Here is a 57,671-nt window from a genome sequence, read left to right on the forward strand (position 1 = left end):
ACCACTAGCAGTGCTTTCCCGAGCTTTTGCCAAAAATCAAATGATAGAAGTTTTTTCATGCTCCTTCAATCTCCATCCCTTATAGTATGTACAGCGTTGTTCGTACCCTATAAACATTATGCAATCGGTTGCACAATTATTATAATGATATCGCTTTCTATTGGCAATACCCTAATTGTAAATATCTTGGTTAATGATGATGTAAAAACTCGAAAAAGCCGCGAATTTGTTGATTTTCGAGCAATATCGTATGATAGAACATAATATTTCCTGCTTGAGATAGCAAAAGGAGACGAAGACGATGGCAGTAACCATCAAAGATGTCGCAAAACGTGCTAATGTTGCTACTTCCACCGTATCCCGTGTCATTCAAGACAGCCCCAAAATCAGCGAAGCCACCAAGGCACGTGTCCGTAAAGAAATGAAGGCGCTTGGCTATGAACCCAACTATTCAGCTCAGAGTCTAGCTAACCGTGTCACACAGTCGATTGGCATTATTATGCCTGAATCGGATGTGGCAATCTTTCAAAATCCCTTCTTTCCGGAAAGCCTTCGCGGGATCAGCGAATGGGTGAATGAGCACAACTATACACTGTCCATTGTCACAGGAAAAACGAGTGATGAATTGCTATCCCGCGTGAGGCTGATGAGCCGGACCGGACGTGTTGACGGCTATATTGTTCTGTACTCCAAGCAAAAAGATAGCATCGTGGAGTATCTTCATCAAGAAAAAATACCTTACACCGTAATCGGTAAGCCTCAGCAATTTGTCAGTGAAACTACCCATGTAGACAACGATAACTACCAGGCTGCTAAGGATGTGGTCACTTATTTGACTGGGCTGAATCATCAGCGCATTGCTTATGTTGGCGGTGATCATGAACAGATCGTGAATATTGAAAGACTCCGAGGCTACCAGGATGCGCTGCGAGAGGCGGGCTTGCCTCTACCCAAGGAATACGTGGTCAGGGAGCCATTTAATCTAGAGGACATGCGCACATTATTGCAGGCTACCCCGCCGCCTACCGCGATGATCGTTAGCGACGACCTTGTAGCCATGGCAGTACAGAAAATGCTCTCTCAGCTCGGCGTGTCCATGCCAGAGCAGTTATCCATGGTGAGCTTCAATAATCTAATGCTGGCTGAGCTGATGAATCCCCCTCTCACTTCCGTGGATATTGATATCTTCACTCTAGGTTATCAGGCAGCCAAAAGCCTGATTGAAAAAATCGAAGACCCCAAAGAGTTGACCAAACACATCATTGTTCCCCACCGAATTGTGGAACGCGAGTCCAGCCAGGTACTATGATTCTCTGAGGAATGAACAAGAACTGATTTTGTGGAAACCCATAAAATCAGTTTTTTTGCGTTGACAGGGCAAACGGTTGCACTATATACTGAACTCGCTCATATACTGGTTTCGTTAAAACAACGATCTCATTTTCCGAGAGGGGTACACAATCATGGTTTACAACCGATTATTTGACGTAGATAGCTGGAAGCTGACAACACACACTCTACATAGCACACACATGCGATTACAGGAAAGCATAACGTCCATAGGCAACGGTTATATGGGCATGCGCGGCAATTTTGAAGAAGCTTATTCAGGTGATCATCATCAGGGAACGTATATCTCCGGTGTATGGTTCCCCGACAAAACAAAGGTCGGCTGGTGGAAAAACGGCTATCCTGAATATTTTGGCAAGGTCATCAATGCCATGAACTTCATCGGCATCCGTCTGATCGTAAACCAAGAGGAAGTAGACTTATTTACGGCACACGTCAGCGATTTTGTGCAGGAGTTGGACATGAAACAGGGCATCCTGCGACGCACCTGCACCGTGAACGATCAGGTCCGTATCACTACGGAGCGTTTTCTGAGCCTCACCACTCGTGAGCTATGCCTGATTGATTACCAAGCTACGAATATAAGCGAGCAGCCTCTAACCATAGAGCTTGTCCCCTATCTGGACGGCAATACGAAGAATGAAGACACGAACTATGATGAGGTTTTTTGGTTGGAGGAGGCCCGAGAGGTTCAAGAACAATTCATCAGCCTGTCCACAACAACTATAGATAATCCCTTCGGTATTCCGCGCTTTACCGTAAACGCTACCATGGGTATTGTGACCGAGGGGCAGGATCAGCAGACGACGGAAGAGAGCTTTTTGTATGCTGCACGCCACTATCAATACAGCGTCGCTCCGGGCGACAGTATCCAGCTGCAAAAAATTGTGGCGGTTACCACCTCACGGGATATGGAAAAGGATGCACTGATTCCACAAGCTGAACGCATCGCCGTGGAGGCTGTGAACAAAGGCTACACTTCGCTCAAGCAGGAGCATGTCGCAGCTTGGGCCAGACGTTGGGACAAAGCCGATGTAGAAATCGAGGGCGATACAGAGGCCCAGCAGGGAATACGCTTTAACATTTTTCAGCTGTTCTCTACGTACTACGGCGAAGATGCCCGTCTGAACATTGGTCCCAAAGGCTTTACAGGTGAAAAATATGGCGGTGCCACCTATTGGGATACAGAAGCATATGCCGTACCTATGTACCTGGCGCTTGCTGACCCGGACGTAACGCGAAATCTGCTGCTGTACCGTCACCAACAACTAGAGGGTGCCAAGCATAACGCAGCCCAGCAAGGGCTACGGGGTGCACTATACCCTATGGTCACTTTTACAGGTGTGGAGTGCCATAACGAATGGGAGATTACCTTTGAGGAAATTCACCGTAACGGGGCCATTGCGTATGCCATCTACAATTACACCAACTATACGGGGGACCTGAGCTATTTACGGGAATATGGAATAGATGTACTGGTCGAAATTAGCCGCTTCTGGGCCGACCGGGTTCATTTTTCCAAAAGCCAGCAGCAGTATATGATCCACGGGGTTACCGGGCCGAACGAATACGAAAATAACGTCAATAACAACTGGTATACCAACACGCTGGCTGCATGGGTTTTGAAATATACATTATCGGTCTTACCTCAAATTTCAGCAGAAAAATCGGAGCATCTAGCGGTTACGGCTGATGAGCTTGCACATTGGCAGGATATCATCACTCACATGTATTATCCCTATGATGAGGAGCGGGAAGTCTTCGTACAGCACGATACCTTTATGGATAAGGATTTGCAGCCTGTATCCTCCCTTGATCCCAGCAACCTTCCACTAAATCAGAAATGGTCATGGGATAAAATCCTTCGTTCCTGCTTCATTAAGCAGGCAGATGTGCTACAAGGGCTGTATTTCTTTGGAGACCAGTTCACGCTGGAAGAAAAAGCGCGCAATTTTGCATTTTACGAGCCAATGACTGTTCATGAATCCAGTCTGTCCCCGTCCATTCACGCCGTGCTGGCTGCCGAACTCAAAATGGAGGAAAAGGCAGTCGAGATGTATAAGCGGACGGCCCGTCTGGATCTGGATAACTACAATAACGATACCGAAGACGGACTTCATATCACTTCCATGACGGGAAGCTGGCTGGCGATTGTACAGGGATTTGCCGGGATGAGAACGTATCGTGAAACATTAAGCTTCTCCCCCTTCCTGCCACAGGGCTGGAACAAATATACGTTTAAAATCAACTATCGCGGTCGCTTGTTAAGTATTCTCGTACAGGAAAATGAAGTGATCATTACCCTGTTGGACGGAGAACCGCTGACGCTGGAGCTGTATGGAGAGCCAACGCACATTACCAGTGGGCAGTCGTTAATGACGAACAGCGTTTCATAAATCGGGCAGACAGGGGGAAACCAAATGAAAGCAGTCATTTTTGATCTGGACGGAGTCATTACAGATACAGCTGAATATCATTTTCAGGCATGGGGCAGCTTGGCGGCAGCGCTGAGCATCCCTTTTGATCGGGAATTTAATGAACAGTTAAAAGGAATCAGCCGTACGGAATCGCTCGACAAAATACTGGCGCGCGGTAACCTGTCCGATAAGTTTTCAGAAGAAGGCAAGCAAGAACTGGCCACACGGAAAAATACGGAGTATCAGCGGCTCATTTCAGCTGTAACGCCCTCGGACATTCTTCCAGGCATTAAAGCGCTACTGACAGAACTTCGTGAAGCCCGAATCGGCATCGCGCTGGCCTCTGCAAGCAAAAATGCAACGTTTATCCTGGAGCGACTGGAGCTAGCCTACTATTTTGACAGTGTGGTGGATGTTACCGCCATTCGACATGGCAAGCCTGACCCGGAAATTTTCCTCACCGGAGCCGCAAATCTGGGCGTTCAGCCTGCCGACTGTATCGGTATAGAGGACGCACAGGCTGGCATACAGGCGATCAAGGGTGCCGGGATGTTTGCGGTCGGTGTAGGAACACCTTCGCAAATGCAAGGTGCGGATATCGTGGTAGCCACTACTGCCGAGCTTTCTCTGAGCATGTTGGAGTCACATTTTATCAGAGGATGAAAAAGCAAAAAAAGATTATAAGGATCATAAAGACCGACTCTTAATGAATCGGTCTTTTTTGTCTGCTCCAAAAACCAGATGAGATCCGCCGCTAGGTCACCGTCTATTTTCTGTCTGTAAAGGTATACTTCTTTTTAACAAACAATTAATGGTTGCTTGGTGAAGATGAATAGCAAATATCATTTTTCTTCAGTAGCATCACTATATTGGAGTTTAATTGACAAAAGTGTGTCAGTAGCTATTTGTATATTTCTTCAGAAATAATATCGCCTGTTAAAAATTGATTGGTAATGTTGTAATAGCCCGTCAGGCTAACTGCATCGGGATTAATTTGTAAATCAACTTGCCAGATTTCAACTCCATTTTTGATGGAATTTTGAACGGTTTGCATAACATAACCGCTGTGTTTCCCAGAATTCCCAACTTTGAATCCATTGTTTTCATAAACTAAACAAACAATCAAAATCGCACGTTCATTTATAGATAAACTTCCACTGAGTTCACCCATGTGCTTGATAAAACGTTCAAAAGAATTAAATTCAGCGTTTTTTTTGATTACAATATGATCGCCCATCTCGACATGTAAAGTGGTTAATGGCGTTTTGACCTCTACATAAGTTTGATCCACCAGAAAATCCAGTTTTGAATTACCAAGCTTCGTTTCCCGGATGACTGTCTGGAAATCGCCAATCATATCTTTAAATTGACCACTTGTGATGAAATGTTCGATATACCGATTGGCCGCATTTTGGTTAATCCCAATCCATGACTTCGATTCAACGGATGGTAGATCCAGTGAAATGGCTTCAATGGTGAACTGTGTTTTTCTTTTAGGGTCATTACTACGCGAAACAAGACATGGGATATCATGAAAGACAATGTTTCCTATACTGCCTGTAGCAGGACAATGGCAATCGTGTAGCTCCCCATCCAGTTCAACCATCATAACAAATCGATTTTTCTTTTTTCGAATTACACCCTCAAGAAGAGGAGAAGCAAAATGAAAATGACTGCTTATATTCTCCATTACAGTTAAGCTCCTTCATTTCAGCGATTTTGGATCGTCTACAGAAACCACATGGAACTGTGTACCCCTCATAAAACTATACTGCTCGTCTCCTGACAACAGTGTGTCAGGAGGGTGATGGTAGGACGTATTTTCCGGCGGTGAGGACTGCACTATTGTTACCTTTGATGTTCAATACCGTTTTAATTATCTTTCCGTTTAAAAAGCGCGGGGCAATAATAATCTAGGATGACAACCGGGAATCATTACTTTCTATAGACCAAATTCTGATGGAGAGAACACTACTGACATACAAGTGTCAGTAGTGTTTTTTTATAGTGATTAAAAATAATCAGGTTTATAAATACAACTGAAACACAGGAGGGATGGAAATTGAATAAAACCGAACGGCAATTAGCGATTTTATTGGAGCTACAGCGTAGGAAGGTTCTAAAGGGAGAAGAACTAGCGGAGAAGTTAGAAACCAGTGTACGTACGATTTATCGAGACATTCAGGCTCTTAGTGAATCTGGCGTTCCGATTATCGGTGCACCTGGACACGGCTACTCTTTAATTGAAGGGTATTTCCTACCCCCGATTAGCTTTACGGTGGAGGAAGCGGTCTCCCTTTTACTTGGAGCCGAATTCATTGAACAGCGATTTGATAATCAATATAGTCAAAGTGCTCAGTCCTCTCGGGGAAAAATTGAAGTGATCTTACCTGACCCCATTCGTCATGAAACTGATCGAATCCGCAGTGGTATTCGTTTTCGACTTCAATCTGAAGACCCTGAATTAGGTGAAAGGGAAAAATCCAATATAAAAACGATTCGTATTGCCATGATGGAGGGAAAGAAAATACATTTCAAATATACGAAGCGAATATCGGAATCGGAGAATAGTCGTGAAACGATACGAACAGCCGCACCTTTAGGATTAGTTCTTGTGCAAGGAGGGTGGCTGCTTGTGGCTCAGTGTGATCTCAGAGGAGAGCATCGACATTTTAAAATATCTCGCATGAGTGATGTGAGTACAATGATCGAAAGTTTCGAATTACCTCGGGACTTCAATTTGCATACGTATCGTCCGGCAGATGATCGACATGTAACCATTCGAACCGTATTTAAGCCCGAGGTTGCAGATAAAGTCGATGAATCAAAAATATATTTTATGGAACATGCTGAGCTTCTTCCGAGTGGCTATTATGTAGACTTCCGTGTTCGATATGCTGAGGAATTATTGCATTGGATTTTGAGCTGGGGATCTAATGTTAAAGTATTGAAACCTGAATCCTTTCGAAGTCGTGTCAAAAAAGAAGTGGAAAGTATGTTGAAGAACTACTGACAAACTGTTGTCAGTAGAAGGCTTGTATATTGTAATTATTCCAACTGAAAGCGAGGTATTCAACATGAATACAAATGAAAACAACAATGCACTGGTGATCGCAAAAGCTTATTTTGAAGCGATGGCAAATAAAGATATCGAAAAGCTGATGACGCTGGTTTCGGACAAAGTCACTACGACCTCTCCCTTAGGTAACCTTGAAGGTAGAGAATCATTCCAAAATTTTGCAGAAGGATTTGCCCGGATGATTAACAAGCTAACACTCATTACAGCATTTGGAGATAATAAGGAGGCTGTGATCGTATATCATTCCAACACTATTCCAGTTCCGGATGCAACGGTTGCCGAATACATCGTCGTAGAGGATAACAAGATTTCCTCCGTTCAAGTGATCTACGATGGAACACCTTTTGCTGCTTACGCTGCAACTCAATCCAAACACTAAACCATTGGATCTATATAAATAATAAGCTTTGATACTTGAAAGGAAGAACCTACTGTGAACCAAAATAATACATCTAATTTTGAGAACGCGGAAGAAGTTATTGAGAAAATATTGCGTGAACGACATGCTACCAAAGAGTATAAAACAAACGTAATCATCCCAGAAGAAACGTTGAATGAAATTTTTGAACTTGCCGCGACAGCTCCTTCAGCCTGGAATCTTCAACACTGGCGCTTTCTGGTTATCCAGAATCAAGAACAAAAAGATCGAATCAAACCGATCGCCTATGGACAGCAACAGATTTCAGATGCTTCTGCTGTTGTTGTCATTCTCGGTGATCTTGAGGCAAACCGAACTGGCAGAGAAATGTATAACCGTCTTTATGAGTCAGAATTCATCTCGAAAGCAGTGCGAGACATCTTGTTCTCCCAAATCGAAGGAGGCTATCAAAGCCCTCAATTCGCTAGGGATGAAGCAAACAAAAATGCAGCTCTCGCAGCTATGCAACTCATGTTAGCTGCCAAGTCGAAAGGCTACGATAGTGGTCCAATAGGTGGATTTAATCCTGCAGGACTGCTTGAAGCTCTGAATATTCCTGGGCGGTTTGTCCCTGTCATGATTGTCACTCTTGGTGTAGCCGCAACCCCTGCACGTTCAACAACACGTTTCTCCCTTAATGAATTAGTTATTCATGAATCCTTTTAAGTATTCGTGACAAAGAACCATCTGTCTCAAGATGGTTCTTTTTAGTTCATTCTGCAAGAAGGTTGGAGAAAAAGTGATCTAGTGGCGCGAAGACAAGAAGGCAACCAGCCTAATAACCTATTACAACAAAAAAACGAATACCAAGGCTGGTTACATCTTCGAGCTTATCCCCGCATCCTCACGCAGCCACTGAAGCACATCTCGCTGGTTATCTGGTGAGACACCGTGATCCGTCGGATATGTTTTGAATGTGGAGTGAGAAGTCCTGGTCTGGAAATATGCCGCCGTCTCATGGCCGATGCTCACTGGAAATACAGAATCGTATTCGCCGTGGGAAATAAATACGGACACGTCCTCTATGCTTTGCAGCGCGTATTCTGTTTTCACAAAATCAGGTACATAGCCGTTCAACGCTACAATCCCCTTCAACTGATTGCCCAGGGTAAGCGCAAGTGACATCGACAAAATCGCTCCCTGACTGAAGCCGAGGAAATACCGTTTCTCAGGATCAACCGGATATTTATCTGTGGCATACTGTACGAACGCCTGAAGCTGTTCAATAGACCGATCAAACTGCTCACGCAGCGGATTACCCAGACTTTTCAGCTCATAATATTGGAATCCTCCACTCATGGGAAGGTCTCCACGAATGCCGATGATAATAAATTCCTCTGACAACGGCCCTACAACTCCGAACATATCCTGCTCATTGGACCCTTTCCCATGCAGTGTAAAAATGGTTGGATATTTACGGTTGGGATCAAGCTGGCTGGGCAGGTGAATATCATAGCTATATAAAGACGACATATTATTTCCCCCTCTTAACAATAAGTTTATTGCATACCTCCACGGATACAGTTCACTACAAACCATTCCTATACAAAATCATTAACACTAAAATATTAGTAATATTTATTTTATATTTATAATAGAAATGTACTCTTCAAAAGGAAACATGTCAACCCGTATGAAAACTTTCCAACTGCTCCCTCCACTCAATTTATATTCGTGAACTGATATAATGGAAGAGTTAAGCTACTACCCGATCAACTATTCTCTCTTAGGAGACTAATGCATATGAAACCAACCTATCTTATGGATGATATACAGTGGCAACAGCTTATTCAAAATGTGGCTGACCATTTTAATGACGTGACGATCAAACGAGGTTTCCAGTATTTTAAGCAAGGAAAGGTAAAAGAGTTCGCAATGCCTGATGCCGATCATATTGCAGCTGTCGTGGATGGAAGCGAGCTATACGAGGTGGATCTCCACTTAAGCGCTTTTGCTGCCAGCAGATGTACGTGCCCTGTCCACACCAACTGCAAGCATATGATCGCCGTACTACTGAATTACGCGAATGAACAGGAACGTTCTGTACATGCTTTAGTGAACGCTCATTCGGCGGGATTCACTCGATTGGCGGCAAAAGCTGACACGGGTACTGTACCTCCTTCCCGGTCGAACCTTTCACCGGATCACAAGGAAACAACAAGAAACGCTCTCAGTAAAACTGCAAGCCAAATACCGGACATGCCCATTTCAGAGTGGCATGATCTGTTCGATCAGTGTATCGCCCTTAACCGTGTGAACACACAAAATTCCCAATATGTCCAAAGCGCTTTAGCCTCGATCTATGCTGTGAAGCCGCCGCTTTCACCCGGCATGCAACAGCTATACGGACTGCATGCTCATCTGCGTGTGCTGGAAAAGCTGGTACCTCAGTCTCCCATGCCGGGCTATCCCTCTCATACCTATATGGGGTATTACACGCAAATCGCTGCCGATGAGCTTAAAGAAGCTATCGAGCGTGATTTTGAAAGCCCGCTGGGGCTGACCGATGAACCGATGCAAGAAGCCCGTATCGCAGAAACCTTAGCCTATTTGCGCCGAAAAATGCTGACAGAATCGCGTAATGGTACTTATTTTTCAGACACGTATTATCAGTTTTGGCTGAACTGGATGCACCCCGAAAGACAGGACTCCAGCATATATACGGAGGAATTACAGCATTTACAGGCCGCTGAGGAGGAGCTCGGCACAACTTTAGCACGGCTTCCGTGGATGTTGGCTCGCAGCTGGATGCATATTTTCCAATCGCACGATAACGAAGCCTGGGTACTGCTTCAGGAGGCGGAAGGAGCTTTTCCACTAAAAGTCTCTTCCAGTCAGTTGCTTTTGTTCTTACAGGCGTTGCGTAAAGCCGAGGATTGGGCACGTCTCAAGGACGGACTGCGACATATCGGCCCCCTGCTTCACAGTCATCGGGATGACCATTTACAAGATTATATACATGATTGGGATCTGGTTTTGCAGCACCTTCCAGAAGCGGAGCAGGACATGTGGGACACGCTGGTGGGTATGCTTCCATTTGCCGGGGGAATGTATGAAGAGGCGCTGCTTGCTCACGAAAAATGGCGGTCATGGATCGACTATCAGCTAAGCATACGCAGTGAGCCTTTGAGTTTTCGAGTGAGCGTGTTACAGCCCATTGAAAAGAACGCGCCTGAGTTACTACTCCCCTTTTACCATCAAGCGGTAGAACGTTATGTGTTGGAAAAAAACAGAGCCAGCTATAAAGCAGCAGTCAAGCTGTTAAAGCGACTGTTCAAGCTGTACAAGAAAATGAAGCAGGAATCACGCTGGGAGCTGTTCTTTACGACCTTCACCAGCCGTCATAGCCGCCTGCGGGCGCTACAGGAGGAATTACGGAAAGGGAAATTGTTATCATGAATCAATATACCGAAACGATTACCGTCCATATCCAATTAACTACCTATGGAGACGCGCTGATCTATGGCGATTCCTCCATGAACTATAGCATTTCCGGCCAAATTCTGAAGCAGCGTTTGTTTGCTTGGCATGAGGATTCGTTTTATGGCACCGAGCTGGAGATTCAACATGTTCAAGACACGGATATTATCCTGCTGCCCTCGGAGCAGGTGATTCCTTTTCTGGCAGAGCTCGAGCTTCTGAAGCATATTGAATGGATCTGGGACGAGGCCAATGCCCCGTGGCTCCGGCTGATCCCTTTACTTGCTCACTGTATTGAGGCGAAAGCATATGTGCCCAGCTTCACGGCGTTCCAGACGGGGAAGCTGCAATGGAAGTGGGATGCGGAAGCATTGGAAAACATCCAACCAGCAGAGCTTGCTTTGCTCGACCACTTGGAGAAGGACGAGCAGGAAGGGCTGATAGCGGCGTTCTCGGCTGCCGTATTTCAGCGCTGGTACGGCACCGAAGCGGAAGCCGCCGATTTGCGAAGAGAATATCCGATTCTCTTCGCCCCCAATCGCCCGGCGGCGGGTCTGGACGCGCGGGCCTGGCTCATCGCCATCGGCTGGAAAGCCGATACCGCGCCATTTCGGCCACTTCTGCAACTGCTAGAGCCAGAGCTGGAGGACGACGAGCCGTCCTGGCAGCTCAAGCTTGTGTTGCAGGACAAGCAAGACCCGGCGTTGCTGGTGTCTGTACAGCTCGCCGATGATGGGTACGCATCCGGCTCATGGCCCGATGCCTGGACAGCACATGTCCGTGAGCGCTCTGCCGGGTGGCTAGAACGCTTGACCTCGATTTTGCCCGCCGGGCAGCGTGCCGGAAGCCGCGATGACGTGCTGAATCGCCCGCTCTCCGACGAAGCGGCGTGGCAATTCCTGACGACCGACAGCCAGCGTCTGCTGGAAAGCGGCTGGCAGGTGCTGCTGCCAGCTTGGTGGGAGGCAGCCACCCGCAAGAAGCCAAAGCTGCGGGCCAAGGTACGCCCGGGCGAAGGGGCGGGAGAGCGCACGAAGGGTAGCTCGCTGTTCGGACTGGACTCGATTGTCCAGTTCGATTGGCGTGTTGCCATCGGTGATGCCGATCTCAGCGAGTCGGAATTCGCCGAGCTGGTCGCTCGCAACGAGCGCTTGGTGCGCTTCCGCGGGCAATGGATCGCGCTCGACCCCGCGTTGCTGGCGCAGATCCGCCGGGCCATGGCCGGGATCGACAGCGCTCAGGGATTGTCCTTTCAGGACATCCTGCAGCTACACCTGCTCGGCAACGCCGACGAGCCTGAAGGCGACGCCTCGGGCGAGCAGCCGGAGGATGCGGCACGCTTCCGACTGGAAGTCGAGCTGAATGCCCATCTGCTGAAGCTGATCAGCCAGCTCGGACGGCAGTCGGAATGGCCTGCATTGGACGTGCCGGACGGGCTGCAAGCCGAGCTGCGGACGTATCAGCGGGACGGGTATGCATGGCTTGCTTTTTTACGTCGCTTTGGACTGGGTGCCTGTCTGGCCGATGATATGGGACTCGGTAAAACAGTGCAGTTTATTACTTATTTACTGCACCTACAGGATATTGCCGCCGAGACGGGCGTCCGCTCTAGTTCGCTGCTGATTTGCCCGACTTCGGTGCTGGGCAACTGGCAGAAGGAACTCAGCCGCTTCGCCCCTTCATTGAAGGTGATGCTGCACTATGGAAGCAAGCGGGAGCAGGGAGACTTGTTCCGCGAAGAAGTCGAGCAGGCCGATGTCATCCTGACCTCCTTCGCTACGGCAACCCTGGATCAAGAGCTGCTACAAAGCATGACCTGGGATTCAGTCTGCCTGGATGAAGCGCAGAACATTAAAAATGCGCAAACCAAGCAATCCACAGCCGTGCGCAGCTTTCCTGCACGTCATCGGATTGCGTTGACTGGGACACCTATTGAAAATCGGTTGTCCGAGCTATGGTCCATTTATGATTTTATCAATCCAGGTTATCTGGGCAGCTCACGCGCCTTTAGCAATCGCTTCATTAATGCTATTGAGAAGGAACATAACGAGCAGCGCACGTTAGATTTGCAAAAGCTGGTTCAGCCCTTCATGCTGCGGCGCAAGAAGAAGGACCCTGCTATACAGCTTGATTTGCCTGACAAGAATGAGATGAAAACCTACATTCATCTGACCTCTGAGCAGGGCGCGCTCTATGACCAGATTGTCAAAGAGTTGATGGAACGGATGCAGAAGCTGGAAGGGATTGAACGGAAAGGAGCCATTTTATCCGCCCTTACCCAGTTGAAGCAGCTTTGTGACCATCCTGCCCTCTTAACCAAGGAGGCGCTCCCAGATAGCGCGGCTTCCGGTTATAGTCAGTCCGATCTTGAAGCGGTCATTAGCCGTTCATCCAAGCTGGAGCGCATTCTGGCTATGGTCAAGGAACTGCGGGAAGAGGGCGAGCGCTGCCTTATTTTTACACAGTATATTGGTATGGGACAGATGCTCCAGCGGGTACTCGCTCAGGAGCTGCAAGAGCCCGTGCTCTATCTGAACGGCAGCACATCCAAAACTGCCCGTGACCGAATGATTGATCAATTCCAATCTCACACGCTACCCCCTGCCGAGCAGCCATCCGTGTTTATTTTATCGCTCAAAGCCGGGGGGGTGGGCCTGAATCTGACAGCCGCCAACCACGTCTTTCACTTTGATCGCTGGTGGAACCCAGCTGTTGAAAATCAGGCCACAGACCGCGCCTACCGGATGGGGCAAACGAAGGATGTACAGGTGCACAAATTTATCTCGCTGGGCACGCTTGAGGAACGCATTGATGAAATGCTGGAGAGCAAGCAGCAGCTTAGCGACCAAATCATAACCAGTACCGAGGGCTGGATTACTGAGCTGTCTACAGACGCGTTAAAAGACCTCTTTACGCTACGACGCGATTGGGCATAAGGAGGTCCAAAATCGAACTATAATGTACATGAGTGCCATTTCGAGTTCGATATATACCTATTTATAAGAAGTCGTAGTTTATAGCACAGTCCAAAACTCCTTTGTTTGCATTTACTATCTCATCACAACAAAGGAGTTGATTTGAAGTGGCCATTCGTCCTCCACAAACATTGAAATCTACGGGCAGGAAGGTTCCTGTTACGAGATATCGCAATGTGAGTCCAACACAAACCCTGCGCCGATTTACGGTCATCTGGGCTAACACAAACGGTGTTCCTTTTAACACAACTGGATTTTTTGCTATACTCCGGCGTCTAGATGGAAGCTTTGTCCAAGCTGCAGGCTTCGATGGTTTTGGTACTGCCCGATTCAGCAGAGTCCGTACACCTACGAACCAGGCTTTTATTCTGCGTACCTTTAGAGACGATGGAACGCTATTCCGGGTTAGAACCGTACCTGCTGGCGTGTCCTCGTTTGTCGTTATTGGTTAAGTTCGTACCGAACGCAGCCTTAACGTAGGTAACCAAAAAAGCAGCCAGAAACAGAGCATATCTGTCCTGGCTGCTTTTTTATATGGCCTACCTATTCGGAATCTTCTTCCACTATTGCATTTTTCGTAACGGACGTATTGTACACCGTTTTGAGCCAGCTTTCACTCGACCAGTTCAGCTTGCCTGCACCCGCTCCATCCTTGGCCTGCAATTGAGCAACCAGGTTAGCAGGGTCTTCGGCAGTATAGCTGTATGGCAACGTTGTGAATCCATTCCACGAGAAGCTCTTGGCCTTCGCAGGATAAGGGGCTAATGGGCTATTCGCTTCTTCGCTGCCTCCTCTGAATACGGTACCGTTGTCGGAGAAGATGACGTCTTCAGCCTTGATTTTTCCTGTGTAGTCATCTTTTTTAGGATCTTTTTGATTATTACGCACTGGAGAAAACACATCAATTAAATAAGACTTTTCTAGCAACACCGCACCGTTTTCTGTTGAAATCGCACCGTTACCCACGACGTCAAAATGGTATCCTTTTGCGGCAATTGCTTTAGCCATGTCAGAAGTGATTCTTTTTTTGGCTCTGGCCAATCCAGCATCGTCCATAACGATGTTATATGCATGAGCATTACCAGCACGCAGACGAGGCATACGATCCTGAATATCCAGGTAGTAATTATGATGCAGCGTTACCTCTAGGTCTGCATTGTCGGAAGCCATTTCCGTAGCACCAATCAGATGAGCCTTCTTTTGTCCTGCTGCAATATCAATGATATCTTCTTTACTCATGCCTACTGCACTGCTTCTCAGATAAGCGTACATAGGATAGGAAGACTTGTCTGCTTCCATCGCGTTGACTTGTTGGGTTACCCAGCTGTTGGAGCTGCGGTCATCTCCTTTGAACAAAGACCAAGAAATCGTAACTCCGTTACTACCTTTTTTCACATCTACCAGACCATCATAGGCTTTGTTAAATGTGCAATGGTCAATCCATACCTTGGAACTTGTACCTTCGATGGTAACATAATCCCAGTCATTCTTATCATAGTTCCCTTTGGTTGCTTCATCCCACTCCCAAAGTTCATCAAATTCGAGGTTACGGAAAATCAAATTGGAGCTTCTTTTGATAACAAAGCCGGCATGTTTGATTTTCGCACCATTGGCAGAGAAAATCGTAACCCCATTCATATTTTCGATATAGACTTTGCTCACACCTGTCTTTTTCAGAACAGGATGCGTCTGTACAGGGTTGTTGGCACTAAAAGGCATTACTTTGGCAGCACTAGGAATTTCATTCCAACCGAGATCAAGATCGTTCATAATCTCAATCACTTTGACTTTGCTGCCTTTCTTCAGTGCTTCGTTGAGATCTACAGCGTTATAAACTTTTTTGTAGTTGGCATCTGTATCCGCAATATTGCCACCACCTGTATTACCATACGAAAAGCCAGTCAAATTATAGTTATTTTTGGAGGTTGCGTTATGATCCACTCCAGGAGTCGGTTTCTCTGTACCTGGTGTCGGATTCACAGGCGGTGTTCCTGGTTCTCCCTCAGAAGAAGCACCGGATACAATCACATTATCGAATTGGGCAGCTGTTTTAGAAGTTACCAAACCAATGGCTCCAGCAGTGAGGCTGGTGTCTGTTGCGGACAGCTCCAGTTGATCATTGACATACATTTTGATTTCCGAACCGGATAGTTCCAGCTTGACTCTGTACCATGTATTCGTGTCCAGTTTGTATTTTTTATTGGTAGCCAGTGTCTTCATAGAGCCTTTGACTTTTTTTCGAATCTCAAGAGCTCCGTCTTTCTTGTTGTACAACGATGCTGCATAGAAGTTGTTGGAATCTGTGTATCTACCTGCAACGTAGACTCGATTAGAGCCATTAAAATCATTTACATATACATCTGCTTGCACGCTATAGTTCGTCCATGAGGCATTACCTTTGACGGAATGGCTTTCGCTTCGACTAGATTGTTGGTATGTAGAACCATTCCCATCCTTGACCACAGACCAGTTCCCCGAACCTGCGGTCCAGCCTTGAGCTTCTCCTTGCTCAAAATCGTCACTTATCTGTAAATTTCCATCTGCATGTGCATGACCTAGCAACGGTAATGATAAAGACAGTACCAACGTACTGCTTAACATTACACTTGCACATTTTTTTAACAAACTCGACTTCATATAACAATCCCCTTCTTGATTAGATTCATGAATACTAAAGCAAAGGTTGCACCGTTCATCGGACATGACATGCCCCAACGGTATATAACGTACTGATGAAGGGAATAATATCCCAACACCAATGAGGGCCCCAAGCGCTATACTCCAATAATTATAGGCTTTTAAATAAATATTAAAATATGTCTAATTACTTATCTTTTGTCTTAATTTTTCTATTAATTTTGCATCCTGTTTCGTGAACACGCCAAATGCTGTTTCATAAAATCACAAAAAACGATATTTTTTTATTTTTGTATAAGACATACAGTTGTCATATTGAGAATGGTACATATAAAGGAGTGAGTATCATCCATATCATTTAAAGGAGCGATTAGATGTCCAGCTACGACTACGCTTCCAAATTGGAGTTAAAAGAAGCCATTCATGCCTCCTACTTACGATTTGACAGTGAATTCCAGGAGATCGACGAGAGCCAAAAGGATATTCGTATCCCCGAAGTAGATAAAACACCCGCAGAAATGATCGCCTACCAGCTCGGATGGCTTCATCTTGTCATGACATGGGACAGGGACGAACGGGAAGGAAAAACTGTCATCATGCCCGCTCCCAATTATAAATGGAATAGACTAGGCGAACTATATCAATCATTTTACAAGACCTATTCCCACCAATCTTTACGTGAATTACGTGATATGTTCAAGTTGACTGAGCAAAAGTGGCTGGATTGGATCGACACACTTAGCCATGAAGAGCTCTTCACTCAAGGCGTTCACAACTGGACGGGTACTAACCCGAACTGGCCCATGGCAAGATGGATTCACATCAACTCGGTGGCACCGTTTAAAACATTCAGAGCCAAGATACGGAAATGGAAGAAATACAAAGTCCAACAGTGATGAAAAAAAGTGTGCATTGTGCTACAATACTTGAGTTGTATCGGGATACATTTAGGGAAGGGTAAGTGAAACGCCATGCTTATTATTGGTATTGCCGGCGGTACAGGTTCCGGTAAATCGACGGTAGCACGCGCCGTCGTTGAGCGTCTGGGATCTAATAAAGTGACTTTCATATCTCAGGATAACTATTATAAAGACCATTCACATCTGAGTTATGATGAACGTGCTTTGGTCAATTATGATCATCCGTTTGCCTTTGACAACGAATTGCTTATTGAGCATCTCCAATGTCTGAAAAAAGGACAAGCGACACAAGCGCCAGTGTATGACTTTACGGTTCATGCACGCTCCACGGACGAGACGGTAGAGCTTCTGCCAAATCACATCGTTATGTTGGAGGGTCTGCATGTGCTGTCAGACGAAAAGCTCCGCAGCCTGCTTGACATCAAAGTATTTGTGGATACTGACCCTGATGTGCGCATTCTCCGTCGGGTTCTTCGCGATATTGAGGAACGCGGCCGCACCATCCATTCGATTCACGATCACTATTTGACTACGGTTAAGCCGATGCATGAGGCATTTATTGAGCCTTCCAAGAAATACGCTGACCTGATCCTTCCTGAGGGAGGACACAATGAGGTTGGTATTCAACTGCTGTCTATTTTGACTGAAAAATATTTGGCGGGAGATCGGACATGGGGTACTGTATAAGGTAATCCCGGTCGTTTAGGCTGTCGAGATTTTCTCGGCTGCCTTTTTTGTTGTTTTATATGCCATTTGGACTAAATTATTTTGGAATCCCCGTGTGGTTTATGTTAGCATGTAAAGATTAAATGCTTTAGATTTAAGCTAAGTTGGAAGCGTTGTCAAATATGTGCCTCAGATGATATGACGTCCACGTGATGGAGGTCTTTTTTGAATCAGGATTTTTGGAAAATCCTCGAATAGGTATAATTACGGAGAGTGCTGCCATGAATGAGCTATGCAACATTTTGATTGTCGATGATGAGATATTGGTACGACAAGGGATTAAACACCATTTATCGTGGGAACAGTATGGATTTCGAATTGTAGGTGAGGCTTCTAACGGGAAAGAAGCATTGGAGCTGATTGAAACCTTGCGCCCTCATATTGTCATTACAGATATCGTAATGCCAATCATGGATGGCGAGGAGCTGACGCGCATAGTCAGACAGAACTATCCAGATATCGAAGTCATTGTGCTTAGCAGTTACGGTGAATTTAATTACGTGCGATCCACCTTTCAGCAAGGGGTTGCTGACTATATTTTAAAGCCCAAGCTGGACACGGATGAGTTGCTCCAAGTACTCCAGAGAACCGCTCGCAAAATTCCATCCATTCAATATCAGGCAGATGCTAATAATAGTCAAATTACAATAGATCATGTGATCGAAAAGCTGATCTCCGGGTATAGCATGGACTATGACGCTGAGTTGCTGAAGCAAGCATTTCCTTATAGCCGTTTTGCGCTCATAGGCGTGGAACAGTCAGCACCGCAGAATAAAGGACGCTCTATCTCTGCCTCGGACCTATTTTCCAAGCTATCAGATCAAGTGTCCTCTGCCTGTGAGCACATCGTACTGCGACAACTGCCGTCCGATGTCTATGCGGCTGTGTTTTTAGCCAATCTTGATCCTCGTGAAGTAGACGCCTGGATGGCTGCGGTTAGGGAAGTTGCTCAGGAGACAAAGCGGGTCGATCCACAGACAGGCTGGGCAGTTAGCCATTTATTTGATGACTTCAATCAGATTAGTGACGTCTATCAGGATGAACTGCCAAAACTGCTGAGTTACCGCTTTTATTTCCCAGGAACAGCGCTGCTAATAGAAGACGAACTCCCTCCGCCTGTACAGGTGAACAGCTCGTTCAACTTAAAACAGTTTACAGAAGAGATGAAGCGTGAGCATTTTGATACAGCTTTTCAGGATTTGAGATCCTATGTAGCCGCCATGTCCGGCAACTATACCTCTACCGCTTTTGAATTCAAATCGCTTCTCGGAAATATCGTGTTCAACATTACGATTTTGCTTGGGAATCAGGGGTATGATATGAAGGAGCTGGATGCGGCGAAATATTCCTATTTCAAAACAATTAATGATGCGCCTCATGTACATGAAGCCGTGCGCCTTCTGGAGACTTTTTTGGAGGAAGCGAACAGACAGATCATGGCTAAAACGCAGCAAGGAAGTAGCGCAAGCATGAAAAAACTGCTGGAGTATATTGAGGAGCATCATGCTGAAACACTCAATTTGACGACACTTGGGCAATATTTTCATTTTAACCCTTCCTACTTGTCCAGTTATTTTACAGCACACCATACAGAGGGTTTTAGCGAGTATCTAAACAAAATTCGGGTCGAAAAAGCCGCGGAGTTACTACGGTCGGGGACGATGTCCATTTCGGATATTAGCAGTACGGTAGGCTATTCGGACCCCAGCTATTTTACCAAAGTGTTCAAAAAAGTGAAGGGCTACTCGCCCAGTCAGTACCGCCGGGAGCATCTCTATTAGGGAGTAAGCCACATCTGCCAGCAGAAAAGAGATTGAATATGAAAAGATACATCCATAAGATCAAATATCAAGGTCTGTTCTTCAAAATCTTTATTGTTATGGTGGTCAGCATCACTGCGGTGTCCTTGCTGACCTCTTTGGTGACGATTCGGATGTCTGAACGACTTTTTGCTGAGACATTCAGTATTACAAATGCCAAGGTACTCAGCCAGATTCAATCCAGCTTTGAATCCTTCAATGATTCTATCGTGAATGCCGTAACCCATGCTTCGGAAAATGGAACGGTCAAAAACTATCTGACTGGCGGTCAATCTGACTCGATTAACTCGGCAAGAATTTACTTCGGAATGGCACAGCAAATGAAGCAAATTAAATCGAACGTCGATGCCTATGATGTCGGTGTCGCTGTAACAGGTCTGAACGGCCGGAGCTTTTACTCCGACTCGTCCTATTGGCCTGTAACTGCGGAAGAACTTAAAAGCAATGCTATTACAGCCCGAAGTGTAGCACGACCGGCACAGCTTATGTATCAATTGGATACTGAATTATTTCAGCAACAAATGAATAATACCGCGCAAAAGCCAACACCCTATATTATCGCCTCCAAACCATTTATGGAGCGGACCAGCGGCACCCTGTACGGCATGATCTACATCGCTATCCGGGAACCTGAATTTCGCCGTTTCTACAACAATTTCACAAGCAATGGCAATGATGTGCTTATTTTGGACAAGTCGGGACTGATTGTATCGAGCAACCGCCAGGACCTGATCGGACAACGCTCCAGTGAGCTGCTAGGCTATGCCACAAAAATCAATGAACAGGGGCTTAACTACATTAATGCGGATGTGATGAATAAGGAAAGTATCCTCCTTTCCAACTATATCCCTTCATTTGATTTTTATCTGGTGAACATGATCGACAGACAAGCTGCGATTGGACAAATTATTGACGTTAAATCTGTTGTATGGATCTGCATTGCCATCGTACTGATTGCTTTGGTGATCGTTTTTCTGATATCCCGTCGACTGATTCGTTCCCTGACTCGACTGGTGAAGCAAATGTCGACCATACGCGAGAAAAATTTTGATAATTATATCCCGGTAACGGGCAGCTATGAGGTTAGACAATTAAGTCATGCTTACAACTACATGCTGGATGAACTAAATGACTATATCCGTAAGCTTTTAGAGACGCAAAAGGGTCAACGGAACGCAGAGCTTGCTGCACTACAACGGCAGATCAATCCGCATTTTCTGTACAATACACTGGCTTCGATCAAAATGCTGGTGCTCAAAGGAAATAAGGAAACAGCCGCCGAGACGATCAATGCACTCATTTCCTTACTGCAAAATACAATCAGCAATGTGAGTGAAACGATCACCATTGAGCAGGAAATGGCCAACATGCAAAATTATGTGTTCATTAACCATGTGCGCTACGGGCAGCGGGTACAAGTGAATTATTTTGTATCACCCGATTGTCTGGAGTACCATGTGCCCAAGCTCATCATTCAGCCTTTTATCGAAAACTCTTTTTTCCATGCGTTTAATGAAAAAAACGTAGGGCACATCTATATATTGGTGTCCAAAACGGAGGATACATTGATCTGTGAGGTGGTCGATGATGGAGACGGTATGGATTTGGACGGGCATACGGCGCAAGACGGACTTCCGAATCCCAAGAGCAAGCGCCAACTGTTCACAGGCATCGGCATCCAGAATGTGCACAACCGCATTACCCTTTTATATGGAGAAGAATATGGCGTGACCATCTCCAGTAAAAAAGGCGAGGGCACCAAAGTCAGAATGACACTGCCATTGATTTTGAAATCAAACGACAACGACTCCACTAAATAAATCTATACACTGAGCTTCAACCTAAAAAAAGTACCTAAATCAAAATAAAACACAAATGTAAGCGGTACCTTTTTTGATAAATCATAATAATAAGACCAATCCGTATAAAGATATTCCTAACACCGACGAAGTATGGATGGTACACTAGATTTATAAATAAGGTAACCGCTTTCATTTAAGAGGTTTAGAACTAGCAAGCAACATATAAAAAAAGAGTAGGGGTTGAACAAAATGAAAAAAATGACTTTCCTTCTGCTGATTGCAAGCTTGATCTTGCTATCCGCATGCTCCAGCAATTCCGAGAAAGCAGCGACTACCACAGATTCAGGCAAAAAAGAAATCACCGTCTGGGCTTGGGACCCGAACTTTAATATCGCAGCCCTGAAGCTGGCAAAAGATCGCTACGTTGCCAAACATCCAGATGTAACCGTAAACATTGTTGAATATGCTCAAAACGATATCGTACAAAAAATGAATGCCGGTCTTAACTCCGGTTCTACCAAAGGACTGCCGAACGTGGTTCTGATCGAGGATTATCGGGCACAGAACTTCCTGCAAGCCTATCCCGATTCTTTCCATGATATGAGCAGCACGATCAAAGCAACCGACTTCGCTGATTATAAAATCGGACCGACTAGCTACAACGGCAAACAGTATGGTGTTCCATTCGACTCCGGTGTTATGGGACTGTATGTAAGAACGGATTATCTGGAACAAGCCGGCTACAAAGTATCGGACCTGACTAATATTGATTGGGACAAATTTATTGAAATTGGTAAAGCCGTAAAACAAAAAACAGGCAAAGAAATGCTGACTCAAGATCCAAATGACCTCGGTCTGATCCGTGGTATGATCCAAACTGCAGGTTCATGGTACCTGAAAGAAGACGGTAAAACACCAAACCTGGCTGGTAATCCAGCTCTGAAAGAAGCGCTCTTGACGTACAAATCCTTGTTCGACGCTAACATTGTCAAAATGAATGCCGACTGGAGTCAGTTCCTGGCCGCATTCAACAGCGGTGCAGTTGCTTCCGTACCTACAGGTAACTGGATTACACCTTCGATCAAAGCAGAAGCTTCGCAATCGGGTAAATGGGCCGTTGTTCCTTTCCCTAAGCTGAAAAATATACCTGAATCCGTGAATGCTTCCAGCCTCGGCGGCAGCTCCTGGTATGTCCTTAACTCGGACGGTCAAGATACCGCTGCTGATTTCCTGAAAGAGACATTCGGAACAGATCAAGAACTGTATCAAGATATGCTGAGCAAAATTGGAATTGTCGGTTCATTGAACGCAGCTTCCAGCGGTAAAGCTTATGACGTGGAAGATCCGTACTTCGGAGGCGACAAAGTATACAAGAAATTTGCAGAATGGACTAAGCAAGTTCCAAAAGTCAATTATGGCCTGCACACGTATGCCATTGAGGATATCATGACCGTTGAAATTCAAAACTATCTGAACGGAAAAGATGTAGACGCAGTTCTGAAAGATGCTCAAGGACAGGCGGAAGCACAGCTTAAATAAGACAGTCCATCTAGCCAAGGCTAAACAATAAAACGATAAGCACTTAAAACCTTGGGCTTGCGAGTTCAAGGTTTTATTGCTGCACAGGGAGTTGACATGGTATGAAGACAGCCGCGCCCAAAATAACTACAACACGTCTCAAAGCAGGTATGACAGGATGGTTGTTCATATCCATCGCAGTGATCATGATCGCCGCTTTTTATTTCTATCCGATGATTCAGGCGCTTATCTTGTCCTTTAAGACAGGTACAGGGTCTAATCTGAGCTTTAACGGCATTGATAACTACAAGCGACTCTTCACCGATAAAATGTTTATAACCGCCGTGAAGAATACGTTTATCTATTTAATTTTCCAGGTACCTTTGATGGTCATTCTGGCTCTGTTCATTTCGGTATTGTTGAATGATAAAAACCTGAAATTCAAGGGCTTTTTCCGCACAGCTATCTTCTTGCCGTGTATCACATCCCTTGTAGCATATTCGGTTGTCTTCAAGTACTTGTTCTCGTCTGACGGTCTGGTAAACTCCTTATTGCTGAATCTGCACGTGATTGGCACGCCCATCCAATGGATTACAGATCCTTTCTGGGCAAAGGTTACAATTATTATCGCGATCACATGGCGCTGGACTGGTTATAATATGATCTTTTACCTATCCGGTCTTCAGAACATTGACAGTTCCATCTACGAAGCGGCCCGTATTGACGGAGCTTCCCCTATCCGACAGTTTTTCAGCATTACAGTTCCACTGCTTAAGCCGATTATCCTGTTCACTTCGATTACATCAACGATTGGTACACTCCAACTCTTCGATGAAATTATGAATATTACCAAGGGTGGGCCAGGGAACGCGACATCTTCAATTTCGCAATATATTTACAATCTCTCCTTCAAATATTCATCCGACTTTGGTTATGCGGCGACCGTATCTTATTCCATCGTCATTATGATCATTATCTTGTCGATTATCCAGTTCAAAGTGGCAGGTGAGAAAAAATGATGAAAACAAAAAGAGCATTTACGTACGCCTTTCTGATCCTTGTGTCGTTCGTTTCGATTTTCCCGTTCCTCTGGATGCTATCCAGCTCCACGAACCTGTCGGTCGATGTGACCAAAGGCAAGCTTCTGCCTGGCTCCCATTTGATGGATAACATGCACAATTTGCTTGAAAAAGTAGACATCGTTACCGCACTAAGTAACTCTGCAAAAGTCTCCATCTCAACTACGCTGCTGGCTATGCTAATCGCATCACTGGCCGGTTATGGCTTTGAAATTTACAGAAGTAAAGCGAAAGACGTTGTCTTCAATATCCTGCTGATGTCTATGATGATTCCGTTTGCGGCGATCATGATCCCGCTCTACCGGATGTTCGGCAGTATTTCTAATGTCATACCGTGGATCGGCATTGATACACTCTCTTCTGTCGTCATTCCGACCGTAACTACGGCGTTCCTGATCTTCTTTTTCCGTCAAAGCACCAAGATGTTTCCTAAGGATCTACTGGAAGCAGGTCGTATGGATGGATTATCCGAGCTGGGTCTGTTCTTCCGGGTGTATATGCCTACGATGAAAACAACCTATGCCGCTGCCGCAATCATCACATTCATGTCCAGCTGGAACAACTACCTCTGGCCTCTGATTGTGCTGCAAACGCCGGAGAATCAAACGATTCCGCTGTTGATCTCGAACCTTGGCTCCAGCTATGCACCGGATTACGGTGTCATCATGATCGCCATTGTCCTGTCCACACTGCCGACTGCACTGGTATTCTTCCTGATGCAGAAACACTTTGTAGCGGGCATGGTTGGTTCGGTAAAATAACAAATTACTGTGTAATATCTTCATTTCATTTTAAAAATAAGGAGTGTTCGCCTTGACCATCCATACCCCTAGTCTGGACTGGCTGACCGACGTAACCAAATTTGCTGTACATCGGCTGCCCGCCTATTCCGATCACAAATATTACGCTACGCTTCAGGAAGCGGAGCAGCATGCTGATATGGCTTGGCGTCATAGCCTGAATGGGAGCTGGAAGTTTAACTATGCAACGAATCCAGCCAGCCGTCCAGTAGAGTTCTATGCGCCCGGCTTTGAGTATGGCGGCTGGAGCGATATTCAAGTGCCGGGTCACATTCAGACGCAAGGCTTTGGCCAAATGCAGTACGTGAATACGATGTATCCATGGGACGGACATTCGGACGTTCGTCCACCCCATATTCCGGAGGACCACAACCCGGTCGGGAGCTATATCAAAAGCTTTGTTTTGCCGGAAAATATGGCTTCGGGCGCGCAGCCTGTGTTCATTTCTTTCCAAGGCGTCGAGTCGGCTTTCTATGTATGGCTGAACGGACAATTTGTCGGTTACAGCGAGGACAGCTTTACACCGTCTGATTTTGAACTGACACCGTTCCTGCAAGCAGGCGAAAACAAGCTGGCAGTGGAGGTATATCAAAGAAGTACGGGAGCGTGGCTGGAGGATCAGGACTTTTGGCGTTTTTCCGGTATTTTCAGAGACGTATATCTCTATACCATCCCTACGGTTCACGTACGTGACCTGCATGCCAAGGCGGATCTGGATGCTTCCTACACGCAGGGTCTTCTGGAGCTGAAATTGACCTTGGAAAAGCCGGCAACGGCCTATGCAACTGTCGATGTGAAAGATGCTGCCGGCCATGTTGTAGCTTCTTTGAAAGCTGACTTTACTGATGGCAAAGCTTCGCTGTCAGCAGCCTTGGAGCAAGTGCAGCGTTGGAGTGCCGAGAAACCCTATTTGTACACGTTGTTCATTCAAATTTATGATGCCAGTGGATCGCTCGTGGAAGTCATTCCACAAAAAATTGGCTTTCGTAAATTTGAGCTGATCAACAAGGTCATGCATTTGAATGGCAAACGCATCGTCTTTAAAGGTGTGAACCGCCATGAATTTAACGCTCGCACCGGACGTGCGATTTCCCGTGAAGATATGCTGTGGGATATCCGGACGCTCAAGCAGAACAATATGAACGCTGTTCGCACCTCTCATTATCCAAATCAGACTCTGTGGTATGAGCTATGCGATGAGTACGGGGTCTATGTAATTGATGAAATGAACTTGGAAACACACGGTTCCTGGCAAAAACTCGGCGCCGTCGAGCCATCGTGGAATATTCCCGCCAATCTGCCTGAGTGGCAGGATATCGTCATGGATCGCGCCATTTCCATGCTGGAACGGGACAAAAACCATGCGTCCATTCTGATTTGGTCCTGCGGCAATGAGTCATATGCAGGTGAAGTGCTGCGCAATGTAGCCAACTATTTCCGAGCCACCGACCCGAGCCGTTTGGTACACTACGAAGGCGTGTTTCACAACCGTACGTACGATGATACCAGCGATATGGAGAGCCGGATGTACGCCAAACCCGCAGATATCGAGCAATATCTAAACGACAATCCGCAAAAGCCGTATATCAGTTGCGAATACATGCATGCGATGGGTAATTCCGTAGGCGGCATGCACAAGTATACCGAGCTGGAGAACAAATACGAGCTGTACCAGGGCGGTTTTATATGGGATTATATTGATCAGGCTGTTATGAAAAAAGATCGCTACGGACGCGAATACCTCGCGATCGGCGGTGACTTTGACGACCGTGCCACAGACTATGGCTTCTGTACGGACGGAATTGTCTATGCGGACCGGAAAGTTTCACCGAAGATGCAGGAGGTCAAATTCCTGTATCAAAATCTGAAGCTCACCCCGGATCGCAGCGGTGTAACCCTGCGCAATGAAAACCTGTTCGAGGGAACGGGCGACTATGAGCTAGTATACAGTCTACTGCATGAAGGCCAAGAAATCGTACGTAATGCCATTCATGTAGATGTGGCGGCTCAGACCGAAGCCTATATTCCACTGACGTTCCCCCTTACGGACGGAAAGCCCGGTGAGTACGTCATTCACACCGCTCTAGTTTTGAAAGAATCCACGCTCTGGGCTGAGGCTGGGCATGAAGTGGCCTTCGGACAGCATATTTTCATCGTGGAAGATCCAAATCCGCTAAAGATCCCTACGGGCGGTGTCTTACGAGTGGTTCATGGTGATGTTAACATTGGCGTTCACGGTGCAGATTTCAGTATGATGTTCTCCAAAGGAGCAGGCAGCCTGACTTCACTTCGCTACGCCGGACGTGAGATGATCGCCATACCTCCTGCCCCATTGTTCTGGCGGGCGACCACAGACAATGATCGGGGAACTGCTCTGGGCTTCGAAGCCGGTGGCTGGTTCGCTGCAAGTCTGACACGTAAATGCGTGGACATTCAGGTCACGGAAGAGCAGACAGACCGTGTAACCGTTACATTCCGCTACACGCTTAGCATCCATGCAGACGTACAGGTAACGGTAGCCTACACCGTCTTGGTGGATGGCAGTCTGAACGTAAAATCAACTTATGAAGGCGTCTCAGGACTGCCTAACCTGCCGATCTTTGCTCTTTCGTTCAAGGTTCCGGCGGACTACCGCCATCTGGACTGGTACGCGATGGGACCGGAAGAGAATTACATCGACCGTGCCTTTGGCGCGAGACTAGGCGTATTCCACAACGAAGCTGCGGATAACGTATCCGGGTATGTCGTACCGCAGGAATCCGGCAACCGTACAGGCGTGCGCCGTGTCGATATTACCGACGATTCTCAGCGTGGTATTCGCATTACTGCTCCTGCCACCGCACCTGTGGAATGCAATATTTCACCGTACACAGCGTTCGAGCTGGAAAGCGCCTACCATCAGTATGAGCTGCCAAACGTCTACTACACCGTTGTTACCGTAGCCGGCAAGCAAATGGGCGTAGGCGGCGACGATAGCTGGGGAGCTCCGGTACATGAAGAATACCAAATTACAGCCGATCAAAAGCTGGAATTCGAATTTACCGTGCAACGAGTATAAATAAGCACGCTCACTGTATAGACAAGTAGATATAACAAAAGCCCTTCCGCTGCTTCCCTCATGAGAAGCTAAAGCTGGAAGGGCTTTTGTATTTTATCATTCCAATCATACTGTCAGCAGAAAATAAAGTCCTAGGTTGTCGTTGTTTCATTGAATCAACGTCTCCCGTTAGTTCCATGGATTAATATAAAACTAAAATCCAAACTCTGTTACTCTTTCAAGCCACTCACGCATAAGTGACTCAAATAATAGAGCCTGTTCAATCTGAAGATTATGCCCTGCTCGATCTAAAACGGCGAAGGTTGCTCTAGGATAATTTTCTAAAATTCTAAAAGCATCTATGTAACCAACGACTGCATCTTGTCGCCCAAGGGTAAATACTGTTGGTTTATCAAAAACTAATTTATCTATATTGGTAGAAAATCCATAGTTTCTTTGAATCTTGCTAAGAAAATCGTAGTCAGCGATCTTACAACCTGCCACTATCTCTTCAGAATACCTTTTCCAATTATATTCATTGAGAACGACTTGATTTGCGCTAAAATCACTTATTTGCTCTTCACTTAAGGTGCCCATAAACTCGCGATCACAATGAACAACAAAATGCTCGGGCAGTATTCTTCTTTTGTGTTCAGGAATAATTAATGGACAAATCAGAGCAGCTCCACCAATACGATCTTTATGTCTATTAATTATTCCCCTTGTAATATATCCACCGTACGATTCGCCTGCTATGAGATAATCTTGGTTTGGGACAAGAGTTTCAATAAAATTTATAACTGCTTCTAGCATATCATCTGAATTACATATTTGATCGTAGTCCTTTGTTTGTCCCATTCCAGGCAGGTCAAGATAGATACGACGCCAATCGGGATTATCTTCAAATATCGGTTCCATGCACCCACTCATTAACCGATGGTCTGGTGTAAAACCATGGATCATTACAATTGGTTTGCCTTTACCAATTTCCTCGTAATATATATTGGCATTCTTGACTTTACAATATGGCATACAGACCCTCCAAAATTGATTTATTTATAATATTCTTACACTAAAGAAGAATCTACATTGTTTTATCAAGCAAACCAGATCTCCGGTTCGTTTTGATTATATACTCATATATAATACATGTAAAGAACACTTGTTCCCTATTCTTGTTTCTGGAGTTAAACTAACCTGCCCGTTAGCTTAATAAAACAACGTCGCTTTAATACTTTATTTTCCCAGTCTAGAACTTTAGCTAGCTCGTTGCCAAATTAACATACGTTCGCGTGAAATCAAGGTTCTTCAAGTCTCTTTGATCGATCAAAAATTCCAAATACCCTGCGTCCCACCAGCACATACCAACCTCGTCCAAAGAAGAGACCGAGAGCAGAACATGCCAATTTTCCGAAGCTCGATCGTGCTTCTCTCGATTCGTCTGATATTCTTGCAGCTGAGGCAGCACTTCGGATCGTAAATGCTCCGCATAATCCGTACTTTCCCTATGCATAGCTTGCTCGATTTCCTTATGAATCTGACTCTCACTCTTATGCCAGTTAAACAGAAGACCCTCTAGCCCGTTTCGGCGTAGATAAGCATCCCGCCGGGTGTTCCCGGCAAAAGATTGATGCTGACCCCACACCGTGTCACTTTGTTCACAAACAAGCTCATACAGCTCTTCATACTGATCTACAAGAACATCTCCTAGTTCACCCTCCGACCGCAGGGTAACAATCGGCTGAAAAGAAATTGCATAAGATGTGAAACCCCTGTTCTCAGCACATACTTCAACCTTCCCGGTCGGTGGCAAGGTTTTCTTCAAAGCGCTGCTGTCACCGTTATAGTAAAAGATTTTATGGTCAATATCATAGGCGGGCTCATCCAGCCCAAGAAAAAAGTAAAGTATGCCCTGATGAGGCAATCCCTCAAATGGTGAAAAAGGTAGCTCGCCCAAATTAATTTGAGCAATGAACGTATAATATTCTCCGTCTGAATCACACGGCCACTCTATCGTGGGTGGCAGATCTGGATAGCCGGCGATCCGACTATTTCCAATGTGTTCGTAATTTTCCTCATGATCCACATAAAATTGTATAGCAGCTTGAGCTTCCTGATGAATCTCTTCTTTTAAATCTTCATCCAGTGAATGCCCTTCCAGTATTCGAGTCAGTTCATCCTTTAATAGTGGTTGTAGCATCTCGCTCGCCCCTTTTCATGAAGTAATAATATAGCCTGCAACCATTTAAACCCTTACCTCAGATTACCAAATAAAAGCCTGACAATCTATTTTTCTAGCAGATATAAGTTGAATTAAAAAGTATATGTTTATATACCCTGAAACCATGTATAATTGTTATAACAGTTGAATAGTATAATAAGGAGGATAAAGAGATGGGTAAGGTGATTGGAATGGAACGTAAAATTACTAAATTCGGAAATAGCTTAGGGATTACTATGACAGAAGCCATTAAGCAGCTCGGACTGGGCCAAGGAGATACAGTTCAGGTTGAAGTAGATCACAAGAGCGGACAAATCATTATACAAAAATCGAACAAAATAACTCTGCCCTCAGGGTTAAGTGATGATTTTCTTGAAAATCTTTCTCAAGTAATGGATTCATATGACGAAACCCTTAAAGGACTTAAGGATAGATGAGCAGCATTCGTTTCTTAACCATTCAAGAAGTTATAGCTATTAATGTCGCTATGATTGAAAGATACAGCAAAGGCGAACAAATCGGCGTCAAAGATACCAGTCTACTTGAGTCTGCTGTTCTACGTCCTCAATCATCAGCTTTTAGTGAAGATGCGTACCCCACAATATTCAGCAAAGCCGCTGCATTATTCGAATCCCTAGGGCAAAACCATCCTTTTCACAATGCAAACAAGCGAACAGCTTTTACTGCATTACTCATTTTTTTGCGCTACAATGGCTTTCAATTTAAAATGGATCAGAAAGCAGCCGAAGACTTTACTGTAGATATGGTTAATCATAAATTTTCGTTGAATCAGCTGGCTTTATTAATCGAGCTCCACTCTTCAAAACTACATGTGTGAACCTAAAAAAGAGATCACGAATGATCTCTTTTTTAGGTTCAATGGTAATCATTGCTCTTGACTGCAAGCACCTGACGGGCGATTAGCATAAAGGCATCAAAGGAGTGGCAATGCTTTAATCGTTCCAGCGTCTCTTCCTGGCGGATCAGTTCTACAAACAAATCATAAATCCCCATGGCCTGTTCGTAGTCCTCTTTGCAGATTGAAAGCAGGAATACCACATGAACCTCATGGTTGGCATCCCAAGGGATCGGATTTTCCAGCAAGCACACGCTTACGACCGTTCGGTTAGAGCTTAGCTCCAGGGGATGGGGAATGGCCATCCCTCGATCCAATGCAGTAGAGCCCAGCTTCTCTCTTTCTTTGACTGCTGGCAAAAACTTGTCAGTCACCACTCCTTTTTGCTTTAAAATACCACTCATTTCTTCAATCAGGGCATCTTTGCTCGGCTGATCGGATCGGGTCATAAACCATTGCTTGTCAAAATACCGTAGCAGTGAAGTTTCCTGTTCCTCATCGCTGGCCCGTACCATCCGCGTCATTGTCTCCATATCCCGTTCCGAAGGAATCGGGCTAATCACCGCGGACGGTTTATCCTTACGCTGCTGTAAGTGAATGGTCGAAACGACGAGGTCCTCATCGACGGTGGACATCTCCTCATATTCCCGAAGTGAAACCACTCGGGATACATCCAGCTCAGCGAACAGCGAACGCAGCCTAGATTCTAGAATCCGGGCGGTTCCGTAGCCGGAGCCGCACACCAGCAACACGGTTTTACGACGTCGATGAGGGATATTGTATTTGCGTTCCAATGCAGCCCCGATATGAAGTGCCAAATAACCGATTTCGTTATCGTTGATGTCGTACGGAAACGATTTTTGTAGTTCTTTTACCGCACCCACTGTGATTTCATAGGCAAGCGGATAATACTTGCGAATATGTCCAAGCAGTGGATTACGCATGTTCATACCATGCTCCAGCCGGGTCAGCATTGGCTTCAAATGTACAAATAAATCCTTGGACAGCCGTTCATCGTCACGCAAGTCATAGGTAAAGCGTTCGTAGACGAATGTCAGCATCCCGCGCACTGCCAAGAAGAGACGGTCAGACTGGAGGCGTTCCCACTCGGTTTCGGCCATCTTTTTGCTGACGACATGCAGCAGAACATAATCGAACTCTCCTTCAGGACAGGTGATGCCAAAGACCTCTTCCATCTCCCTCAGCATGGCGCTAGCCAATTCAATATCCCGCGGACTGCCCACCACCGCCTCAAAGCGTTCTAAACCATGTCCTTCCTTCACTCGCAGCACCATGACCGCCAAATGAGTGATAAGATCTTTGAGCGCCAAATCAGCCATTTTGGTCCCAACGCTCCGCAAATGCTTTAGAATAATTGTCCGGATCTGCGGTAGATCCAATCCTTGAAACAGCTGTTGTTGTTCCAAGGGCATGTCGCTGCGTTGTCCCTCTTCATCGCGGACGTCAGCATATTCAGCCAGGCAGTAACGAATACTCTTTTCTTCCCCAATCACCTTTACACCATGTCCCGGCTTGGTGCGCAGGGTGAGACTATAATCCTCCAGAATCCGACGGATGATTTTAGAATCATTATTCATCGTGGCCCGGCTAATATATAGCTCATCGGCGAGATCTTCCATCTTCACGTATTCCCTCGCATTCAGCAGCTTGAACAGCTCATACCGTATGCGCTCTTCTGGAGCCCCCGGTAGCCGCTGACTTACTTCTGTTTCTTCCTGACTTTCATCCGCAAAAAAATGGTATTTCTCACGATCATCAACCCTAATCGTATAGCCGCTACCCCTCTTGGATTCCAGATATGCTCCATATTCATTCAGCATACTGTCCAGCTTCTTAAGATCATCGCGGATGGTCCGCTCTGTTACCTCCAGCCGCTCAGCGAGCGCTTTGGTGGTCCAAGACCAGCCTTGATCATTTCCACTGACGAGCTGGTACAGCTTTTTCAAGCGTTTGTAGGGAAAAATCATGTAGATATAAGACCTCCTTTCCGATAAACCGTATTTTACTTCCACGTTAGTTCAATTCCGGGGTTACCAGTACCGTTAACAGCTTGCAATGCTGCAATTCCGGCAATTGTGCACCTTCCGTATCGGACGAAACCAATGTTTCTCCCTTGGAACGCTCATCCAGCGAAACCAACTCGTAGTGGGCCGATTCACTGTATGTGATATGTGCAGTCGCATTTTTCTCTAAATAAGGATTAAATACACGGACGATATAACCATCACTATGCTCTGCTTTCTTGAATGCACTCAAGATTACATTGGAATCCTTGCTAAAAGATAACAGGCTATAGTTTTGCTCAAATATTCTTTCTTCGTCTCGGAAGGCAAAAATTAAACGGCCGTTCAGAAAATCAGACAGCTGGTAGCTGGACAATGGTGTTAAATATTCCTTGGCCGCTTGAGCAATGCCCGCCTCATCAAACCCGGACTCGTGGACATGTAGAGCAAACGTAAATGTAAGCTCACCGAGCAGCTGTGCATCTGGCGTTTCTACGATCTTTTCTCCTGAGGCACGACCCGGGCGGTATAGCAGATTCTCCTTGCCCATATAACCAAAAGTGCGGAATAACGTCAGCGCTATTGTATCATGTTCATGCCCAATGACTTCATATTCCCTTACTCCTTCAGTCATCACGGCTACTCCACGGGAGCCATCATTTAACGCAACATAGCTTTGCATAGCTTCAATGGTGATTGGCTTTTCCGTCCACTGCTCCCGTTCCCATACCTTTACTTCCTCCAGCGTAGTTGGACGGGCAATGACTCCGAACGGCTGATCTGCAATAGATAGCTTAGAGGCAATCCCAGTATCAAATAGCACCCGCAGACGGTGACTCAGCACTCGGTTGTCCACATCCACCGAGAAGCGTATCAGCCGTTCACCTTTCCGCAAGGACACCGATGCCTGGAGTGGCAACTCAGCTGAAGTCCCAGCAGCAGAACGCTCATTTAAATCATACGGAACCTTCAGTTTCATCCGAAGGGACAATTCTTCGGATACCGTACTTTTGGATGTTATCGTCTCCACATCAGTACCAAGCGAAGAAACTGTAAGATCACGTTCCGGTGGAGAATAGTTGTAGGAATCTCCATCATCTCCGTTTTCCTCGAACACCATCTGATCTGAGTACACACGTCCCGAAATTTTATCCGTGATGCTTAATGCCCCGTTCTCCTGTACGGCTATGCTATAGAATTCATTTTCAATATGTTTTCCGTTGCTACGTTCTGCTGTTGTATCCCCTGTTGCACTAAAATCAAATATAATTTGTGTGTACCCCATAGCAGGTACTTCCTGAAGCTCCACCAACAGCTTGGCACGGAATACACGCTCAGGCAGGTACACCTTTTTGCTCGGATTCAGATCAATATGCTGACCGAGCACGTAGTCTGTTTGTTCCACTTTCTCGGTAATCGTATACAAAAGCTGCTGACCGTTCGTATCCCGAATGACAAAGCTTCCTTCCGGCAAGTAAGCATCAATTTCTGTCACTCCCTTGCGCGGGTAAGGCAACGTATTAAAGATGGTGAAGGCAAAAGTCTCCTCCTGCTTAATCTTCGACGCGATCAGTCGCTTGTGCAGCTCCAATACATTCTCCGCGATATCCCGCGCCTGTTTATAACGAAAAGCCACATCCCGATTCGTCGTATCACTATTGCATCCACCAATGCTGTCGTGGGCTGCATTTTCAAACAAGAGCTTCCATATATCCTTCACGATATAATGTGGATATTCATGCCCAAGTGCATGGCTGATCGACAGTACAGGCTCCAGCGTGTTCACGATTAAATGTTCAATCTCGTTATTTTGCTGCTTAAGGTCAGCTCGTGTGGAAAAAATCGACTTATGAATACGCATATGCTTGGCTTCCATAAGCTCTCCTTCCAGTACAGGAAGGTCGTTGCTGTCCTTTTCAATCTCTTCAAGGAAACGTTCCGGCTCATTCATCACATATTCCCGTTCCGGGTCCAGCTCATTGAATGTGCGAATCAATTCTGGCAAGTTCAGGCGGATAGGTGCTTGGTCGAAGCCGTTGGGAAAATAAACATGGCGGGTAGACGCTTTTTCTTCCAGCGCACCGATCTGGCTGTCGAGATACGCCTCAAGTTCTCCCGCTTCCTCTGGAATATTCCCACCATAGTAGTAGCCAAACGGCATCTGTACCGCAAACACCTGACTGCCATCCGACCCCTTCCACAAAAACTCGGTTTTAGGATTCGTATTATCGGCTACCCCGCGCCAGAATAGAAAATGCCGAATACCGAACTCCTGATAAATCTGCGGCATCTGCGCCGACTGGCCGAAGGCATCCGGCACATAACCGACCTTCATGGCATGACCATATTTCTGCGCCGTTTCCATACCGTAATACAGATTACGGACCATCGATTCACCGGAAATCACCAATTGATCCGTCTGCGTATACCACGGCCCGATCATCAGGCGTTTATCGCTTACCAGACGGCGAATGCGCTCTTCATCCTCCGGGCACCAGCGGGTATAATCGTCAAGCAAGGACCCTTGGGCATCCAAAAGATAGTATTTAAAACCGTCCCCATTCTCCAACGCATCCAATACTTCTTTCACATGCTTCACCAAGTAGACTTTGGATCTGGAAGTGGTAAAATACCATTCCCGATCCCAGTGAGTATGTGGTATGACATGCACTTTCGTACGGCTCATATCTCGTTCTCCCTCCATGCTGTCTATTCTTTATCTAGTGATATTTAGTCAAATACAAGCTCAATGTCTTCTCCATTTTTCTTAACAGAGGCCTCTTTCGTTTCAGCCTGCTGCTGTTCTTCCTCACGGAAATTGACGAGCAAGGTTCCTGCCACAATGATTAATGCGCCTGTAACCCCTCCAGCCAGATATGCAAACGGAGTACCTACGGAGATGGCGCCATACAAACCGCCAATTGGAGGCATGATGACATGTGCGCCCAGCAAAGCCGTCAATGCTGCACCTGCTGCGCAGGCAATCATATTCAATGGAATCAGCTTGGCAGGGTTACGCAGTGTAAACGGGATAGCCCCTTCCGTAATTCCGATAATGCCCATGATCACGGAGCCTTTTCCAGCTTCCCGATATGTTTTGGAAAAGCGATGTTTCAGAATTAGGGTTGCAATTCCATAGCCTAGCGGTGGAATACAGATGGCAATGTTTACGAAAATATTGGGTAAATACACACCCGACAGGAATAACGCATTTCCCGCCATCCAGGCTGCTTTATTGACGGGACCCCCAAGATCGAACCCAATCATGGCTCCCAAAATTAAGGCTAGCGCCAAGGTGCTGGTTCCGCTCTCACTCATATGCTTAATCCAGTTGACCAGTCCTTCATTAATCGCGCTCAACGGCCCACCCAGGATGACGGACATGAGAATCCCGGTTAAGCCTACCGTAATGAGCGGCAAAATAATTAGCGGAACAGAACCTGCGGCCGGACCTGTGATTTTCACTTTGTTTTTCACCCAGAGGGTGACATACCCCGCGAAAAAACCTGCAACAAGAGCGCCCAAAAATCCCGCATTCGTCTCCTGTGCCAGCACGCCGCCAATCAGCCCTGCAGCAAGTGCAGGCTTGTCGGCAATTGAATAGGCGATATACCCAGCCAGAACCATGTTTAGCAGTCCAATTCCGCGCCAGCCTACATTTTCGACTAAGTATAAAATATGAAGAAATCCACTTTTGTCAGCATATGGACCAAAGTCAGTGACACCCATTGTCAGACCGATAATTTTACACACGGCAACAATCAAGGAGCCTGCAATAATAACCGGAAGCAGGTAAGAAATGCCTGTCATCAGATGCTTTTTAGCTTCACTCAGCCATTTTTTCATCATGTTCTCCCCCATCATGAATACTACTGTTATTCAAAGGCTCATCGGATATCATTCAGATCATCTACGCTGCTGATTGTCCGTGTTGCCTTCCTAATCTTATTTTTGAGCAGAGATGGCCTCCACCGCTTTGGTAAGAACCGCTTCCGCATTGTTGACCGCATGACCGATTTTAACGCGAACGATTCTTTTATCTTCAAAACGCTCTGCATCCTTCACTGTCTGATCCGAGGCAATCAGTACAAAATCCGCCGCTGCAATGTCTTCCTCCGTAAGTTTGTTCACTTGGCCTAGTGCGCCTTGCTGCTCCACTTTAATATGGTGACCGAGCTGTGCCGCTGCTTTTTCCAGTGCTTTTGCCGCCATTGGAGTATGAGCCAACCCTGCGATACAGGATGTAACGCTTACAATTTTCATTATGACACCAACCCTTCTGTATACTGTTCCAGCAAATGATACACGTCGCCGCTGCTATTGGCACCCGCTACCGCCTCTTTAAAGGAATCCTCTAAGAGCAGGGTTGCGAGCGAGGAAATAATTTGTAAATGGGATACATCCACGGACCCTTTAGGCACCAAAATACTAAAAATATACTGGACAGGCTTGCCATCATGAGAGGCCCAGTCAATGCTATGTTCCAATCGGATCACGAGGACTGCTGGTCTGGTGACCACTTCGCTCTGCGTATGAGGTATGGCAAACTGATCCTGAAGCCCTGTCGAATATACTTTTTCCCTCTCCCACAAATCCTGCACCAGTTGCTCCCTATGGACGGTGACACCCAGCTTTTCAGCCTCTTGGGCAATAAACTCAAACACAGCCGATTTGGTCTCCAGCTTCTCATCCAAATAAATCTGTTCTCTAGTAATCATGGTGGATGTCTCTCCTCCCTTCTATCTATAGGTGAAACGCTTACAAGTTTATTTTAGCCGACTCTTACTCCATGTTTTATCTATAAAATTTCCCTATCCAAGCGGAAATGCACTAGACATTGTTCATAAATGTTTTGTGATAGGCATTCCGGTATTGGGAAGGAGTCATGTGGGCTCTTTTTTTGAACAAACGCATAAAATACTTCTCATCGGTATATCCTGCCTCTTCGGCAACCTGCTTAATGCTCATATCTGTACGGGAAATCAACTCTTTGGCTTTGTTAATACGAATACTATGAATGAACTCCAGGGGACGCATGCCTGTATTTTGCTTGAACAAACGAGAGATATAATCCTTGTTGTAATTGAATTTTCGAGCTAAATCCGTCACGGTCAGCGGTTCTTCAGCATGAATACGGGTCCACTCAATAATTTTGTTAAAACTCACATTCCCCTGTGAACTGGCAGGATTGGAAAGCAAGCGGCTGAGCGCCAGTTCAGATATCTCGATCAGCAGCGAGGTGAACAAATAATTTGCACTGTGATACGTAAGATAATGTGAGTTGGCTACATGCAAAATCTGATTGACGATAATATGAATCCGATCTCCGTTGTCTGCCTGTACACATTGCGGTAAATAGATATCACGCATCACACCATGTCGCTGCAAAAGCCCATCCATGACACTTGTTTCCTGCTTCATTTCCTCATTAGATAATACATTCGGGGTCGTGGGAACATCGAAATGAAACCAATAAAATTTCACGCCCGGCAACGATTCCCGGTATCCTTTATGCGTACGACCGGGGTACAGCAATAGAATATCTCCCTCGCCTACTTCAAAATCTTCCCGTTCCTCCCGTATATATACCGTCTCTTGGACGCCCAGGATCAGCTCAAAATTCTCAATGGAACGACTCATATGCTTCCAAGGTACCTCGTTAACAAACTCGCCTGCCGAGATCAGTTGAATCGGAGCATCTACATTTACTTTTAGATAGGTCATGTTATCGCCTCTTTAGATTCATGTTCGGATTTGTCCACCCATTGTATGGTTAAGCTACTGACATACCGCGATTGCAATGCTAATGTAGTGGAGAAATATACACTTTCATCTTAGCTAAGGAGCGATGATTTTGAAAGCTAAAGCTTTTGACTTGCATAAAGTAAGAATTGATTCCGGCCCACTTTTACATGCGATGGAACTGAATACGGCCTATCTGCTGAGTTTGGAACCCGACCGTTTATTATCGCGCTTTCGTGAATATGCGGGACTGGAGCCCAAAGCGGCTCACTATGAAGGCTGGGAAGCGCGTGGCATCAGCGGACATACACTCGGTCACTACCTGTCCGGCTGTGCACTGATGTTTGCCTCCACAGGCGACGAAAGACTGTTGGAACGCGTGAACTATGTAGTCGACGAACTGGAAATATGCCAAGACAGTCATGGAAACGGATACATTTCCGGCATTCCACGTGGGAAAGAGATTTTTGAGGAAGTAAAAGCCGGAGATATCCGCTCCCAGGGCTTTGATCTAAACGGCGGCTGGGTGCCGCTATATACCATGCACAAGCTTTTTGCGGGCTTGCGTGATGCACATCTGCTGGCGCATCATCCCAAGGCCCTGTCTATAGAAATCAAACTCGGCAACTGGCTGGAGGATGTACTTCAAGGGCTGGACGATGATCAGGTGCAGCAGGTGCTGCATTGCGAGTTTGGCGGTATGAACGAGGTGCTGACCGATCTGGCGGAGCATTCAGGAGAGGAACGCTTTTTAAGCCTTGCGGAACGCTTTTATCACGGAGAGGTGCTCAATGATCTCGCAGATAGCCAAGATACGCTGGCAGGGCGACATGCCAATACGCAAATTCCCAAAATCATTGGCGCTGCACGGCAATTTGAAATGACGGGAAAACCGCAATATGCGGACCTGTCTCGCTTTTTCTGGGATCGGGTTGTTCACAAGCATTCCTACGTGATCGGCGGCAATAGCTATAATGAACATTTTGGTGAACCCGGGAAGCTGAATGACCGCTTGGGCGAAGGTACCTGTGAAACTTGTAACACCTACAATATGCTGAAATTAACAAGACATATGTTCGAGTGGGACGCCTATGCAGCCTATGCCGACTACTATGAACGAGCGATGTTCAATCATATCCTGGCTTCACAGCAGCCTGTAGATGGACGTGTGTGCTATTTTGTATCGCTGGAAATGGGAGGACACAAGTCCTTTAATTCTCAATATGAGGATTTCACATGCTGTGTCGGTTCCGGTATGGAAAGCCACTCCATGTACGGCACTGCGATTTATTTTCATACGCCAGAAACGATCTATGTCAATCAATATGTCCCTTCTACCGTGACATGGAACGAGATGGGCGTACAGCTCAAACAAGACACTCTCTTTCCGCAAAATGGACGGGGAACGCTGCGCGTCATCAGCAAGGAGCCCAAATCCTTCGCGATCAAGCTAAGATGCCCTCATTGGGCGGAGCAAGGGATGATGATTAAAATCAACGGGGAAGAGTACGTCACAGAGGCTTGTCCTACCAGCTACGTTGTAATTGAACGGGAATGGAACAATGGGGATACGATCGAGTACGACATTCCAATGACCGTGAGAGTCGAGGAAATGCCGGATAATCCACGCCGAATTGCTTTTATGTATGGGCCGCTAGTGCTGGCTGGGGACCTTGGTCCTGTTGAGCAGGAATCCAACGAAGAACGTCTGCTTGCGTCTGTTCTGATCGGATCGGCCGACTCATTAACAACGAAGCTGATTGCTGACCGGAACGAGCCCAATACATTCCATACGACCGACTTAGGCTATATCGGAGACTTGAAGCTTCGTCCGTTTTATCAAATGTATGATCGTTCATATACCGTCTATTGGGATCTCTTTTCCCAGGAGGAATGGGCAGCAACAGAAGCAGAATATCGTACCGCGTTAGCGTATCAGCTAGAGCTGGAACGACTTACAGTGGACGTTGTGCAGCCTGCCGAAATGCAGCCTGAACGGGATCATGCCTTTACTGGAGAGCATGTAGGTTTGGGGTCCATCTACAACCGCAAATATCGCGACACCTGGCCTGGGGGCTGGTTCTCTTTTGTCATGAAGGTGCTTTCGGATGAGCCTGTCCAATTGGCGGTCACTTATTTGAAGGACTTGAGCCGTCCTCATGGTGACTTTGACATCACTGCGGATGGTCAGATTTTAGGGGAAGGCAAGCTGGAGTCTGAGGAAATGAATAAATTCGAAACGTTCACCTATGAGCTTCCTCTATCTGTGACGAGCCAGAAGAATGAAGTGACGATTCAATTCACAGCCCATCCACAAGGTAAAGTGGCGAAAGTAGCTGGATTACGAGTGATTAGACACTCTATTGTATGATCAAATTATCTATATAAATCTACTATTTCGCCTACTCCGTTTTGATGTTCGTTTTTTAAAGGAAGCTTATAAAACAACAAGCAGACGCTCCTATAAGCTGTCTGCTTGTTCTGCTTACTGCCTTATAACTTCGATTCATCGTTATTGCTCCATGTTCACTTCACAGCATGTTCATTTCACGGAAGCTGTCTCTAATCTTGCGTAGCTCTTGCTGTGCCCTGCTGTATCGGGAAGCGTAGGTCCAGGCAAGCACCTGATGATAATGTGAAGGCGTTTCAATCGTAGTCACGTTATACATGATCGGAGTCCCGTCTACTTCTCCTTTTAGGGTAAACTCAATGGCTGGGTATCCATTCACCACCAAGTCGGAGGCAATCCCCAATTCAGAGTCCGTAATTCCTGACACCAAATGTTCCTCAATGATTCCTTTATATTCTTGAAGAGTCATACTGCTGTCAAAATCGCTTTTCGGTTCAGATAATACAATCAAATATCTTTCGGTCAATTCATTTTTAATGGAAATATCCGCTTCCTCATTAATCATATTATCTCGTGACCAATTCCACGGAGCCGTAACCGCAAACTGGCTATCCTTACTGGTAAATACCTCAGGCTTCACGATTTGAGTAATGAGCGTAGAAATTAAAAATACAGCAAAGACAATCGAAATGATCGTCATCAGGATGATTGCTCCTGCAAAAATCCCGGTTTTCTTTCTGCCCGCCTTTCCCAAATCCCTTACCTTAACCACATATGTACTCGCAGCCATATCCCCAATCCGTTGTTTCCGAGGTGTCACCAGCACACATAACCCCGCGGGCAGTCCCAGAAAAAATAGAGGATTCGTATCTACCAGCTGTATAAGGGTGCGGATCAACGATTTCACAATGCCCGGCGGCCTTCCTTCTCCATTCACGACCTGAATTCGAAGTACAAATTTGCCCAGCGTATAGCCCGTAAGTCCTTCCAGTAACAGATAATAGCAGAAGGAGCCAATCAGGAAAAGCATCACTACCATGCCCATATTTGGGGTTTCCGCTTCAGATACTTTTTTCGCTGTAAAATAAACCAGCCCTCCATACCCAAAGACGATAAGAATGAAGTCAATCATCCAAGCCGCCCATCTTCTGAAAAAAATAGAGGCTCCGTATGTTTCTGATAATACTGCCATCTTATCCGGTTCTCGTCGATGATAGCCGCCAGTCGTCGCATATGGTCCCAGAACGACTGTAGATGGATTGTTCGTTACACCATGTTCCTCCAAATGATACACCTCTGTTGTCAATTTAATCCCGGTTAAGTATAGCATCCTTTTTCATCCAGTGAAGCAAGCCTGACAGTGCACTGGAGTAAACCGAATCCCGCCGATGAACAAACCACACCTCTAATTTGCGATATTTTTTGGGCAAACGATGAGAAGCAATACTTCCCGCCTCCTCTGCCTTTGCAATCGACGATTGTGGTAACATGGACACCCCTAGACCAGAGGCTACACCACCCAAAATGACTTCCAACGTTCCGAACTCCATAACCTGATATGCATCCACACCCGCTTCGCTCAGAAAGCTTTCCGCTCTTGTACGATGCGTGCACCCTACGTCGAAAAACAGCATAGGCTTGGCAAGCAGCTCGTTCATGTCCTTTTTCCCTGGTTCCGAGATGAGCACCAATTCCTCTTCAAAAGCTGCAACATACTCTATATGCGGATCATCGACGGGGCCATAGACGAACGCTCCATCTAATTCGTAATTCAATACCTTTTGTACGAGATCATGGGTGCTGCCTGTCATAAGCGATAGATGGACATCAGGATATTGAGCGTGATATTCCGTCAATAAAGAAGTCAGATGCGTAACCGCCGCCGTCTCAATCGACCCCAGTCGCAAAGGTCCCGCAGGCTGGTCTGAATATTGAGTGGACTTTTCAGCCTCGTCCAGCAAGGTCAGTATGGTATCCGCATATTCCAGCAGATTCTCTCCTGCTGGCGTTAGCGCCATTCCCCGGTTAGATCGGCGAAATAGCGGTACGTTCAATTGTGCCTCAAGCTGCTGAATCCGCGAGGTCACATTGGACTGTACATAGTTCAAGGCTTGCGCAGCCTTCGTGATACTGCCCTCGCGAGCGACGGCCCGAAAAATTTTCAAATCACTGCTTTCCATGTATACGTCACCTGCTTGGTATGATCATTTGTGATACTCACGTTCGATTTTGTTCATTTTACCGGATGCTTGCCGCTCTGTACAATTCAATATACATGCAATTGCATCTAAATTCGCACCACGGGAGGTTTTAAAATGAAAGCCGTGATACATGCCAGCAAAAATGGCCCTGAGGGTCTGATGTATACAGACGTTACGGACAGACAGCCAGGGCACGATAAGGTGAGAGTAAAACTCAAAGCCGCAGGCTTGAACCATCGGGACCTATTCCTCATGGCAGATCGAGCTGCCAACGATGCTCCACTCATTCTCGGATCGGATGGAGCAGGTGTGATTGAGGCTGTGGGTGCTAGTGTCCCAACCTCGCTGGTAGGCACCAATGTAATTATCAATCCCTGTATCGGATGGGAGAATACGCATCATGTTCCCTTGGTTCCAGCCATTCTGGGCGGACCTTCGGACGGGACATTCGCTGAATCGGTTATCATCCCCGTCCAAAATGCCGTCAGCAAGCCAGCATACCTTTCATGGGAAGAAGCAGGGGTACTGCCTTTGTCTGCTTTGACCGCTTATCGTGCGCTCTTCACAAGAGGCCAGTTACAGCAGGGTGAGCACGTCCTCATTCCCGGTATTGGCGGTGGTGTAGCCACGTATGCCATGCTTATGGCTTTAGCGGCAGGTGCACGGGTCACCGTCACATCACGCAGCGAAGCCAAGAGTCAGGCTGCCCTCGCCCATGGCGCTAATCATGCATTCGACAGCCATAGCGAATGGAAAGAAAGTATGAACGGAGACACTGTGGATCTGGTTCTTGACAGTATCGGTCCTGCTACATTCGATAAATATTTTGATATCCTCAAGCCGAACGGTCGGATCGTTACATTTGGCGCAAGCTCAGGAGATCGAGTAGAGATTCCGCTGCGGTCTATATTTTTCCCTCAAATCAGCATCATCGGCACCTCTATGGGCAGTGGCGAGGAATTCGCAGCTATGCTTCAGTTTATGGAGCGCCATGCACTCCATCCGATTATAGATAGCGTATTTCCTCTACAAGACACAACGCAAGCCTTCCACCGTATGCAGCAGGGAGCGCAGTTAGGCAATATAGGGATCAGGATGGAGTAAGGGGCCTGAACGAAGTATAGGAATAGAAAAAAATCCACTGCCGTAAAATGCCTTCATCCAGAAGTCAATTTTATGGTAGTGGACCTATTCAGTCGATCAAACGATGCTGGACCCATTTGTTGCCGCGGAAGCGCCAAAGGAAGACGATCCCCCGCACGCCCCATTCAATATCCATAGCCAACCAGACTCCAACAATCCCCAGGTTGAACACTATGCCCAAAATATATCCAAGCACCACCCGACATAACCACATGGACAGCATCGAGGTGAGGGACGTAAATTTCGAATCACCTGCTGCTCTAAGCGCAGAGGGTGTGATAAAGGCTATGGACCAGAGCGGAATCTGGGCCAACGTATTAATCAGTATGACAACAAAAATGTCATCTACGATTTCGGCAGGCGGATGAAACAGCCCCACCATCGGCTCAAACAAAGGCATCAGGATTAATCCCATTACAATAAATGAACAAGACGACAGCCAAATAAACGATTTGGTAAACTTCCGGGCATCCGCGACATTTCGACGCCCCATGCATTGACCGACCACAGTTACAATCGTAAGAGCCAAAGCATTTGCAGGGATTTGGAACACATTAGCTAGGGATGAGCAAATGGCATTGGTCGCCAACGCATTTGTCCCCAGGCTCACAATGAAAATTTGGGTTAAAATTTTGCCCCCATTAAAAAACATCTGTTCCGCTGCAAAGGGAAGCCCGATAAACAGAATCTTTTTAAGCATAGCCAGATTAAAGTAAAGCATATCTCTAAGCTGAACACGCAAGTCATCATCTACCCTGACCAAATAGATCAGCGCGCATACTGCTCCTGCATATCTGGACACATTGACGGCAATCGTCATGCCCAGCACACCCATATCCAATACATTAATGAATACCACATTAAGAAGCACATACGAGAGGTTCATGATGAGCGAAAGAGCCAGCGATGCCCTCGTCTTCCCAATGCCCCTCAGCGCCCCACACACTGCCTCAACGATTGCAATCCCCACAAAAGACATACAGCTTCCCAGCAGATATACCTTACCGTTAGCTAATACATCAGGCGAGGCCGAACCAAACAGAACACTTAAAATTGGATTGTACAACACGATCATAAACAAACTGATACATAAGGCCAGCAAGGAAACGGAGGAAATGGTGCCGGAAGCAGCTTTAGAGACCATGAGGTCGTTACCGCTCCCCTTATACTGTGCCACGACAACCGTTCCCCCGGTAGACACTGCAACAAACACATTAATCAGAAAAATATTCAAAGAATCGATCATATTTACAGCACTAACTGCCGCCATCCCCGACGAGCTAATCATTGCCGTGTTCACCAAATTAAGACCCACGATAAAAGCCTGATCAATCAGAAGCGGGATAAACAGCGCAATAATCTGTCGATAATCAATAGACTCTCCTGAAAAGTGCTTATTCAGAAAGCCATGTGTTCTCATCCTTACACTCAGTTGACTCATATCATCACATTCTTTTTCTCAAATTGAAAAAAACCCTTCAACAGAAGAGCCTTCATGGCGAAAAAATGTATAAAGTTGCAAGGCTAGATGTGTCTAGTTCTTGATTCTGTACACTTTTCTCTACATAGAAGTATTACTCCAAAAGAAAATCCTGTCAATGGATTTACTCACATTTGAATAGAAAAAAACAAAAAAACCTGCTCAGCTCAGCGAACAGGTTTTGGAGCAGCATTATAATGTTTTAATATATCATTAAACCCTTGTTAAAAGAATGTCTATGATCTTCTTGCAATTAAATCTTGTTGAATAGAAGCTTCATTCTTTTCGAATTTTTTATAAAAAAACATAGGAATGATTCCGATCAAGAAGACGATAAATGGCAGCCAGATAAAGCTAAACTGAATGCCGGACAACGCCGTAGGGGTTTGAACTTTCCCAGCGATGTAACCAGTGCTGCCCATGATCCATGCTGGCAATAATCCGCCGATTCCGCTACCTGCTTTAATACAGAATGCGCTTCCAATGGAGGTCAGGAAACCACTTGCCCGAATACCATTTTTCCATTCCCCATAATCGACTGTATCTGACAACATCGCGAACGGCATAGAACATGCAAAGCCTGATCCTAACGCACCAATAATCCAGCCGATAATAATGAGGGTTAAGTCTGTACTGCCCATTAAAATCACGACTTGACCCAGCGCAGCTAATATCAATCCGATAATCATAATCGCATTTTTACTTAATTTTCTGGCGAAAAACGGAATCAGAACCATCGAGATCAACTGCAAGGAGGTCAGTCCATTGATTAAAGGCACTAAGTCCTTACTGTCCAGATTGTATTGCAGATAAAAGATTAGCGTTGCTGAACGAATATTCAAACCAATCCAGTAACACAAGTTGGCAGCTACAACGAGCATCCAGGGCCAGTTTCGTTTGATGGCTGTAAAGCTTTTAGCAATGGGAACGGATTTCGTTTTCACTGCTGCATTTTCTCGCAAATCGGCAAACGCTATGAAAAACATAATAATCGCCATGATTCCAAATAAAACGAGCGTTAAGGAAAATCCTTTTTGATCATTCCCCTGTCCAAAGAAAGCGACCAAAGGTAACGTAAACGTCGTGGCGATGAAGAAACCCACATTCCCCCCGACCATGCGGAAGGAGTTCAAGACTACGCGTTCATTAGAATTGGTGCTCAGATTAGGCAGAATAGACGTAATCGGCGTACTGATTCCGGTATAAAGGATACCTGCTATGATATACGTAATGGCGGCATATGCAATTTTGCCCGACTCACTCCAATTGGGTGTCGTAAACGTAAGGACCATGAACACAGCGAACGGAATAGCTAACCATAGAAAATAGGGTCTGCTCTGGCCGTATTTCGACTTGGTTCGGTCAATCAGGATGCCCCAAATCGGGGCATCAATGGCATCGATAAAACGGGTGATAAATAGTAATGTCCCGGCAATCCCGATAGAAAGACCGAATACATCTGTATAAAAATATAATAGATAACTGGAAATGACACAGTATAGTAGATTGCCTGCTGTATCCGTTAATGAATAGCTGATTTTACGATGAAAAGGAACGGTACTTGCTGCCTTTTCCGGTGATTCCGTACTCACAACTCTCGTACTCATGATCTTTCCTCTCCCCATGCGAATGAATTATGATTCATAAACCCATACACGCATTTCCCCTTTAGCCCGATTGCACCAGGCGTAGTAAGGAATGGCGGTAATTTGTTGAGGAACAAATTCAGGAGGCTCCGAGCTATAAAATGCGTTCGAATTTTTTACCCTGTATCCCTCTATAGTCAACTTTACAATGCCACCCAGCAGGTTTTCGCTAAACTCTTCCGTAATGAGGCTATCCTTCGTCAATCTTAATCCTGCCAAATTCGCTCCATTATCCACTTCTTCCAGACAGAACACGACTGGGCCGCGTTGGAGAGCAATTTGCTGCTGATTCATGGAGACAAGTGGATTGCTCCGAATGCGCTCAACTGGCATAGCCAAATGCAGAGTTACCACATCTCCGTCCTTCCAAGTACGCTGAATCTCGATATAGCCATTTTCCAGATGGTCTAATGATATGGTTTCCCCATTCACCTTCACCTCTGCCTGCTTACACCAACCCGGAATCCGTAGTGCCCATTTGAAGGAAGTCGGCTCTGTTACGTGGATCGAAAAGGTTAGATCCGCATCCCATGGATAATGATGAGTTTGTGTAATCTCAACCTCATGACCAGATAAAGTCATGTTCACCTTGCTGGCAATATACAGATGCGTATACAACGTATCATCCGTTTGGGTGTACATATTGTCCTCAACCGATGCAATCATTCGTGCCAAATTGGGCGGACAGCATGCGCAGAAAAACCATTTTTGCCGTTCTGTTTTTACATGCTCTTGATCTTTTCTGGATTTTTGAAAAGGATTAACCTCCAGCGGATTCACGTAGAAAAACCGTTTCCCGTCCAGATCCATCCCACTAATCGTTCCATTGTATAGCGCACGCTCCAGCACATCGGCATATTTCCGGTCTGGCGCTAAGCGCAGCATACGATTGGCCCAAAAGGCCAGCCCTACAGAGGCGCAGGTCTCACAGTACATGCTGTCATTGGGAAGATCGTGATGGCAAGTGAACGCTTCCGCGTTTACAGTAGAACCGATCCCTGCGGTGATGTACATTTTGTGATTCGTTACATCATCCCACAGCGTTTCACAGGCTTGTAACAGGGAAGCATCCCCTGTTTTCGCGGCCAAGTCCGCCATCGCAATATACAAATACACCGCTCTCACCGCATGGCCGACTGCCTCTTTTTGTTCCCGCACAGGTTGGTGTGCTTGCTGGTATTCGAAGCCTAAGCCAAAATTAATGTTGTTATCATCATTCCAGGTGGGCTCTGTTAGAATATGTTTTCTCTTTTCTTGTTCCTCTGCAAAGTAAATAGGATGCTGTCCCCGCTGTTCAATAAAATATTGCGCTAATTTGAGATATTGATCCTTTGCAGTTACGTCGTATAATTTGATCAAGGCCAACTCAATTTCTTCATGTCCCGGGTAGCCTTTCCGTTTCCCTTCTTCCGTACCAAAAATCTGCTGAATCAGGTCTACGTATTTCTCCATAATGTGAAGAAACTTCGTTTTGCCCGTCGTTTCATAATAAGCAACAGCCGCTTCTATAAAATGCCCTGCACAATACAGCTCATGATTGTCTCTTAAGTTCGTCCAGCGATTATTGGGTTCCTTCAGCAGATAGTACGTATTCAGATACCCATCCTCAGCTTGAGCTCTTCCCAACAATTCAATCACTTCATCAGCCCGCTCTTCAAGCGCAGGATTCGGATGATCCCTTAAGCTAAAGGCAACTGTCTCCAGCCATTTGGCAATGTCACTGTCCTGGAAAACGGTTCCATAATACTCCCCACTGGATTCCCCGGCTGCAATCCTAAAGTTTTCAATCGCATGACTGGGTTCTGTATCTGGTAATTCATCATTTAATGCTTTCCACTGATAAGGAATAACCTCTTCCGCCACAACCTGCTTATACTTTTTCCAAAATAAATCATCAACGATGACATGCTTAACTGGCTTTGCCGTTTTCATTGGATAAACATCCCTTCCTGGAAATAGAACGCTTTCATTTTTGAAAAAATAAGGATAAAGTAATGATAATATCGTACAAGCTAACCTGAGCTCCCCTTGCTACGTCCTTATTTTATCAACCTGAATTTATAAAAAAAATCGCGATCTTTAACTAAAACTTATACGATTTCACACACAAAGGAGCTGGCTTCCATGAGCAAAACAGACTTTCTATCATTCCTTGTCCCTCCGCTGCCTTATTTCATTGAGGGGAATTTTACTACATATCAAAAAGGGGATTGGCACCCGAATAGGTATAATCTGGGTTATTTTGACGTAATAATCATTAAAGAAGGATTGCTGCACATTGGCGAAGAGGACGAAGTGTGGAAGGTAACTGAAAATTACGCTCTCATTCTTGAACCGGATAAACATCATTTTCCCATTGAGGCATGTACAGAACAAACCTCCTTTTACTGGTTCCATTTTCAAACCAATAGCATGTGGTGCGCACAATCCTCGCCCAATCCTATTATACCCAGCACCCCCATTCCCGAGCTGCATTTTCATTCAGAACATACGACCATTCATTTGCCCAAAATTCAAAAAGTGGTGAATCCGCATGAGCTATTTTCGAAATTAGACTATTTACTAGCCTCTACTTTAAAACCTAGAAAGCTGGCACTATGGGAGGCCCAACAGACGTTTGTGAATGTTTTTCAGAGTTTGGAGTATGATCAGAATAATAAAGACAGCTCCTCTAAGTTGGCGGAACAGATCGAAATATACCTAAAACAGAATTACAAAAATACAATCACCAATAAGGATTTGGAGACCCATTTTCACGTACATCAGAACTATCTCGCCAGATGCATGAAGGTCGCCTTCCAGCGCACACCGCTTGAGTATTTAATGGATTATCGCCTGGATCAAGGACGCAGTCTTTTGCTGCAAACTGACTGGTCTGTCCAACAAATTACCGAGGAAACAGGATTCTCCCAAGCAAGCTATTTCTCCAAATGCTTTAAAGAAAAGTTCGGAATGTCTCCAAAGAATTACAGACAACAATACTGGAAGCCAGTCCATTGAATGCTTACACCGCCTTTACATTCCTTTTACATTTTCATTGTATCCTTTTGATATTCTCGCTTTATACTGAGTCGGTTATATCATTTTTACTTCGGAAAAGGGGCATACATATGAAGTCAACTAAACTCGCATTATTAGCCATTTTAACAGGGATTCTGGTATCACCAGAACTGACCCATGCGGCAGACATTCAGCCATCCGGGTATGCACCACTACGAGCACAGGCAGATAAAATGGGGGCGACAATTACATGGGACAGTGATGACCAGTCTGTTTTGGTCAAACTGAAAAATGGCATTGTCGGGACCTTTACAGTGGGTGAGAAGCAATATCGTCTAGCTGGACTAACCGGAAAAGCGGACCGGGAAATTAAAATAGTGAATGGAAATGTATATCTTCCTACAAAACTTCTTACAGCGCTTGAAGCAGAGAACAGCAAATATGCAGATCCTAAGGACGCAGTTCCCACCTATAAAGTAATCCCCTCTGCCGAAACAGAAGCTGTGGAAGATGGAGAAGACGCAGCCGACGACCCTGCAATCTGGCTCAACCCGGTCGATCCGGAGAAAAGTAGAATTTTAGCAACCAATAAAGGCGGCGGGATTTTAGTCTATGATCTGGAAGGCAAGCAACTGCAAAACATGAAGGTCGGAAAAATGAATAACGTGGATCTTCGTTACGGTTTCACGTTGGGCGGCAAAAAAATTGATATCGCAGGGGCAACCAATCGAACCAACAATACGATCGATATCTTTGCCATTGACGGTGCATCAGGAAAGCTGACCAACGTGGTTGGCAAACCCATTAAAGCATCTATGAAAGAAGTGTACGGATTCAGCTTATACCATAGCCTCAAGACAGATAAATTTTACGCGCTCGTGTTGGGCAAAGAGGGTGAATTTGAACAATATGAGCTGACTGATGACGGAAGTGGCAAAATTGCAGGTAAGCTTGTCCGCCAGTTCAAGCTAGATACGCAATCTGAGGGCATGGTTGCTGATGATGAATATGGTACGATCTACATCGCTGAAGAGGATTACGCCATTTGGAAGTATAGTGCCGAGCCAGACGGTTCATCCGAGCCGCTGCGACGTGTTGATATTGCAGATGGGCGCAGACTTCACGATGACATAGAAGGACTTACATTGTATTACGGTAAAGATGGCAAGGGGTATCTCATGGCCTCCAGTCAAGGAAACAGCAGCTATGCGATCTATGAACGACAAGGCGACAATGCATATATAAGCAACTTTACGATCAGCGCGAGCCCTACCGTTGACGGTACGTCTGTCACAGACGGTATTGATGTTCTTGGCTACGGATTAGGCAAGAATTTCCCTCATGGTATCTTCGTTGCACAAGATGACGAAAATCTTCAAAACGGCAAAAAGTTAAATCAGAACTTTAAAATGGTGCCTTGGGAGCGAATCGCTACGGGAGCCCCTACTCCGCTAACGATAGACGATGGCATCAACCCGCGTGAATTAGTAAACAGAAGCACGCAGTAATGCCCTTCGGGGAAATCAACTCAACATTCCGACTCTATTCATAGAAAAAAAGGGGTGTTCCAAAAGCCATAAAACGGCTGCTTGGGACACCCCTTTTTGTTTTTAAGCAGGAAAAGGTTTAAGATCCAGCACCAGCACATTCACCGAGTTAGCTGGTAAGTACAAAAGGACAGAATTCGTATCAAGCGTGATCTGCTGTTCGGTAGGCACTACCTTCTCGTCATTCTTCTTGTTCACGTTAGGTACATGAACAAGCGAGGAATCGCCGGTTAGTGTAACCAGCTTAGCGATGGACTCAACACTCAAATCTTGTAGATTCAGCTGTATTACCTTATCTACGTTGTCAGCATTCACCAGCTTCACGTATACATGCTCAGCATCTTGGGTTACCGAGTTGAACACGTCTCTGTTGTAAGCCTCCAGCTTGTAGTCCAGCACTTTGCTGGTTGTCTCGCCGTCGGTGTATGAGCAAATCAGATTGCTGCCCGTTTCACCGCCGTAGTTCACTGTTATGGTGTAGTCCGTGTTGTCAGCCAACTCTTCATAGCTAGCTGCTCTCAAGTTACCTGCCGCTGTACTGGAAGAGTAGTCACCCAATGTGTAGCCTTCTATGCCTTGCTTGTAAACCTTCACGCCGGTAGCCTTGCCGCCATAACCGATCGCGTATTCGACAACGTCCTTTTTCTCCGCAGAAATATCCGTGAGACCCGCACCCACATAAAAACCGTCCGTGCCGGAAATACGGGAAGCGACCACCTCTACCTTGTAATTGCTCCAGCTGTCGTTCAAGATGTACAGACCATTCAAACCGCTATCCTGAGCTTTGAGGACAAGCCCCTTGCCTTCCTCCACTGTAGAGCCCCCGGAACCGGGAATGACCTGCCAGGCCGAATTCAATTCCTGGGTAAAGTCTTGATCCAGCAAAACACTGCCGTCCTGGTTGGAAGTAACAGTCACACGCTTAATCATAACTTCGGCGTTGCCTGTCGCGATTTCAATTCCACCCTGAGGAATGAGATCCGTTGGCTTGCCGTTTTTGTAAGTAGAGAAAGAAGTGCTCAATACTTTATTCCCCAAATATTTAGCATACATTTGCTGTACATAGTAGTTCGGCGTAAACCACACCGTTTCGTCATCGAACCAGATGCAGTCTGGTGTCCATCTGTAGGTTCCATCTGTCAGCACCTTGTTAAACAGCGGTGCATAGGCAGCCAACCGAACGACATCGGCATTATTTTCGAAGCCCGTCATCACCGCTGCCTCTGCTACAGCGCCTGCTAAAGTATTTTTATCCGTTGATGCGTACTCCCCGACAAAAACCTTTGATGTCGCTTTCCAATTTATATTGCCGTCCGCGTTATAAGCTCTGTAGTAGTAGTTATAGCGGTCCACGTTATTCAGCAGGTACTCGTTAGAACGATAATAATGCTCGTCTGCAATGGTGTCCATATAGTCTTTTTGCTTCTCATACCAGGTTACAGTCTCCTCCGTCACCTGGTTACCATCTGCAAAAGCAACCTTAGCCGAGCCCTTCATATTACCGCTCAGGAACTTCCAGCCCTGCTGATAGGCATCGTCGTCTGCTTGAGCGCCAACCGTGGAGATGATATGCAGTTCATAACCCGGATAGTTTTTCTCCATGTACTCATCAATCGACGTCTTGAACACTTCAAAGTTGGCAAAGAACTCTGTGCCCCAGTTCTCGTTACCCACACCCAAATAACGCAGATCGAACGGAGCTTCATGGCCCATTTTTTTACGCATAGCAGCCCATTCATTATGTTCAAAATCCACACTGATCGCAAAGTCGATCAGATCTGTAAAGTTCTTAATATAGTATTCTCTTAATGCGCCTCCAGCCGGATGAGCGTAATCGGAACGGGCTTGGCAGAGAACGCCACAGGCCATAACCGGAAGCGGTGCTGCATTCAGGTCTTCTGCCAACTGGAAATACTCCATATAACCAAGGCCCATGGTCATCATATAGCCCCATACATTAAAGTTTTCCTTGCGCAGCTCGATATCCCCAATCGATTCCTTCCAATCGTATACGTTTTCCCATATAAACGAACCCTCGGAAATACAACCACCTGGAAACCGCAAAAACTTCGGATGCATGCCAACCAGTGCGTTCACCAAATCTTTTCTCAGTCGGTAGTTAGGATTTCCCTGGAAGTTAGCATGTGCCGATGGGGATTGCGCTTCCTCTCCTGCGCCCCATACATCTTGTGGGAATAAAGAAACCATATCAACCGAAATGTCCCCTTCAAATGTAAGCGCCAGCTGCCCGAGAACCGTAGCTGAGCCTGTCAGCACAAGTTTGGAATCGATGCCGTACTTCTTCCACCTGTTGCCACCTTCCACCTGTATCGTAACCGAATCACTAATAGCCTTTTCATTCGAGCCTTGCAGTTGCAGTGTGATTGCGCCAGCTGAATCGGCCTTCGCCCAGATGGTAAACTCATACTTGGCACCCTCTTGGATGGACATGGCACAATTCTGGTTAGAATCGGAAAAGCCCTTGTTCCGAATCGTTGCACCATCCGCTACCGTCACATAATAAGAGTTCACTTCTTTGTCTTTTGCGCCTAAAAACTCATTTAATCCACCGCTATGTTGTGGAGTCATCTTGTCCGTATCACCAGACCAGGCAAACAACGGGTTGCGGTTCCGTCCTGTAGAGCAGCCGCATTCACCGGAAGCATGGGAATACGTATCAAACTCGAAAGATTCAAAGGAGCGATTCTGAACGAGTTCTGCATAAATCCCGCCATCTGCCGCGTTATTGATATCTTCATAGAACAAGCCGTACATCACTTCGCTGACATCCAGTACTTCCTTATTTCCATGAATGGTCAGCGTGTACGGAGGCAGCTGTTCAGGAAGAACGGATACTTCAAAGCTTTCTTCAATCTGGCTTAAGCCCTTCGTTAATAAAGCTGTGACGGTAACCCCTTGTGCGGAGGTAATCGCCTGCACCTGCCCATTGTCAGAGAGTATACTAGGTTGGCTGGATTTCCAGGTCACTTCTACTCTACCGCCCATCAGAACGGTTGGCAGAGATAAGTCCTTGGTCACAATCGTCGTTGGAAAGGACAAATATTTATCTCTAGCAAGCTTCACGATCTCTTCATCTGTCAACGAGTCGCACATGACCTCAATGACTTCATCTGCCGACAAGCCTGCTTTATAAATTCTAAAGTCTGAAACGGAGCCGGCAAAGTCTACATCCGCCGCATGCTGGGAGCGACCGATAAAATTGTTGCTGTAGTTGGACGAGTCTGTAAACGTTTCGAACCATTTACGCAGCTTGGCATAGTTACCGCTGGAAGTTTGGCTGATGGAACCATCCGCTACCACTTCACCATTGACATATATCACCGGACCGGCACTACTTAATGTGCCGCCTTCCGTGCCGATCACAGACAGGGCTATGTGCATCCACTCATCCCTGACAAAGCCTCTTCCCGGGTCTACGGACAAATCCGCCTCGGTGAAAAGGGTTCCGCGCAGATTCCGTGTCATGAACATATAGGGTCCTGTATGGGCTTTACCAAAGTCAAAGACACGTTCCCACATATCTGTGAATCTGCCGAAGTTGACCCACGCAGTAACCGTCACACCGGTGTTATCGCTTACATCTTTGAATAGATCGGAAGGAAGCTGGATATACGATGTACCGTTGGGGCCACCCTCAAGCGTCAAAGCTGCTCTACCGGTAGCATGGGAAATCGTAGGTGTTACTGTGCCTGAAGCAACCCCATCGTTACCTTGCCCTGAGCTATCTTTGCCGACGTTCTCTGCATCATCAAACTTGTAACGCGCAATGATTTGATCTTGGAATTTGGTCATCTTCGTTGCTCCTATACCCATAGTTTATTAATGTAATAACTAATTAGTTAATATAAATACATACTATATAGCTATAGTACCTTATCCTGAGTACCTTTTTCAATCCAATAAATCGGATTTATGAAGAAAATACTTGAACGAACTACATAAAAAAGCAGCCATCACAGAAGATACTCTGCGATAACTGCCTTTTGGCTTACAGGATTACTTGACCCAGTCGGAACTTTTCTGAAATAAAGAAGTTTGACCGTAGCTATGTTATCCGTTCAATTTTTGTCCACAATTCGGACAGAAGTTAGCTCCTTCGTTTTTTGTACCGCAATTCGGACAAAAATTGGGCTTATTACCGTCTCCAGATGGAGCGGGGGCAGCAGGTGTAGGCTGAGTCTCAGCCGAAGGCTTTGGGTTCGGGTTCAAATTTTTCATCATTTCATTTGCTATATTCATCCCCATCATCATACTCGCCATATCCGAAGCAGCACCGCCGCCTTTTACATTACCCGATGCAATCCCGTCCGTCATCGTCACTTGTTGGTACTTTTGCAGATTACCGATCATTTCATGAGAGGCTGTCTTCGTGATCATATCTTGGATTTCTTGAGGATAATTGAAGCTCATCACATGAAAGCCAGTAATCGTCATACCGTTGTCCATCACTTGCATATCCAGATCTTCTTGAATACCTTTTGAAATGTCAGAAGCATTCGCCTGCAGATTGAACATGTCCTTTCCTTCTCTGCTAATCCACTTCATCAATAACTGATCCAACACCGAAGTAATCCGTATTTTCACATCCTCAACTAGATAACTGTCCTTCACTCCGGCAATCTTATCGATGAGCGTAACATAATCGTTCACTTTAAAACTAAATGTGCCATTGGCACGAATCGGCATACCACCTGGCAGCTGGGGGGTCGGGATCAGCACTGGATTCTGCGTCCCCCATTTGACCGTAAATTCCTTCGTATTAACGAATAAGACCTCTACCCTCATGCCACTGTTAAAACCAAATTTAAACCCTTTTAGTGTGGATAGAAATGGAATAATATCAGAGTCCATGTTATACGACCCTTCATTCTCGAAAATACCCTCTATTTTGCCGTTATTTACAAAAATCGCATCTTGACCGGAGCGGATGATTAATTTACTGCCTTTTTTAATTTCACGGTTGCTCCACTTCCAGAAAATCATATCATCTCTAAATTCTTCCCATTCTACAACATTTGCAAATTGATTTCTGAAGAACCCCATACTGTATCCATCCTTTCAGTTTAGGATTTTGCAAAATTCGATTCCAGTCGCTCCAAAGTGCAATATATAGACGAACTAGACCATTTCGATCTATATATTGTTCATTGAAAGTCGCTTATTGGATTTTTACAAAATCCTCAGTTAAAATGATCCTCTGCTGCCGCTATGCGAATGACCGCCGCTGGTAGTTCCGCCACCACCGCCTGAGCTGCTGCTACTGCTGCTCTTTTCAATCTTCCGTTTCGTTGTCGTTGTGTGAAGATACTGATCTCGATGCTCCAGAACTCCTGAAGCGTTCGCATCCTCGTAGGTCTGCCGATTTACCGTAACCCGACCGCCAGAATTGGAAACCATCTTGCCCACGATCATCGCCGCCAATCCCAGGGCAACCGCCAAATG

43 protein-coding genes and 1 pseudogene (2 of these 44 running past the window's edge) are annotated in these 57,671 nt (G+C 45.9%); 24 read left to right on the forward strand and 20 right to left on the reverse strand.

Going from position 1 to position 57,671, the window contains the following annotated elements; translation table 11 throughout:
• Positions 1–59, reverse strand: partial view of a PTS transporter subunit IIBC gene (locus MKX59_RS26520; protein WP_068938352.1) — the 5' portion only. The gene continues 1,606 nt to the left of window position 1, outside the view; the window shows 59 of its 1,665 coding nt (coding positions 1–59); it begins with the start codon at positions 57–59; the stop codon falls past the left edge of the window.
• Between the two features lie 242 nt (positions 60–301).
• On the opposite strand from MKX59_RS26520, the gene MKX59_RS26525 reads away from it, so the two are divergent.
• The 3 genes from MKX59_RS26525 (at position 302) to pgmB (ending at position 4,430) form a co-directional block, all read left to right on the forward strand.
• Complete coding sequence (locus MKX59_RS26525) at positions 302–1,309, forward strand: LacI family DNA-binding transcriptional regulator (RefSeq protein ID WP_028541915.1); 1,008 nt, start codon at positions 302–304, stop codon at positions 1,307–1,309.
• A gap of 154 nt (positions 1,310–1,463) precedes the next feature.
• Positions 1,464–3,746: a glycoside hydrolase family 65 protein gene (locus tag MKX59_RS26530; protein WP_340859418.1), complete on the forward strand. Its 2,283-nt coding sequence runs from the start codon at positions 1,464–1,466 to the stop codon at positions 3,744–3,746.
• A 24-nt stretch (positions 3,747–3,770) separates the two neighbouring features.
• Positions 3,771–4,430, forward strand: coding sequence for a beta-phosphoglucomutase (pgmB, locus tag MKX59_RS26535; protein WP_068938354.1), 660 nt, complete (start codon positions 3,771–3,773; stop codon positions 4,428–4,430).
• Positions 4,431–4,668: 238 nt separating this feature from the next.
• Here pgmB and MKX59_RS26540 read toward each other — a convergent pair whose 3' ends face one another.
• Positions 4,669–5,457 (reverse strand): DNA/RNA nuclease SfsA, encoded by a 789-nt coding sequence (locus MKX59_RS26540; RefSeq protein WP_023986550.1) that lies wholly within the window; start codon positions 5,455–5,457, stop codon positions 4,669–4,671.
• Positions 5,458–5,594: 137 nt separating this feature from the next.
• On the opposite strand from MKX59_RS26540, the pseudogene MKX59_RS26545 reads away from it, so the two are divergent.
• The 4 genes and pseudogenes from MKX59_RS26545 to MKX59_RS26560 form a co-directional block, all read left to right on the forward strand.
• Positions 5,595–5,672, forward strand: a pseudogene (locus tag MKX59_RS26545) (hypothetical protein); the annotation flags it as partial.
• A 157-nt stretch (positions 5,673–5,829) separates the two neighbouring features.
• Entirely contained in the window at positions 5,830–6,780 is a 951-nt protein-coding gene (locus tag MKX59_RS26550; protein WP_028541912.1) for a helix-turn-helix transcriptional regulator, read from the forward strand.
• A gap of 64 nt (positions 6,781–6,844) precedes the next feature.
• Positions 6,845–7,225 (forward strand): nuclear transport factor 2 family protein, encoded by a 381-nt coding sequence (locus tag MKX59_RS26555; protein WP_028541911.1) that lies wholly within the window; start codon positions 6,845–6,847, stop codon positions 7,223–7,225.
• A 54-nt stretch (positions 7,226–7,279) separates the two neighbouring features.
• The gene (locus MKX59_RS26560; RefSeq protein WP_068938355.1) at positions 7,280–7,930 is read left to right on the forward strand and encodes a nitroreductase family protein; all 651 of its coding nucleotides are present in this window, start codon (positions 7,280–7,282) and stop codon (positions 7,928–7,930) included.
• 150 nt (positions 7,931–8,080) lie between these two features.
• Here the strand turns inward: MKX59_RS26560 and MKX59_RS26565 are convergent, their stop codons facing one another.
• On the reverse strand, positions 8,081–8,737 hold the full coding sequence (locus MKX59_RS26565) for an alpha/beta hydrolase (RefSeq protein WP_068938356.1): 657 nt from the start codon (positions 8,735–8,737) through the stop codon (positions 8,081–8,083).
• Positions 8,738–9,007: 270 nt separating this feature from the next.
• Here MKX59_RS26565 and MKX59_RS26570 point away from each other — a divergent pair, with 270 nt between their 5' ends.
• The 3 genes from MKX59_RS26570 to MKX59_RS26580 all read left to right on the forward strand — a co-directional run bounded on the left by MKX59_RS26570 (position 9,008) and on the right by MKX59_RS26580 (position 14,111).
• Entirely contained in the window at positions 9,008–10,663 is a 1,656-nt protein-coding gene (locus MKX59_RS26570; RefSeq protein WP_068938357.1) for an SWIM zinc finger family protein, read from the forward strand.
• Positions 10,660–13,620: a DEAD/DEAH box helicase gene (locus MKX59_RS26575; RefSeq protein WP_068938358.1), complete on the forward strand. Its 2,961-nt coding sequence runs from the start codon at positions 10,660–10,662 to the stop codon at positions 13,618–13,620. Before MKX59_RS26570 ends, MKX59_RS26575 begins: the two co-directional genes overlap by 4 nt.
• Positions 13,621–13,766: 146 nt before the next feature.
• Positions 13,767–14,111, forward strand: coding sequence for a hypothetical protein (locus MKX59_RS26580; RefSeq protein ID WP_023986544.1), 345 nt, complete (start codon positions 13,767–13,769; stop codon positions 14,109–14,111).
• A gap of 91 nt (positions 14,112–14,202) precedes the next feature.
• On the opposite strand, the gene MKX59_RS26585 is transcribed toward MKX59_RS26580, so the two are convergent.
• On the reverse strand, positions 14,203–16,296 hold the full coding sequence (locus MKX59_RS26585) for a pectate lyase family protein (protein WP_069081019.1): 2,094 nt from the start codon (positions 16,294–16,296) through the stop codon (positions 14,203–14,205).
• Between the two features lie 374 nt (positions 16,297–16,670).
• Here MKX59_RS26585 and MKX59_RS26590 point away from each other — a divergent pair, with 374 nt between their 5' ends.
• The 8 genes from MKX59_RS26590 (at position 16,671) to MKX59_RS26625 (ending at position 28,019) form a co-directional block, all read left to right on the forward strand.
• Positions 16,671–17,192: a ClbS/DfsB family four-helix bundle protein gene (locus MKX59_RS26590; RefSeq protein ID WP_028541905.1), complete on the forward strand. Its 522-nt coding sequence runs from the start codon at positions 16,671–16,673 to the stop codon at positions 17,190–17,192.
• Between the two features lie 75 nt (positions 17,193–17,267).
• Positions 17,268–17,903 carry a uridine kinase gene (udk, locus tag MKX59_RS26595; protein ID WP_013308305.1) on the forward strand — a complete coding sequence of 212 codons (636 nt, stop codon included), beginning with the start codon at positions 17,268–17,270 and terminating at the stop codon, positions 17,901–17,903.
• A 260-nt stretch (positions 17,904–18,163) separates the two neighbouring features.
• On the forward strand, positions 18,164–19,723 hold the full coding sequence (locus tag MKX59_RS26600) for a response regulator transcription factor (protein ID WP_076265119.1): 1,560 nt from the start codon (positions 18,164–18,166) through the stop codon (positions 19,721–19,723).
• A 38-nt stretch (positions 19,724–19,761) separates the two neighbouring features.
• Positions 19,762–21,582 carry a cache domain-containing sensor histidine kinase gene (locus MKX59_RS26605; protein WP_028541903.1) on the forward strand — a complete coding sequence of 607 codons (1,821 nt, stop codon included), beginning with the start codon at positions 19,762–19,764 and terminating at the stop codon, positions 21,580–21,582.
• Between the two features lie 231 nt (positions 21,583–21,813).
• Positions 21,814–23,103 (forward strand): ABC transporter substrate-binding protein, encoded by a 1,290-nt coding sequence (locus MKX59_RS26610; protein WP_071559485.1) that lies wholly within the window; start codon positions 21,814–21,816, stop codon positions 23,101–23,103.
• 101 nt (positions 23,104–23,204) lie between these two features.
• Positions 23,205–24,101, forward strand: a complete 897-nt coding sequence (locus MKX59_RS26615) for a carbohydrate ABC transporter permease (protein WP_013308301.1) — start codon at positions 23,205–23,207, stop codon at positions 24,099–24,101.
• Positions 24,098–24,922 carry a carbohydrate ABC transporter permease gene (locus MKX59_RS26620; RefSeq protein ID WP_023986538.1) on the forward strand — a complete coding sequence of 275 codons (825 nt, stop codon included), beginning with the start codon at positions 24,098–24,100 and terminating at the stop codon, positions 24,920–24,922. Before MKX59_RS26615 ends, MKX59_RS26620 begins: the two co-directional genes overlap by 4 nt.
• A 52-nt stretch (positions 24,923–24,974) precedes the next feature.
• The gene (locus MKX59_RS26625) at positions 24,975–28,019 is read left to right on the forward strand and encodes a glycoside hydrolase family 2 TIM barrel-domain containing protein (RefSeq protein ID WP_340859420.1); all 3,045 of its coding nucleotides are present in this window, start codon (positions 24,975–24,977) and stop codon (positions 28,017–28,019) included.
• Positions 28,020–28,211: 192 nt separating this feature from the next.
• Here MKX59_RS26625 and MKX59_RS26630 read toward each other — a convergent pair whose 3' ends face one another.
• The gene (locus MKX59_RS26630; RefSeq protein WP_023986536.1) at positions 28,212–29,030 is read right to left on the reverse strand and encodes an alpha/beta fold hydrolase; all 819 of its coding nucleotides are present in this window, start codon (positions 29,028–29,030) and stop codon (positions 28,212–28,214) included.
• 229 nt (positions 29,031–29,259) lie between these two features.
• Positions 29,260–30,198: a YwqG family protein gene (locus MKX59_RS26635; protein WP_340859421.1), complete on the reverse strand. Its 939-nt coding sequence runs from the start codon at positions 30,196–30,198 to the stop codon at positions 29,260–29,262.
• Between the two features lie 194 nt (positions 30,199–30,392).
• Between MKX59_RS26635 and MKX59_RS26640 the strand changes: the two genes are divergently transcribed.
• Both MKX59_RS26640 and MKX59_RS26645 read left to right on the forward strand, forming a co-directional pair.
• The gene (locus tag MKX59_RS26640; RefSeq protein WP_013308294.1) at positions 30,393–30,656 is read left to right on the forward strand and encodes an AbrB/MazE/SpoVT family DNA-binding domain-containing protein; all 264 of its coding nucleotides are present in this window, start codon (positions 30,393–30,395) and stop codon (positions 30,654–30,656) included.
• The gene (locus tag MKX59_RS26645; protein ID WP_023986534.1) at positions 30,653–31,057 is read left to right on the forward strand and encodes a type II toxin-antitoxin system death-on-curing family toxin; all 405 of its coding nucleotides are present in this window, start codon (positions 30,653–30,655) and stop codon (positions 31,055–31,057) included. Before MKX59_RS26640 ends, MKX59_RS26645 begins: the two co-directional genes overlap by 4 nt.
• A gap of 38 nt (positions 31,058–31,095) precedes the next feature.
• Here the strand turns inward: MKX59_RS26645 and MKX59_RS26650 are convergent, their stop codons facing one another.
• From MKX59_RS26650 to MKX59_RS26675, 6 genes are all read right to left on the reverse strand, one after another.
• Complete coding sequence (locus MKX59_RS26650) at positions 31,096–33,063, reverse strand: BglG family transcription antiterminator (RefSeq protein ID WP_076295716.1); 1,968 nt, start codon at positions 33,061–33,063, stop codon at positions 31,096–31,098.
• A 46-nt stretch (positions 33,064–33,109) separates the two neighbouring features.
• Positions 33,110–35,785: a mannosylglycerate hydrolase gene (mngB, locus tag MKX59_RS26655; RefSeq protein ID WP_256704515.1), complete on the reverse strand. Its 2,676-nt coding sequence runs from the start codon at positions 35,783–35,785 to the stop codon at positions 33,110–33,112.
• A 44-nt stretch (positions 35,786–35,829) separates the two neighbouring features.
• Positions 35,830–36,945: a PTS fructose transporter subunit IIC gene (locus MKX59_RS26660; RefSeq protein WP_023986531.1), complete on the reverse strand. Its 1,116-nt coding sequence runs from the start codon at positions 36,943–36,945 to the stop codon at positions 35,830–35,832.
• A gap of 99 nt (positions 36,946–37,044) precedes the next feature.
• Positions 37,045–37,362 carry a PTS fructose transporter subunit IIB gene (locus MKX59_RS26665; RefSeq protein ID WP_023986530.1) on the reverse strand — a complete coding sequence of 106 codons (318 nt, stop codon included), beginning with the start codon at positions 37,360–37,362 and terminating at the stop codon, positions 37,045–37,047.
• Positions 37,362–37,817, reverse strand: coding sequence for a PTS sugar transporter subunit IIA (locus tag MKX59_RS26670; protein WP_025718799.1), 456 nt, complete (start codon positions 37,815–37,817; stop codon positions 37,362–37,364). Before MKX59_RS26670 ends, MKX59_RS26665 begins: the two co-directional genes overlap by 1 nt.
• A 112-nt stretch (positions 37,818–37,929) precedes the next feature.
• Positions 37,930–38,823, reverse strand: coding sequence for an AraC family transcriptional regulator (locus MKX59_RS26675; RefSeq protein WP_068938366.1), 894 nt, complete (start codon positions 38,821–38,823; stop codon positions 37,930–37,932).
• 130 nt (positions 38,824–38,953) lie between these two features.
• Here MKX59_RS26675 and MKX59_RS26680 point away from each other — a divergent pair, with 130 nt between their 5' ends.
• Positions 38,954–41,212 carry a beta-L-arabinofuranosidase domain-containing protein gene (locus MKX59_RS26680; RefSeq protein WP_340859422.1) on the forward strand — a complete coding sequence of 753 codons (2,259 nt, stop codon included), beginning with the start codon at positions 38,954–38,956 and terminating at the stop codon, positions 41,210–41,212.
• A 160-nt stretch (positions 41,213–41,372) separates the two neighbouring features.
• Here the strand turns inward: MKX59_RS26680 and MKX59_RS26685 are convergent, their stop codons facing one another.
• Positions 41,373–42,521 (reverse strand): RDD family protein, encoded by a 1,149-nt coding sequence (locus tag MKX59_RS26685; RefSeq protein WP_053324397.1) that lies wholly within the window; start codon positions 42,519–42,521, stop codon positions 41,373–41,375.
• Positions 42,499–43,371, reverse strand: coding sequence for a LysR family transcriptional regulator (locus MKX59_RS26690; RefSeq protein WP_340859423.1), 873 nt, complete (start codon positions 43,369–43,371; stop codon positions 42,499–42,501). Before MKX59_RS26690 ends, MKX59_RS26685 begins: the two co-directional genes overlap by 23 nt.
• A gap of 135 nt (positions 43,372–43,506) precedes the next feature.
• Here MKX59_RS26690 and MKX59_RS26695 point away from each other — a divergent pair, with 135 nt between their 5' ends.
• Positions 43,507–44,496 carry a zinc-binding dehydrogenase gene (locus MKX59_RS26695; RefSeq protein ID WP_340859424.1) on the forward strand — a complete coding sequence of 330 codons (990 nt, stop codon included), beginning with the start codon at positions 43,507–43,509 and terminating at the stop codon, positions 44,494–44,496.
• Positions 44,497–44,584: 88 nt separating this feature from the next.
• On the opposite strand, the gene MKX59_RS26700 is transcribed toward MKX59_RS26695, so the two are convergent.
• The 3 genes from MKX59_RS26700 to MKX59_RS26710 form a co-directional block, all read right to left on the reverse strand.
• A complete protein-coding gene (locus tag MKX59_RS26700) occupies positions 44,585–45,976 on the reverse strand; it encodes an MATE family efflux transporter (RefSeq protein WP_028541891.1) in 1,392 nt (463 codons plus the stop codon).
• Positions 45,977–46,251: 275 nt separating this feature from the next.
• Positions 46,252–47,622, reverse strand: a complete 1,371-nt coding sequence (locus tag MKX59_RS26705) for an MFS transporter (RefSeq protein ID WP_340859425.1) — start codon at positions 47,620–47,622, stop codon at positions 46,252–46,254.
• Between the two features lie 27 nt (positions 47,623–47,649).
• On the reverse strand, positions 47,650–49,593 hold the full coding sequence (locus MKX59_RS26710; protein WP_340859426.1) for a glycoside hydrolase family 127 protein: 1,944 nt from the start codon (positions 49,591–49,593) through the stop codon (positions 47,650–47,652).
• A gap of 192 nt (positions 49,594–49,785) precedes the next feature.
• Here MKX59_RS26710 and MKX59_RS26715 point away from each other — a divergent pair, with 192 nt between their 5' ends.
• Positions 49,786–50,661 carry a helix-turn-helix transcriptional regulator gene (locus tag MKX59_RS26715; RefSeq protein ID WP_023986520.1) on the forward strand — a complete coding sequence of 292 codons (876 nt, stop codon included), beginning with the start codon at positions 49,786–49,788 and terminating at the stop codon, positions 50,659–50,661.
• 110 nt (positions 50,662–50,771) lie between these two features.
• The gene (locus MKX59_RS26720; RefSeq protein WP_053324393.1) at positions 50,772–52,169 is read left to right on the forward strand and encodes a phytase; all 1,398 of its coding nucleotides are present in this window, start codon (positions 50,772–50,774) and stop codon (positions 52,167–52,169) included.
• A 102-nt stretch (positions 52,170–52,271) separates the two neighbouring features.
• On the opposite strand, the gene MKX59_RS26725 is transcribed toward MKX59_RS26720, so the two are convergent.
• The 3 genes from MKX59_RS26725 to MKX59_RS26735 form a co-directional block, all read right to left on the reverse strand.
• Entirely contained in the window at positions 52,272–56,021 is a 3,750-nt protein-coding gene (locus MKX59_RS26725; RefSeq protein ID WP_340859427.1) for an alpha-L-arabinofuranosidase C-terminal domain-containing protein, read from the reverse strand.
• Between the two features lie 258 nt (positions 56,022–56,279).
• Complete coding sequence (locus tag MKX59_RS26730) at positions 56,280–57,272, reverse strand: SPFH domain-containing protein (RefSeq protein ID WP_340859428.1); 993 nt, start codon at positions 57,270–57,272, stop codon at positions 56,280–56,282.
• A 141-nt stretch (positions 57,273–57,413) separates the two neighbouring features.
• Positions 57,414–57,671, reverse strand: partial view of a TPM domain-containing protein gene (locus MKX59_RS26735; RefSeq protein WP_340859429.1) — the 3' end only. Its footprint extends 537 nt past the window's final position; 258 of the gene's 795 nt are visible here — the last part of the coding sequence; the start codon falls outside the window, past its right edge; the stop codon is at positions 57,414–57,416.

The organism is Paenibacillus sp. FSL R7-0340 (assembly GCF_038002205.1).
Taxonomy (GTDB): domain Bacteria; phylum Bacillota; class Bacilli; order Paenibacillales; family Paenibacillaceae; genus Paenibacillus; species Paenibacillus polymyxa_B.

Bases quoted from the DNA above. Each gene is read 5' to 3' on its own strand.
- MKX59_RS26525 (WP_028541915.1), top strand. From the start codon at position 302: ATGGCAGTAACCATCAAAGATGTCGCAAAACGTGCTAATGTTGCTACT.
- MKX59_RS26530 (WP_340859418.1), top strand. From the start codon at position 1,464: ATGGTTTACAACCGATTATTTGACGTAGATAGCTGGAAGCTGACAACA.
- pgmB (WP_068938354.1), top strand. From the start codon at position 3,771: ATGAAAGCAGTCATTTTTGATCTGGACGGAGTCATTACAGATACAGCT.
- MKX59_RS26540 (WP_023986550.1), bottom strand. From the start codon at position 5,457: ATGGAGAATATAAGCAGTCATTTTCATTTTGCTTCTCCTCTTCTTGAG.
- MKX59_RS26555 (WP_028541911.1), top strand. From the start codon at position 6,845: ATGAATACAAATGAAAACAACAATGCACTGGTGATCGCAAAAGCTTAT.
- MKX59_RS26565 (WP_068938356.1), bottom strand. From the start codon at position 8,737: ATGTCGTCTTTATATAGCTATGATATTCACCTGCCCAGCCAGCTTGAT.
- MKX59_RS26570 (WP_068938357.1), top strand. From the start codon at position 9,008: ATGAAACCAACCTATCTTATGGATGATATACAGTGGCAACAGCTTATT.
- MKX59_RS26575 (WP_068938358.1), top strand. From the start codon at position 10,660: ATGAATCAATATACCGAAACGATTACCGTCCATATCCAATTAACTACC.
- MKX59_RS26585 (WP_069081019.1), bottom strand. From the start codon at position 16,296: ATGAAGTCGAGTTTGTTAAAAAAATGTGCAAGTGTAATGTTAAGCAGT.
- MKX59_RS26590 (WP_028541905.1), top strand. From the start codon at position 16,671: ATGTCCAGCTACGACTACGCTTCCAAATTGGAGTTAAAAGAAGCCATT.
- udk (WP_013308305.1), top strand. From the start codon at position 17,268: ATGCTTATTATTGGTATTGCCGGCGGTACAGGTTCCGGTAAATCGACG.
- MKX59_RS26600 (WP_076265119.1), top strand. From the start codon at position 18,164: ATGAATGAGCTATGCAACATTTTGATTGTCGATGATGAGATATTGGTA.
- MKX59_RS26605 (WP_028541903.1), top strand. From the start codon at position 19,762: ATGAAAAGATACATCCATAAGATCAAATATCAAGGTCTGTTCTTCAAA.
- MKX59_RS26610 (WP_071559485.1), top strand. From the start codon at position 21,814: ATGAAAAAAATGACTTTCCTTCTGCTGATTGCAAGCTTGATCTTGCTA.
- MKX59_RS26615 (WP_013308301.1), top strand. From the start codon at position 23,205: ATGAAGACAGCCGCGCCCAAAATAACTACAACACGTCTCAAAGCAGGT.
- MKX59_RS26620 (WP_023986538.1), top strand. From the start codon at position 24,098: ATGATGAAAACAAAAAGAGCATTTACGTACGCCTTTCTGATCCTTGTG.
- MKX59_RS26630 (WP_023986536.1), bottom strand. From the start codon at position 29,030: ATGCCATATTGTAAAGTCAAGAATGCCAATATATATTACGAGGAAATT.
- MKX59_RS26635 (WP_340859421.1), bottom strand. From the start codon at position 30,198: ATGCTACAACCACTATTAAAGGATGAACTGACTCGAATACTGGAAGGG.
- MKX59_RS26640 (WP_013308294.1), top strand. From the start codon at position 30,393: ATGGGTAAGGTGATTGGAATGGAACGTAAAATTACTAAATTCGGAAAT.
- MKX59_RS26645 (WP_023986534.1), top strand. From the start codon at position 30,653: ATGAGCAGCATTCGTTTCTTAACCATTCAAGAAGTTATAGCTATTAAT.
- MKX59_RS26650 (WP_076295716.1), bottom strand. From the start codon at position 33,063: ATGATTTTTCCCTACAAACGCTTGAAAAAGCTGTACCAGCTCGTCAGT.
- mngB (WP_256704515.1), bottom strand. From the start codon at position 35,785: ATGAGCCGTACGAAAGTGCATGTCATACCACATACTCACTGGGATCGG.
- MKX59_RS26660 (WP_023986531.1), bottom strand. From the start codon at position 36,945: ATGAAAAAATGGCTGAGTGAAGCTAAAAAGCATCTGATGACAGGCATT.
- MKX59_RS26665 (WP_023986530.1), bottom strand. From the start codon at position 37,362: ATGAAAATTGTAAGCGTTACATCCTGTATCGCAGGGTTGGCTCATACT.
- MKX59_RS26670 (WP_025718799.1), bottom strand. From the start codon at position 37,817: ATGATTACTAGAGAACAGATTTATTTGGATGAGAAGCTGGAGACCAAA.
- MKX59_RS26675 (WP_068938366.1), bottom strand. From the start codon at position 38,823: ATGACCTATCTAAAAGTAAATGTAGATGCTCCGATTCAACTGATCTCG.
- MKX59_RS26685 (WP_053324397.1), bottom strand. From the start codon at position 42,521: ATGCTATACTTAACCGGGATTAAATTGACAACAGAGGTGTATCATTTG.
- MKX59_RS26690 (WP_340859423.1), bottom strand. From the start codon at position 43,371: ATGGAAAGCAGTGATTTGAAAATTTTTCGGGCCGTCGCTCGCGAGGGC.
- MKX59_RS26695 (WP_340859424.1), top strand. From the start codon at position 43,507: ATGAAAGCCGTGATACATGCCAGCAAAAATGGCCCTGAGGGTCTGATG.
- MKX59_RS26700 (WP_028541891.1), bottom strand. From the start codon at position 45,976: ATGAGTCAACTGAGTGTAAGGATGAGAACACATGGCTTTCTGAATAAG.
- MKX59_RS26705 (WP_340859425.1), bottom strand. From the start codon at position 47,622: ATGAGTACGAGAGTTGTGAGTACGGAATCACCGGAAAAGGCAGCAAGT.
- MKX59_RS26710 (WP_340859426.1), bottom strand. From the start codon at position 49,593: ATGAAAACGGCAAAGCCAGTTAAGCATGTCATCGTTGATGATTTATTT.
- MKX59_RS26715 (WP_023986520.1), top strand. From the start codon at position 49,786: ATGAGCAAAACAGACTTTCTATCATTCCTTGTCCCTCCGCTGCCTTAT.
- MKX59_RS26720 (WP_053324393.1), top strand. From the start codon at position 50,772: ATGAAGTCAACTAAACTCGCATTATTAGCCATTTTAACAGGGATTCTG.
- MKX59_RS26725 (WP_340859427.1), bottom strand. From the start codon at position 56,021: ATGACCAAATTCCAAGATCAAATCATTGCGCGTTACAAGTTTGATGAT.
- MKX59_RS26730 (WP_340859428.1), bottom strand. From the start codon at position 57,272: ATGGGGTTCTTCAGAAATCAATTTGCAAATGTTGTAGAATGGGAAGAA.